Genomic DNA, 57,671 nt, shown 5'->3' on the forward strand with positions numbered 1-57,671 from the left:
GATCCATGGCAATATATTGCTGATAAAATGCTTTTACTTGCTCATTGTCTATTTTCTGCAATTGTTCTTTGGCAAGTTCCGGTTCAAAATGATAACGTAAGTCTCCAGGTTGATAACGCTCCATGAGTCGCTCAATCGTCAAAGCTGAAACCAAATTAGGTTCTGTAAAAGGTTGCTCAAGCGAACGTAAAGATTGTGATTTAGCTAAATCAAATTCCTGCTGATCGAATCGGGGATGTTTAAGAATATCCATAATAAAATCAAAATAAGCCTGAAAGTTTTCTTTACGGGCATTTAATGTGACAGTTAATCCATTGCCTGAGCTAGTTACACTGGCACTGCCATCTAGCGCAATACTTTTATCAACAATCTCCTGATAAGAATATTTATCCGAACCACGCAATATTAGGTATGCAAGAAAATCCACAACACTTTCTTGATTTAATAAAGCCTTTTCATCCAGAAATTTTAAGCTAATTTTTGCATAAACACGATTATCTTTGGTGTCTACAGGATACAGTGCATATTTAACACCGTTAGATAATTTTCCACGTTGAATATTTTTTTCCGCAGTATTAATTAATTGTTTTGAAAGACTTACATCTGTTTTAATTTCTTTTTGATAAGTTTTAACGTCCTTAAATTCTTCTTTTTTGATTACATTTGATGTATGCAATGTTGCCGTAGAACTGGTTGCTGTCAATGCTTGTTTTTGTGAATCAGGTGTAGGTTGAATAGTAGTTGCCAAGCGTTGTGATGAGGTAAAAACCTGTTTAATCACCTGATTAATCTGACTAGCATTCAACGCCAATGAAGCATTTTGATCAATAAAATATTGATCCCAGTTTCGTTGATTAGCAATGTATTCACCTAAAATTGATCCCAATAATACCGAGTTGGCGAGAACATCCTGTCTAGTATTTTTGATAATATTCTGTAGTCGCTTTACATCACTTTCTGTGTAAGGCTGCCCTTGCTCTACATTCTGAATCAAATCTTGTTCGACCTTTGTTGCATCTTGCGATGGTGTGTACCATGCCCCAACAAAAAGTAAATTAAAATCAGGCGTTAACCATATTGTTGACAAAACATTTGAACTGACCCCTGTTTTCACCATGTTTTGATACAAACGACCACTAGGTTCAATCGTCAGTAAATATGGAAGCATAGGTAGTGCTGTTTCAATATCAGGCCGATTTTTTGCCATATATATATTAAATTTTCCATATTTACTGCCTTTCTCTACACTGAAGTGGCGCTGTGTTACTATCGATAAATCAACTACAGGTTGTTTCACACTCACAGGCAATGTTTTCGCCGAAATAGGTGTAAAGTTTTTGTCAATCTGTTGCAGCATGTCCTGTAAATCGAACTTCCCTGTGATGACTATGGCTGCATTATTTGGTGCATAATATTGCTGATAAAATGTTTTTAACTCGGGTAATTTAATCGATTTTAATTCATCGAGATCACCGATCGGCAAGCGCCCAAATGACTGATTACCATAAGCTGCCTTAAATACTTGATCAATCATGATTGATAACGGCTGGTCTAATCTCATTTCACGTTCACGACGGACGATTTCAATTTCGGTTGGAATAAACTTGTCTTGTAAAACCAGTTGGTCCATACGTTGTGCTTCCAAATATAAAATCTTGTGATAAGCATTTTTATCAGGGCGAATCGTATTAATGTATCGAGTAGAATAGTAATCTGTACTGGCATTATTGGATAAAGTAAATTGATCAAGTTGGCGCTGGAAGGTTTCTCCCTGCACATTTTGAGTGCCCTTGAATGCCAAATGCTCCAGTAAATGTGCCAACCCGCCTTTTCCCTGTGGATCATTTAGGGATCCGGTAAAATAAATGGTGTTCATATAAATTTTACTTTCTTGAGGATTGGGCGCCAATATAACTTTTAAGCCATTGTCCAATTTATATTCATAAATATTTTGCTCAGTCTTAACCAAAACCGGAGCAGCCCAGACATTTGCAGTTATACCCAAAACACATAGTGTTAACGCTATTTTTCTTACACTTAATAACATTTAATCTTCCAGTTTATTTGATGTCTTGCTGATTTGCTCAATAGGCAAACTGGTTGATACTTTACGTTATAATTTTATTTTATAAAATGTTTGTTCTCATTTTTTTGCATCATTAAATTTAAAGGAATCTTTCTATGCTTTTCTGCATTTGAAGTTGATTATTTCCTAATATTCACCCACTTTATTCTATTAAATTATACTTTAATTTAGAATATTTAATTAAGACAAAATCCCCTAAATATGAATCACAATCATCAAAAAGATATGGCCAGTCATTTTACTGGCCATACCTATGATTATATGGTCATATTTAATACAGATTTTGGAATATCAGCTTGCCAGCTTTGTTTCAGTGTTGGCAAGTAAAATGGCGTACCTAACTCTACCAACTCTGCATCTAATAAACTATGCGTAGCCAATAAAAATACATAATCAGCTTCAAGTAAATTCAAACGTATCTGTTTATGCTGAAAATTTTTACGTATTTGTTGAGCCTGTTTAACCAGCTTATTGGCATCATCTTGCTGTTTAAATTTGGTTAATGCAGATAGTCGAATTTCAACAATTGCCCATTCTTTAATCAGTCGTTTAAAGAGTTCCAAAGCATGACGATCGCTTTCCCAAGTCACCTGATCCAATTGACTTTCATCTTCGGGTAATACCGGAAGCAATAAATCAAAAGTGGAGGGGAAAATTTTCTTAAAATTCATCATAAATTTAATCGGATCTTCACCTGGATAGTCATGAAATTCGATATTTTTTTGACTGTCTTTTAAGAAAATATGCAGCATAATGATACTCTAAGAAAAATTTATAATATTGTAACCATTGAATGGCAGGCTTCCTACCTTTATTAATAAAATCTCAAGAAAAAATCAGCCACTTAAGGCTGATTTTTATTTTATGCTTAAAATCTGGAATCACGCAATAAGACGCGTTCCAAACCTATTTTATGCAGGCTTTCCTGAGCAGCCTGTACCACTACAGGTAAAACCGATTGTGTAATTTGGGCAGCCTGTAAGCCCAGTTTTTCGCCTAAGGTCGGTTTTTTACGAGTATTGATGATGTAAACATCATGTTTTCCCAATAAATTCTGTAGATATGCATCAGAAGTTTTTAATTCATCAACCAGTTTTAGACGTTTGGCATCTTCACCATACCAATGCTCACCTGTTGCAACTTCCGTTACATTAAGTTGTGGACGGTAGTTTTCAACGAAATGTTTGAATAAATGATGGGTTTGCTGCAATTCCTGTTCAAATTTAGCTTTACCTTCTGTGGAGTTTTCGCCAAACAGGGTAACCGTACGTTTATATTCACCAGCAGTAAACACTTCGTAATCAATATGATGTTGTTTCAGTAATTTATTAAAGTTTGGTAATTGTGCCACCACACCAATAGAGCCCAGGATAGCAAAAGGTGCAGCAACAATTTCATTAGCAATACAGGCCATCATATAACCACCGCTGGCTGCAACCTTGTCAACACAAATGGTTAGGTGAAACCCTGCATCTCGCAAACGCACCAGCTGTGCTGCTGCCAGACCATACCCATGTACCACTCCACCCGGGCTTTCTAAGCGAAGTACCACACGGTCCTTTTGTGCTTTGGCTGTCGCCAGAATCATGGTAATTTCTTCACGTAATTGTTCAACAGCACTGGCTTGCATATCTCCTTTAAAATCCAGTACAAATATTTTTTGATTATTTTTTTTGCGTAATACCGCTTCTTTTTTCAATTGTGCTGCTAACTGTAAAAGTTCAATTTTTCCCATAGTACTTTGGGCAATACGTTTACGCTGCTGATCTACTCGACTATTTAAATGCACAACACGTAATTCTGAAGGAAGCTTGGGTAAATGAAATAGCATAATCGTTTTTATCCAGTCACGTTAATTTTTTTGATATGAGGGTGCGCTGAAATTTTTCAAGTTGGATGATTGGTTAAACATATCACCAGATCATTCCAATAATACAATGAACATTTTTATTTCTTATTATTTTCTATCAATACTTCCTTCCATAACGATTAATCCATGATGCAGGGTCAACATCGTTTTTCCATCTATTTTCTGTTATGCTAGCTCGGCCTAAAATCATTAGTATAGTTAGAATTTAGATATCAACTTTCCGATCAGGAATCTTTAGTTTATGTTGCGTTGGTTTGAAAAAAGAGTGGATGCCTATCCCAGTGATCATCTAAACGAACCGTTACCTAAAACTTTTTTTGCGTTTATCTGGCAAGCTACTCAGGCTTTTCGTCCCTATTTAATTTTATTAGTGTTGTGTACTGCTGGGGCTGCCAGTTTTGAAGTGCTACTCTTTTCTTATATTGGGAAATTGGTGGACTGGATCAGTAATAGTGACCCACAGCATTTTTTGCAAGATCATGCCAATAATATATTGCTATTACTGGCTTTACTTGCTGCAAATTTTTTCTGTGTATTGATTCAGTCAATTTTAAAACATCAGATTTTTTTTAGTAATTTCCCCATGCGTTTACGCTGGCGTTTTCATAATCTGTTATTACAGCAATCTCTTGATTTTTTTCATAATGATTTTGCAGGACGCTTATCAGCGAAAGTCATGCAAACCGCGTTGGCTGTTCGTGAATTCTGGATGATTCTGGCAGATATGCTGGTCTATGTCAGTATTTATTTTATTACCATCAATATTGTATTGGGTTCAACTTCGCCGTTTTTAATTATCCCGCTTATGTTATGGCTGGTTTTATTTATTGGCATTGCTATATTTTTTATTCCACGCTTAGGTAAAATTTCTCAACAACAGGCGGATGCACGTTCCGTAATGACCGGACGCATTACCGATGCCTATACCAATATTCAAACGGTAAAGTTATTTGCACATGCCGGTCGTGAAAGTCAGTATGCAAAAGAATCCATGCAAGAGTTTATGGTGACAGTATATAAGCAAATGCGACTGGCAACATGGTATGAAATTTCAATCAAATTTCTGAGTGCTTTTTTATTTATCAGTGTAATTGGTAGTGCCGTATGGTTGTGGATCATTGGCGAAGCAGAATTAGGCATTATTGCGGCAACCACTGCCATGGTACTCAAACTGGATAGTTTATCTGGGTTTATGATGTGGCATATCACCATGCTGTTTGAAAATATCGGTACTATTCAAGATGGCATGAAAACACTAGGCAAGCCGATTTTGATTCAGGATCAGCCCGATGCAAAACCATTATCCGTCAACAAAGGCAGTATTGAATTTCGTCAAATTAGCTTTGCCTATAATGATAAAATCATTATCGATCAATTTAATTTAAAAATTGCCGCAGGTGAAAAAATTGGAATTGTGGGACGTTCAGGTTCTGGAAAATCCACACTGATCCAGTTGTTATTGCATTTTTATCAGCTAAATCAAGGAAAAATTCTGATTGATGATCAGGATATTTCAGGAGTAACACAAGATAGTTTACGTAAAAATATTGCGCTGGTTAGTCAGGATACCTCTTTACTGCATCGTACTGTGCTAGAAAATATTCAATACAGTAAACCACATGCTACAGATACAGAAATAGAGCAAGCGATTGCTCAAGCACAAGCCACAGGATTTATTCCTCAATTGGTAGATATGTATGGTAATCAAGGTTTATCGGCTTATGTTGGTGAGCGTGGGGTCAAACTCTCTGGTGGACAACGACAACGAATTGCCATTGCACGAGTTTTCCTGAAAAATGCGCCTATTTTGGTTCTGGATGAAGCCACCAGTGCTTTGGACTCAGAAGTTGAATCAGCAATTCAAGAAAGTCTGGAATGTCTAATGGAAGATAAAACTGTAATTGCCATTGCACATCGCTTATCCACAATTGCAAAGATGGATCGTTTGATTGTATTGGATCAGGGACGAATTATTGAACAAGGTTCACATCATGAATTGATCCAGAACAATGGATTATATGCTCAACTTTGGGCTAGACAAAGTGGTGGATTTATCGAAAACTGATTTATGGAGTTATTGCAAAAGCCTTTAAATTATTTGAAAGAAAATAAGGAAATTATAGATAACTTTGCAAGAATTCTATTTCATCTTTAAATGATACTTTCCTTTATTTCTGCCTAAGTCGCTTTCTGTTAAGAGATTGAGCATAAAAGGATAATTATTAGCATTATTAATGATGCGAAAAATGAAAAAAATCGATTTATTTTATTCTCCTGTTATCGATCTAGTCATGCATCATTATTTACCTTTTTCATCATACATTCATAAAAACACAATAAATTGTCGGACTTATCAATTTAGGGGGAATAGATATGAAATATTCAGCTTTGATTCAATGCTCTACATTATCTGCATCAATTTTAGCGTTTAGTGGTTGTTCTACAACTCCGATAAGTTTATCAAAAACCGTATCACAAGATAGTAATCAGGTTGTAGATATCATTGCTTTTAATGACTTTCATGGAAATATTGAACCACCTAAACGTTGGATAATAGCACCTAAACCGTTATATCCTAATGAACATAACCAAAGCATAAAAACCATTGAAAATCAAAATCTTGCTAAAAAATATAAAAACTCAACTGAAGAAATTATTACACAAAACTCAACAAAGAAAAATGAATCTGAAAATATTAACGTACCCGCAGGAGGTGTAACTTACTTGGCCGATGCTATTCAAAAATTACGAGTACAAAATCCTAATAATATTGTGGTTTCAGCAGGAGATTTAATTGGTGCATCCCCACTTATATCCTCTTATTTTTTAGATGAACCAACAATCGATGTCATGAATGACATTCATATTGATTTAAATGCGGTTGGTAATCATGAATTTGATCGAGATATTCATGAATTGCAACGTAAGCAAAATGGTGGTTGTCAGCAATTTACCACGACAAAACCTTGTCAGATTAATAAAAATTTTATGGGAGCACAATTTAATTTTTTGGCAGCAAATGTCACAATGAAAAAAGAAAATCATCGCACCATTTTTCCAGCCTATAAAATAAAAAAATTTGGTGGTATTCCTGTAGCCTTTATCGGTTTAACATTAAAAGGTACACCTGATATTGTATCCATGCCTTTAAATGAGAATTTAGATTTTCATGATGAAGCAAAAACAATAAATGCTTTAATTCCTGAGCTAAAAAAACAAGGGATTGAAGCCATTGTCGTTGTTATCCATGAAGGTGTATCTCCAAGTACAAAATTAAATGAAAAAACGTGTAAAGGTTTAAGCGGGCCACTTTTAAATATTTTAGAACAATTAAATCCTGCTATTGACATTGTCATTTCCGGACACACGCATCAATCATATATTTGTGATTATTCAACAGTTAACCCAGCAAAACCATTTTTACTTACATCGGCTGGACAATATGGTATGTTAGTAACTGATATTCGTATTGAATTAGATGCAAAAACTAAAGATATTATTAAAAAAGATGCAAAACAGATTATCGTACAAGGCGAAGGATTCTCAACCAACACCACTACACTCAATACCACACCATTATATGAAAAATTTAATAAAACACCTAGTGTGGAAGCTATTTTAAAGCCTTATCGTCAAGCCATTGCAGATATTTCTAACCAAATTATTGGTCGTGCAATATCAAATATTGAAAGAATAGAAGTTAAAAGTGGAGAAAGTCCTTTAGGTAATTTGATTGCAGATGCACAACAAGCAAGCGCCAAAAAAGCTAATAAATTAGGTTCTGATTTTGCCTTAATGAACTCAGGTGGCGTACGTGCACAATTACAAATGAACAAACAAAATGAAATTAACTATGGTAATTTATTTTCGATCCAACCATTTGAAAATCCTGTTGTCACTTTAAGTTTAACAGGAAAACAAATAAAAGCTTTGCTGGAACAGCAATGGTCTGATCACAATCCTTCAGAAGCAAATATCCTGTACCCATCTCAAGAATTAAGCTATCAATACAGTATACATAAACCACTCTTGTCCAAAGTCAGTAATATTAAAATATCTGGCATTCCACTAGATGAAAACAAGATTTATCGTGTCACTGCAAATAAATTTCTTGCAGAAGGTGGAAATAATTTCTCTATTTTTAAACAAGGTCAGGATCGTGTTGAATCTGGCTTGGATATCGATGCCTTAGTCAATTATATCAAGGCCAATTCACCAATTTCAGCACCCAAAACAACTCGTATTAAAGTTATAGATTGAAGCGATTTAATATAAAAAAAGACAGCCTTAAACTTTCTAAAGTTATGGCTGTCATTCATCAGAATTTTGATTTTTTAAATATTTTAATCACTAATACCGAGCTTTTTTACAGGGTAATCTTAGCTGATATATCTGCAATAACCAATTCTAAAAAAAACAGTAAATTACCTAGGTGATTTATCTATTTTTGATCGCTGATATATATTTCTATGTCAAAGCATATTTTTAAAACCAAAAATATGCTTAAGACAATCGATTTCTAAATAACCAAGCGGCAAGCGGTAACGTAATAATCGCAAGAACGATCATGGGTAAAAAATCTGATTTCACTTGTGCAAAGGTCGCACCTTCCAGATAAATACGCTGTACTAGATCAATTCCGAAACGTAACGGATTGGCATACGTTCCTATTTCCAGTACATAAGGCATGTTTTGTACTGGTGTTAATAATCCGGATAACAACATGAGTGGCATAATGAGAAAGAAAGTAAAAAGCATAGCCTGCTGCATATTCATGGAGATGGCAGAAATGGATAGACCAACACCAACCACAGCAATATTGAAACATAACAAGCCAAAATAAAGTAATAATAATGAACCATTCATTGGGATCTGAAACCAGAATATAATGATCAACAAAATAATGCTGGACTGCATCAATCCGACAAAAATAGGCGGTAATGCTTTGCCGATCATGATATGAATTGGACTATAGGGTGTTACCAGTAATTGATCAAATGTACCCTGTTCTCTTTCACGAGCAACGGATAATGCAGATAATAATAAAGTTTGCATCATGCTGAGAGCTGCAATCAGTGACGGCATCATGCCCCATCTGGATTCGACATTGGGGTTATACCACGTACGGGATTCGATGCTGATTGCAGAAGAACTCCCCGAACGCTGTTGATTAAATTTAGCTACAATAGTCGCAATATAAGACCCGGCCATACCTGCGGTAGAGGAATTCCGCCCATCCAGAATGACCTGAATTGGTGAAGTCTGCCCCTGATTCAGTTTATTCTCAAAATCCTCGGGAATAATAATCACCGCTAATGCTGTGCGCTGATCAATCATTTGTTTTATTTGAGTATTATTATCTAGTGTGGCGGTTCGTTTAAAAATACCAGAGCCTTCCAGATCATTAATTAATTGCACTGAAGCCTGACCTTTGCTTTGATCAAGTAGTGCATAATCAACATGGTTTACATCGTAACTGGCAGCGTAACCGAACAATAATGCCTGTATCAATGCCGGTGCAAATAAGATTACGCGATTGGCAGGATCACTAAAAATCACCAAAAATTCTTTTTTTACGATAACCAGTAAGTAATTTAACCAGATAATAGTTTTATTGATCATAGTGTTATCTCAGACGTTTTTTTAGTGACAAACAGGAAGCTATGGTAAAAATCACGATATACAACATTAAGATTGCGCACTCCTTAAACCATAATTTCCAATCATCGCCTCCAAGGAACAGCGTTTTGATCAATGTCATAAAATGTGTTGCCGGTAAAATCTGACTGATGATTTGTACAATCGCTGGCAAATTACGGGTATCAAAGACGAAACCGGATAACATCATCGCCGGCATAAAACTGACTAATAATGCCATCTGACTGGCCTGAAACTGACTTTGTGCAAAACCTGAGATCGTCAGTCCCAGCAATAATGACACCATTAAATAAAAAAACGATGCACTTAAAATGGCGAATAGCGACGCACGCATTGGTACATGAAACAAAAAATGTGCTGCGATCAGGCACATTACAATATCAATCATGCCAATCACAATATATGGAATGAGTTTGGCAAGGACAATTTCTAGCGGACGCACAGGTGTAACAAATAAGGCTTCGAGTGTGCCACGCTCGCGTTCACGAGCAATCAGCAAACCTGTCAAAAATGCACCAATTAAAGTTAAAATTAATACGATTAAACCCGGAACAATAAACCACGTACTATTTGAAGATTCGTTGAACCACATGCGTTGTTCAATTATGACCATGCCTATAGATGAACTTGTCTGCTGACGATCTGCCTGAATGGACTGTGCTGTGTTTAATGCCCCTGAAATATAGCCCTGCAAAGCCGATGCAATTGTGGTTGAACGACCATTTAAAATGACTTGTACCGTTGTCGTCCCTTGCGAATTTTGTTGGGCAAAATCACTGGGCAAATTGACTATGGCATCAATTTCTGCCCGTCCCATCGCCTGTTCTGCCTGATAAAAACTCGGATATTGGCTGACTTCAAGATATGTTGTACCTTTTAAACCTGTGATCAGTTGCTGACTTTGCGGCGTTTGATGTTGTACCACAACCCCGACTCGCCCATGACTGAGATCAAAAGACAAGCCATACCCAAATAATAAAATCAGAATAATCGGTAAAATTAGTCCGATCATCAGACTGCTTTTATCCCTGAGTAATTGATGCCCTTCTTTTGCAGTCAGTGCACCTAGTCTTCGCCAGAATAATGTAAGATCTCTCATGCACCGGCTCCTTTGCTTTGCCGTTTTTGTGCACGAGCCTGCTCTACAATGGCAATAAACGCGCTGTTCATATCGGTTGCACCTGCACTATTGGCTTGTTGCCGTACATCTTTGGGTGAACCTAATGCCAGCATTTTTCCAGCATCCTGAATGGCTATGCGATCGCAATATTCCGCTTCTTCCATAAAATGTGTAGTGATAATAATGGTAATGCCCTGATTGGCTAACTCACCAATGGTGTACCAAAATGCCCGTCTGGCCAGAGGATCAATACCACTGGTCGGTTCATCGAGAAATAAAATTTCTGGTTGATGCAACAAAGCCGCAGCCATTGACAAGCGTTGCTTAAAGCCATTAGGTAATTCACCGCTGATCGCCTGTGGTTTTAAATTAAATTGTTGCATGGCATTTTCTATTTGTTGGTGAAGTCTTTTCCCTGATAAACCGTATGCACCGCCAAAAAATTTTAAGTTATCCAGTACAGTTAAATTGCCATATAAAGCAAACTTTTGTGATACATAACCAATTTTTGCCCGTGCCTGTGCCCGAGCATGGCGTAGATTTACGCCGGCCACATCTAATGTGCCGCTTGTAGCCGGCAATAAACCGCATAACATTCGAAAAGTAGTGGTTTTACCTGCCCCATTTGGCCCCAGCAAACCGAAAATTTCACCTTGCTGTACCTCAAAAGAGGTACTGGCAACTGCGGTAAAATCACCAAATTTTCGGACTAGGTCTTTAACCACAATGATAGGACCTTGTGATACGGCATGTTCAACTTGAATATGCTGTACCAATTCCTGAGAGTGATCATTTTGATCAATAGACTGTGCCTGATGTTGTGCCTGATGCAGAAAGAACATAAAGGCATCTTCAAGTTCGGGCTGCCGAGATTGTACAATCGTGCCTTGTGGTAATTGTCCAGAGGGTAATTCAGGGCAATTCTTTTTGGTCATGAAGCGCACCACATCACCTTTGGGTACGGCATCGGTAATATATTGATGATTCTCCAATAAATGTGCCTGCAATGTTCTGGCTTTCATGGTTTCAGGCGGTTTTGCCTGCCATGTCAATCCTCTTATTTGCTCACTTAACTGCTTTGGTGTACCTTGCTCTAATATCTTCCCTTCATACATGACATAAACTTCAGCACAACGTTCGGCTTCATCCATATAGGCTGTGCTGATAATGACACTTAAATTTTCCTCTTTGACCAATTGTTCGATAATGCGCCATAGATCACGTCGGGATAATGGATCAACTCCGACGCTTGGTTCATCGAGTAACAATAATTCGGGTGAGCGTACCAAGGTACATGCCAAACCTAATTTTTGCTTCATACCACCTGACAGTTTTCCGGCAGGTCGTTCGGTAAATTCGGCCAAATCTGTAATGTCCAATAATCGGGCAAAACGCTGTTGTCTGATTTCCTGTGCAACATTATGCAAATCGGCATATAGATTTAAATTTTCCTGAATACTTAAATCTTCGTACAAACCAAACCGTTGTGGCATATAGCTAATACGGTTTTGTATTTGCTGTGGATTTTTTGCCGCATTGATGCCCAATACTTCAAGAGAGCCGGAACTTGGTTGATATAAGCCTGCGATCAAACGTAAAAAAGTGGTTTTTCCGGCACCATCCGGTCCAACCAATGCTGTAAGCTGCCCTGCCTGAATTTGCATGTTTAAACCCTGCAAAGCAAATACATCAGGCAATTTTTTGTTTTCAGCTTTAAAACTTTTTTGTAAATCTTTGGCAATGACCACACTGGAATGATTCATCAAAATTTACTCTTTTGTCGAACCTGATTGAATTTTAACCGTAACAGGCTGCCCCATTTTTAATTGATCATTCGGATCTTTCACATAGATCCGCACCTCATACACCAGATTTGTACGAATATCTTCGGTTTGTACAGTTTTAGGCGTGAATTCTGCTACAGATGAGATATAGCCAATTTTCCCGCTAATCGGCTGATCAGGTTGTGCATCACGAATAACCTGTGCTGTGCCGCCCATTTTAATGTGACTTAACTCTTTTTCATTGGCATATACTCTGACCCATTTCGGATCAGTCAGTGCCAAGGTGTACACTGTTTTTTGTGCCGTGGTCATATCGCCCACTTCCTGCAATCTGGCACGTACAACCGCATTGACAGGTGAGCGTAATTCACTCTGCGAAATCTGGTAATCAATTAAATCCAGATTGGATTGACTTGCATCATATTGCGCTTTTGTCGCAGCACGGTCTTCGCTTCGGGCACCTCTTTGTAATAATGTTAAATTGGCTTGACGTTCTTTTACTGTCGCTGCTGCTGTCGCCTGAGTACTTTTGGCATAGTCCAGTTCCTGCTTGCTAATGGCCTGACCCGATGTGGTATGATTTAACACTTGCAAGCGTTGTAAATCCTTATTGGCTTTTTCCAATTGCGCCTGTGCCGAAACGATTTGTGCTTTAGCCTGCATAATTTCTTCAGGACGGGTTCCGGCATCCTGTTTTAAAATTGCCTGACGTTGTATATCGAGCTGCGCTTTGGCTTGTTGTGCCTGAATGCTAAGTGCATCGGTATTTAATTCTGCCAACAATTGCCCTTGCCGAACTTTATCGCCTTCTTGAGCAGTTAAATTTTTAATCCGCCCCGATTGCTCAAATGCCAATGAAACTTGTCGAATGTCGACATTGCCATAAAGTACCAATGCCTGTTCAGTATCTTTATCCTTATAGAAAAACCAATACACACTTATTGCCAAAGCAATAAGTGCTATCCCCGAAACTGCAATCAAAGCCTTTTTCATATCAAGTAACCATTCACTGACTACACACTGTAGTTTAAATTCAATTTAAATTTAAACTATACCAAATTATCAAAAAAAGATATACTTAAAACGTAAAATTCAATTTAAGGTCAAATATGTCTAGAGCTAGACGCAGCGATGGTGATTTAACCAAAGCGAAAATTCTTGAAGCCGCAGGAAGTCTGATCGCCCAGCATGGTTTTGCTCAAACCAGCAATAAAATGATTGCCCAAGCAGCACAAGTTGATCTGGCTGCCATTAATTATCATTTTGATGGTCGTGACGGTTTATATAGAGCGGTTTTAGTTGAAGCACATGCACACTATCTTGAAGAAAATTTTTTATTGGAATTACTGGCAAGTTCACATCACCCCACACAAAAACTTGAGCTTTTTTTTGAAATGTTAGTTGCCAAATTAGCCGAAAAAAATGTTTGGTATAACAAGGTATTTATTCGTGAATTTTTTTCGCCTACCTCCTATTTAAAGGACTTTATGGCAAATGATGGTGCAAGAAAATTTCAGGCAATGCGATCTATTATTAGTCAGGCATCTGGCATAGATGAAAACCATCCTGCGCTATTGCCGTGTATTTTGAGTGTCCTCGCCCCTTGTTTAATGCTCATCATTTCAAGTAATAATGTTCCAACACCAATACACAGTATTTCTCAAATGAATGAAAAACAACTGGTTAAGCATTTCATGACATTTTCTTTGGCTGGATTAGAGGCAGTCAAAAAGTCAGTCTAAAGCCAGAATTCACAGTTAGTGATCAATAGCTTTATGTATTTTGTTTTTTTAAAATAAGTGTCTATGCCCATTAAATATAATTAGCTTTGAAATATCTGAAAAAAGCCTAATGATTGTTTAAAACAAGCATAGAACTTTTTTAAATCCATTTAATAAAATAATACCTATAATCTTGCAAAGATATAAAACATAAATTTAATCTTGATACACTTATTACTTCTAACATTATCAGCAATAATTTAGTATTAATTGATAATGTTAGAAATAGATACAATTAAAACTTGGTTATTTTCAACATAATTTAAAAAAATTAAAAATATCAGTTAATATGTTTAATAACCAATAGCCTTTCCAAAATAGATTTAAATGATGATATATCCTTTGTTAAAGAAAAATCGACATTAACCGCTTTACGACAAATTAATCCATCAATAAGTGCAAATATAATAAGTGTAATTTCATTAACATCAATTAAAGGATTAAATTCACCGGCCTCAATTCCTTTTCCTATAATTGTTGCTATGCCTTTTCGCATTATATTGTCACTGGAAATAAATGTAGATCTTAATTCTTCATTTCTTGAAGACTGAGCCATGATTTCAACCCAAAGATTGTGTGTAACCGGGTAGCCAACTTCACTAATACATTGATTAATCAAATGATATAATCTCTCAAAATGAGAACTATCATAATTTTTTGCATGTTCATTAAGCGCAGATTTTTGTTCTTCAAGAACAATTGCTTTAATTAATTCATCTTTACTCTTAAAATAAACATACATTGTTCCTTGTGCAATTCCAGCTTTTATCGCTATTTCACGCACACTTGTTGCATTAAATCCCTTTTCTGCAAAACAATTCGCTGCTGCCAGTATTAATTTGTGATAAGTATCTGTATCCTTTGCCATAATAATCTGGTAACTCTATGCTGTTAACATCTTTTTAATACTTCGTTAATGATAATTAATTATGTGGGTCATAATTAAATATTTTCCATTAAGACATTTGATCATCAAAATTTCAAACTATTATTCTCTATCAACAAATATTTAAAACTAATGAATTTGACTCACATTATATTGAGTATCAAACCCAAATATTAATGCAAGTCAAACCAACAATTTATTATTAATACTAAAAATAATAGATTTTTACATCTATTTCAGATCAGTTAAAAAATATTATTGATTACCTAATAGCGGAAGTTTTAAGAGAAAATTCTGTAAATTTACAGCATCCCATGGTAAATGCTCTGCAATTGTAATACCTACTGCTTCAGCATGTAAAGTGGCTTCATGAATTAACTTAGCGACATCTTCCATAGTAAGTTCCCCTTCTGCCACATTACCAAATTCATCTTTTGTTCTTCCCGGTTTGGCAAACAGGACCGAACGAAACATTGATGGATCAAGTACATCTAAATCAATATGAATTGCCAAGTATTCAATTTCATTATCTTTTATCCATTTTTCAATTACATGATTATCAGATTTAACTTGTTGAGGAGAACAAGTAGCAATATCGTAATGTTTGATAAAATCGCGTTCATACTCTAATGGATCATGAATACCCGCAATCATCACTTTAGCTGGAGAAATTGGATGATTTACAGCGTCTGTTAATGCTTTATCTCCATGACCCAGTAAAGCTCCAAGTACGTGTGCATGTGCATTTGGATATTGTGCCGGTGTCTGTACGTCAGGATGAGAATCAATCCAAAGTACACCTAACTTATTACCATAATGTTCACTTAACCAAGCAAATGGAGCCAGTGAAACAAGACAATCACCTCCCAGCACGGTTAATGTATCAGGTTTATGCTTAGCAATTATACGCGCGGCATCTGCCAATTGTGCAGTAACTGCAACACGTCCAGTCATTCCATCTTCTAATACTAAAGATTGATTTGCAGGTGGAATGACATTAACTTCTTCAGTGATATCATTGGCTGGCGGTGCAAGCCAAGCTAAAAGCTTAGAGCCGAGATAATAAGGTGGATTATCACCACCCTGCCATTGTGGAAATATAAGTCTTAAATTAGATTTACTAGACATCGTATTAATTCCTTCTTAGTTATTCAATTTTAGAATAATGGTTCCAACTGCTTGACGAGAGCATAAACGCTCGTAGGCAGCATCGAAATCATTTAAATCATACGTACTATCAATTACTGGCATCAATTTACCGCTAGATATCAGTGGTGTTATCTGCTTGAATACCGATTTCACCTGTTCATCTGTTTCCATCCATGCATCATATCCATAGATACGTTTTTCATTAACAACAACGTCTACCAAATCAATTTCAGCACGATGACCACCAACAAAACCAATTGTGACTAATCTTCCTCTTGGTTTGATAACAGTAATTAAATTCGAAAATAATGTACCGCCAACAACATCAAAAGCGGCATCTGCACCCTGATTTTCAGTAATCTCGTTAATAGTCGAAATCATATCCTGAGATGAAAGGTCAATGACCTTCCATGCGCCTGATGAATAGGCAGGCTTTACTTTTGAAAATGAAGAAACTACAGCAATTGGCTTAGCACCTAAAACTTTTGCAGTCTGAATAAGCGCATGCCCAACTGCACCGGTTGCACCAGATATAACCACGACATCGTTTCTTTGGATTTGACCAATACGATTCATGGCCTGCCACGCAGTGACATAATTAACTGGTAATGCAGCAGCAAACTCGAAATTGTAACCATCAGGCAATGCTATTAATCGCTTGTTTTCAACTAAAGTCCATTGTTGCTGTAAACCATCTTCTGTGATACCGAGCTGCCCTCCACCATAAATTGCAACACGTGTTCCTTTCAGGAACTCTTCACTTTCTTCAATAATACCCGCACCATCATTACTCAAAACAAGTGGTGCCTTCGCCATTGAAAACAAACCTGATCTAATCTGATTCGATAACGGATTTACTGTCACGGTATATATTTTTACCAATGAGAAACCTACTTTAAGTTTTGGTATAGGCCTATCTTCAATCGTCATAACAGGACTATCACCAAATTCTGTAGTGACCAATGCTTTCATGATTCCTCCTAAGGAAATATCAATAATGAATGAATGATCATTCATTTTAGTTTGATTTTGATTTTATGTCTACATACATAAATTACGTTATGAAATAGAAAATAATTAATTTGAAATACGACATCTAAACCAAAGCATAATTGCGTACTTACGGTCTGTCACCTATATATTTCTGATAATAATCGGTGTATTACTCAGACTTTAACAAACCTGGGAAAGTCTTGAATAGGCTGCTATATCACAGAAAAATTGGCTTTATTTTCATTTACATCAATATCAACCATGACATTCAGATCATGGTTTTTCAATATCATCAATTTTTTTCAAAACTCTACAAGGATTGCCAACAGCAACAACATTGGCAGGTATTGACCGTGTTACGACACTACCCGCTCCAATAATTGAATTATCACCTATAGTTACTCCAGGCATAATAGATACACCAGCCCCAATCCAAACGTTATTCCCTATATTAATTGGTTTTGCATACTCTAAACCGCTATTACGTAAATCTCTTTCAAGTGGATGGCCTGCCGTATAAATCCCTACATTTGGAGCAATAAAGACATTATCACCTATTTTAACTTTAGCTCCATCTAATATAACCAAGTTTACATTGGCATAAAAATTATTCCCTATTTCAATATTGAATCCATAATCGCAATGCAGCGGACCTTCTATTACAAAATCTTTTCCAATATTCCCAAATAATTCTTTTAGAATTTTATTACGCTCTTCTTGCTTAGTTGGATGCAGATGATTCAACTCATGTAATACAATCTTTGCTCGCAGTCTCATTTCTAATATTTCTACGTCATAATTTGCATCATATAAAAGTCCAGAGGCAGCTTTTTGTATTTCATTCATTGCACTTCAACCTAGAGATATTTGGAATAAAATTAATAAAATCTGATCAACTAATATAATTGGACGTGGCGATTATTAACCAGATTTTTCATTTAAAGTTAATCTAAGTAATTTTTTATAGCTTTCAATACAGACAAAAGTTTTTTATTTCTTTTAAAAGAGATATAAAGCTTTGTTACATTAATTTCTAAATCTGGGACTAAATTTAAAATTGAATCTCTAAACTGTTCATAAATTTCTTGAATATCATCTGATTTGTCCGCAAGATGATAATCTTCATCATACTGCACTATTTCTTTTGCAATTTTCTGAATTTCTTCCGATTCTACACTTTTAACTTGCTGAATAGATGGTGCAGATTTAGTTTTTTGCATTGGATTAATGGTAAGAATCTCACCCTGATAGCGTTTGATTTCCCATAACTCTATACTTAAGTCTTTAAAGTTCGTTGATTGCTTTTGGAAATCTGTAAAGCTCGGCGAAACAAAGATAATTCGACTTTGTGACCAATCTACATCTTGCCGCTTTAGGTTTTTAGCCTGACTTTCATTGTATTCAACAATAAAATCTGCTTTGTATTCAAGCATTAGATTTAAGTAAGAAATTCCTTGGTCAATTACGCTATAGTCACGTTCACGTTTGTATTCAATGATCACAAATGCTTTGCTCTCAGAATCAAATGCAAGTGTATCAATGCGGTTATTTTTGATGGAAAACTCAGATTTAATAAATTCTAAACCCGTGAATTCAGATAGGTTACGTTCAAAAATAATTTGAATGTCTTTTTCTAACTGAAAAGGTCGTTCAACTAACCCTTTTAGCATATTTGATTGTAATTGAAAAATTTGCATTGAATCCCCTGACCTCACTAGCAATCAATATAACCTTTTCATTAATTATTCATTTCGACATATTTACCTTTATCCAATGCATATTGCAAAACAATTTTTTTAGATGTTTTAGGTGTATTGGTATCAGTATAAATTACTTCTATCGGATAATAGTCTGCTTGATTCGCTTGTACCCTCAATGTTGATGTTATTACTGAAGCCATCTCTGGACGATCAGCATAATAGTTCTCGGTACTACCGCCACCAGAGGCTATACTCATGATTTTTAATTGTCCAATATCTGGCAACAAAACTACATACCAAACAGATTCTTCTTGGCCGCCTGCACCAGTATAGGTTGTCCGCATATAACTACCAGTGATATTACGCCCAAAACGCTGAAAATTTTGCATAAACTGATCATTAAAATCACTCTGTAAATGGCCATCACCCGATGGAATATCATTTTGATCTCTTGCAGAATTGATCAATTGAAACTGGCCATTTTGTTTTTTATATATGAATAAATCTAATTGACTTCGACATGCTCGGCAGCTTTGAATATAACCATCATAAATTTTGACTTTTTCTACGATTACCAAGTAACGTAATTCACCCTGAATATTTTTATATTCAATTGTTGGATGAATAAAGCCAAGTACATTTGCCTCAATCTGCCGAGACGGATAATTTCTAAAATATTCATCAAGTGCTTTTGGTTCCACATAAGCCATTGGTTCACTCACCGTTTTTGGGTATGCAGATTTCATAATTGTATCAATATCTAATTTATCTATTTTTTTAGTTAATATATTTTGTGAGAGGGTTGATTTTGCATTATCCAGAACAGGATTAATTGTTTGACATGCCGAAAACAAAAAGCTACTCGCCAGAAGACTAAACAGAAATAGATTTTTTGTTTTCATCAGAGATCCTATAGTCATTAATTTAGATAAACATCTGCTGCAACAAACTTTTTCCATTATTTAATGTGTTCGAAATGCTCAGGCTAAACAAAATATCAAAAAATCATACACTCTGTAAGACAAAAACCTGCTTTATTTGCTTTTTTCTTATGATGCTGTTCATTTCTTCAATATTGATAAAGCAATGATTACTGGTTTAAACTTAAAAGACCTAATTTTTTGTTCTTGATTAGTTCAGATTTAGCCTTACTCTCTTGGATCGATGTTTATGCTTGTTTTTATAAAAGATATTAAATTTAAAGGATTTAACACCAGTGAATAATAATAAAATTAATACAGATATTTCATCTCATACCCCTATGATGCGTCAATATCTTGAAGTCAAGGCACAACATCAACATGCCTTACTCTTTTATCGTATGGGTGATTTTTACGAACTATTTTTTGATGATGCACATCGAGCCGTTAGAATTCTGGGTATTACTCTGACTCATCGAGGCAAATCCAACGGTGAACCGATTCCAATGGCGGGCGTTCCTTATCATTCTGCTGAAGGTTATTTAGCTAGACTGGTAAAAGCTGGTGAAACTGTTGCAATCTGTGAACAGGTTGGTGAGGTGACTGGTAAGGGCCCTGTAGAAAGAAAAGTCGTACGTATTCTTACGCCTGGAACCCTTACAGATGATGCTTTATTAAGTAGCACACAAAATATTAATCTAGTCGCATTAACCATTAAACAAAACCAAATGGGAATTGCTATTCTTGATCTCAGTGCAGGTTTATTTCGCGTGCAACAACAAGAATATAAGCCCGATCAGATTGGACTAGAAATGGCGCGTATTAGCCCAAATGAACTTATTATTGATGAAGATCTGGTCGATAAAAATATTATTGACTTCATTAAACAATCAATTGATTGCCCAGTCACGACCCGTCCAAACGTAGATTTCAATCTGAAAAATGCTTACAAAACCTTGTGTGATCAATTTTGTATAAAATCACTGGCCGGATTTGGTCTGGATGAGTTAGAACTTGCACAGGCTTCTGCCGCAGCATTAATTCACTATGCGAGAGAAACTCAAAAATCTGCTTTGCCTCATCTTACCAGCATTAAAGTTGAGCAACCCGAATACTTTATCGCACTGGATCCAACCACTCGCCGTAATCTGGAAATTATTGAACCGCTATTCGAACACGGTACATCATTATTTCATTTGCTGAATGATTGTAAAACAGCAATGGGCGCACGTTTACTGGGCAGACATTTAACCCAACCCATCCGCGATACTGCGCAACTAGAACATCGCTTAAATGCAGTGCAAACATTATTGCAAGGATTTCATGAAGAACCCGTTCGTTTAGTTCTGAAAGAAATTGGCGATATTGAACGGGTTTTATCACGTATTGCTTTGGGAACTGCACGTCCACGTGATTTAGTACAGTTACGTCAAGCTTGTGGTCAATTACCTTTTTTACATCATGCACTAAAAACAGCTCTAGGTAATCAAGATGTTGCCCTACAAAAAATTGCCACTGAACTTGGGCAATTTCAATATATTTATAATCGTCTAAATACAGCTGTCGTAGACATGCCGCCAGTACTTTTACGTGAAGGTGGTGTCATTGCGGAAGGATTTGATCCTGAACTGGATGAATTAAGGCAAATTCGTGATCATGCCGGACAATTTCTGGTAGATCTGGAAATTCGTGAACGTGAAACATCCGGTATCCCTACCCTGAAAATCGGTTACAACCGTGTCAGTGGTTATTATATCGAACTCACTCGTGCTCAGGCTGAACAAGCTCCGGCACATTTCATACGTAGACAGACCCTAAAAAATGCTGAACGCTACATTACACCAGAGTTAAAATCCTTTGAAGATAAAGTTTTATCCAGTGAATCCCGAGCATTACAACGAGAAAAGCTACTCTACGAGATGTTATTGGAGGAATTAAGACAGGATATTTTGGCTTTACAAACCATGAGCCGAGCAATTGCAGAACTTGACGTATATTGTAACTGGGCCAATCAGGCACGTATTCGACAGTGGTGTCGTCCGGAGTTTCAGCTTGAAGCAGGAATTCATATTCAAGCCGGTCGCCATCCTGTTGTGGAAGCACTTATCAAAACACCCTATGCAGCCAATGATACCCATCTTGACCACCAGCACCGTCTGGCTATTATCACCGGCCCAAATATGGGCGGTAAATCGACCTACATGCGGCAAACTGCATTAATTACTTTACTTGCACATTGTGGTAGTTTCGTTCCGGCAAAATCGGCAAAAATCAGTAGTATTGATCGTATCTTTACCCGAATTGGGTCTGCAGATGATCTATCTTCAGGAAAATCAACCTTTATGGTGGAAATGACTGAAACAGCACAAATTCTACATCATGCCACCAGCCAGTCACTGGTATTAATGGATGAAGTAGGACGAGGAACCAGTACTTATGATGGCCTATCTCTGGCTTGGGCTTGCGTACTTGATCTTGCCAAACGTATCAAATGTCTATGCATGTTTGCCACACATTATTTTGAGCTTACCGAATTAGGTAATGAAAATTTTATTGATAACTATCATGTTGTTGCCAAAGAGCTAAATGGACAACTGGTTTTATTACATAAGGTCCAAAATGGACCTGCCAGCAAAAGTCATGGTTTACAAGTGGCTAAATTGGCAGGTATTCCATTAAATGTCATTAAGACAGCACAAAAAAAACTGGCCTTACTAGAACAGCAACAACATATTACTCAAAATCCACAAGCTGATTTATTTGATCATTTATCAACAAAATCTGATGAGGAAACAACTTTACCTCAATCTGTAAACACCATTGAAAAAGTTATTGAAATTGAAAAACCGTCAATTGTTGAACAACAACTCGCCGATATGAATCTGGATGACCTCACACCAAGACAAGCATTGGAAAAATTATATGAATTAAAGCGGTATTTATCCTGAACAAATCTTAAAAAAGCAGCATTAAACCTATCTATTGACACCTAAAATTGATAGTCATTCTTCTTTAGAAGAATTTCTAATGCTTTTACATAGTTTTTATAAACTATATCAATAAAAGAGATTGGTACTTTGCTGTTTTTTTTCTTAGAATAAGCGAAATTTTTCTAAACTCATTTTAGGTAGCTGTCGCCATGACCTTTGTTGTTACTGAGAACTGTATTAAATGTAAATATCAAGACTGTGTTGAAGTCTGTCCTGTAGATTGTTTCTACGAAGGTCCAAACTTCTTGGTCATTAATCCAGATGAATGTATCGACTGTGCATTATGTGAACCGGAATGTCCGGCAAACGCCATTTTTTCGGAAGATGAATTACCGGAAGGTCAGGAAGTTTTTATCGAAATCAATGCGGAATTATCGGAAAAATGGGCTGGAAACAACATCACGCAAATTGGCGATCAACCAGAAGATCGTGAAGAATGGAACGGTAAACCTGATAAACTACAATATCTAGAACGCTAATTATCAGTATTAATCGGCATTCGGACATCCAAAAGGTGCAATTTTGATTGCACTTTTTATCTTTATCAAAAATCTCTATAAACAAAAAAATCGATTCAGACAAATTTTTTTACGTCACCACCACCAAGCCCATACAATTCCTTGCAAAGCAATTTTGTTTACTGCATAAAAAACCCTTACAATATAACATTACAGCTTAATCCCGTATGTTTGCTACGATGACTATTTCACGATGATTATTAAAAGTTTACCGCAAATTCTCTCTATAAGTTTTTTTACACTTGGCCTTGCCGGTTGTACCACGACAACACTGGATGACCGTCATTTACCTGCATCACAGCCTAAACGCATCATTATTCAACAGCAAGCTACAACAGCACCCAGTGCTAAATACTGGCTGAAGCAGCCACCAGCAGATTACATTGTGTGGTTAAATCAAGATAATAATCAACAACGTGTTGCACGATATGAGCAATTTCTAAAAGACAATAAAGTCGATGGCGTTGTGCCCATGTATCAATTATTGCGTAGTGCACGCGACTGGCAAAAATGTAATAGTACACCTTATGCCGTACCCTCCGCAGAGTTATGGTCAAATTCTCTGGCGACCATCAAAATTCTGAAATTTATGGTCGACAGTAATGTTCTCAGAGATTTTGAAGTTACCTCGGTTTATCGGGATTATTCTTTAAATATTTGTGCAGGTGGCGCACCTCGGTCCAAGCATGTCTATAATGCTGCGATTGATTTTCGTCTAGGGCCTGAAGGCACACCAAGCACTGAAGATCTGTTAATCATCGAAGATACCAAAATCAAACTGTGTAATTTCTGGCGTGATTATGGGCAAAGTCTGAATATGGGGCTGGGAGTTTATGCATCAGGACAAATCCATATTGATACTCAGGGTTACCGTACTTGGGGGCCTGATTTAACCCGTAACACATCCATTTGCCATTTCTAGATTTAACACTTGTTCTTATTTACAGATTAAAAATCCTGCCAAAGATTTACCTTGCAGGATTTTTAACTGGATGTTTTAGAAGTTTAAATCATACTCATCAAAGGAAAAACACCAAAGATTAATGCACTACTGGCTAATACGCCACAGGTAATACATGCCCATTTCAGGGTGAATTTCTGATGATCTGCAAATTCAACTGCGGCCAAACCACACAGCAAATAAGTTGATGGCACTAAAGGCGACAAAAGATGCACAGGTTGCCCTACAATTGATGCCCGTGCAATCTCTACAGGCTGGATTCCATAATGCGTTGCAGCTTCTGCCAAAATAGGCAATACACCAAAATAAAATGCGTCATTCGACATAAAAAAGGTTAATGGCAAACTTAACACAGCAGTAATTGGCGCCATATATGGCCCCATGCTTTCAGGAATAATCGATACAAAACCCTTCGACATGGCTTCAACCATACCTGTACCCGATAAAATACCCGTAAAAACGCCGGCAGCAAAGATAACACCAACAACTGCCAAGACACTGTCTGCGTGTGTTGCAATACGTTTTTTCTGCATATCCAGGTTGGGATAATTTACCAACATCGCAATACAAAAGCCCAGCATAAATAAAATAGGCATAGGCAAAATACCTTTCACTAAAGATGCCATCAAAACAATGGTTAAAATGCCATTAAACCAACGTAAATGTGGACGTTGCGCTTCAGGATCCTTGGAAATCGTAATATTATCGCCATGACTAACATCCAGATCAATAACACCTAAGCGTTTACGTTCATAGCGACCATATAAAAAGGCCAGAAAAAATAACCAGCCAATAGCCACCAACATAGATGGAACCATTGGTAAAAAAACATCACTGGCATCTACTTGTAAAGCACTTGCAGCACGTGCAGTCGGTCCCCCCCAAGGCGTCAGATTCATCACACCACTACTGAGCAACATTAAACAAGTCATTACCAACGGATTCATACCGATACGTTTATACAACGGCATCATTGCCGCCACACAAATCATATACGTTGTTGATCCATCACCATCAAGTGAGACCACCAACGTTAAAAAAACTGTACCAATAGTAATCTTTAATGGATCCCCTTTTACTTTACGTAAAATCCATTTCACGGAAGGATCGAATAACCCGGAATCAATCATGATGGCAAAGTACATGATGGCAAATAAAAGCATCACACCAGTAGGTGCCAGCTTCTTAATACCATCAAGCATGGTTTGACCCAGTGCATTTAGTTCAATATGACTTAAACTGTCAAAATGAAAACCTAATGCCCAAGCAATGATTGAAAATAAGAATGGAATAGTAATTAAGGCAATCAGGGCACTCATCCTTTTGGACATAATCAAATACATAAATGTCATGATCATGCCAATACCGAGTATCATAAGCATGTTTTCTTCCTTGTGCTGAGGATTAATATATTTAAATCCTATTTGTCCTAATACTGAGTTCTCAGTAATTAATACTGACCTCAATATATTTGATATTTTCTAATGTAAAATAAACTTTTAACCACACAATTTAGACTAATGTCTAAAAAATGTAGATATTTTCATCAAAATAACTTTTTAAATATATAATATTTAATTCCCACCTCGTATTTTTAATAAAAATATTATTTCCACATAATTTAATATAAGAAAGGATTTAATTATAAAATTAAATCCCATATCTTAATTAAATATAATTTATTAAAGTTAGAAAAACGACGAGATGAATATCTTTTCCTTTTTTTATTTACAAAAAATATAAAACGCAATTTAATTTGATTCAATCAAATAATAGCGCTCAATCACCATACGTAATGGCTTTAGATAACCTGTAAAAAAATGATTGGCACCCGGCATGATCGTAATCGGATGACGTTGTGGTTTGGCCCAGTTAATAGTATCGCTTAATGGTGTAATATCATCCTGTTCGCCATGAATCAGAAAAATATCATCATCAATTTCAGGAGTTTGATAATTGACAGCGCCACGGACAAAACCACAGGGTAAACCTGCCAATACCAGTTGTTTCGGACGCTGTGTTGCTTCGAGTAAATGATACGCTTTGGCCCAGACATGCGAGCCAAAGGAAAAACCACCACCATAAAAAGGAAGGTCTGGATAGCACTTTTGCAACACCTGACTTATATGAGCAATATCAATACTTTCTCCATGACCTTGATCATGTTCCCCTGCTGATTGCCCCATTCCACGGAAACTTGGACGCCAGACTAAACATCCTTTTTGCACCAAAATATCTGCAATCAATTGCGGAATTTTATGTTGTGGATTACCACCCATTAACGGATGCGGATGAGTAACTACAGCAATTGCTTTGATGTGTTCAGGACGATCTTCAAAAATTTCTATCGCTCCTGCTGCTCCCTGAATAAAAATTTGTTCTGTCATATTTCACCTTTCACTGTTAGAGCCATTCTAACAATTTTTCGAGACTACAAATCACTGCTTGGCATAAAAAAACAGTTTTGTTACAGTGTAGATATTTTAAATATCAATCATTCTGTCTTATGTTTATTGTGATTTCTCCAGCGAAAACGCTCGATTACCAATCCGAACTGATCACCGATCAACATACTCAGCCTCGGTTGTTGAAGCATTCAACTGAACTCATTAAGCATTGCCAACAGCTTTCTGTAAGCCAACTGGCTAACCTAATGAAAATCAGTGATAAACTAGCACAACTCAATGTTGAACGCTTTCGGGACTGGCAAGCAGATTTTGATTTACCACAGGCACGGCAAGCCATTTTCGCATTTAAAGGTGATGTGTATACCGGGCTTGATGTTGAAAGCCTAAGCCATGAAGATATTGAATTTGCTCAAAAACATCTACGAATCCTGTCTGGTTTATATGGTTTATTACGACCACTGGATTTAATGTTGCCTTATCGATTGGAAATGGGCACGAAACTAAATAATCAATATGGACATGATCTTTACCAATTTTGGCAAGATACCATTACAACTTTACTCAAACAGGATATGCAGCAACAAAATGATGATGTGTTAATTAATCTGGCTTCAGATGAATATTATAAAGCGATTACTGAAAGTAAATTATCTGCCAACATCATTAAACCTGTTTTTCTCGATCAAAAAAATGGCAAATATAAAGTCATTAGCTTTTACGCCAAAAAAGCTCGGGGGTTAATGTCACGTTTTATTATCCAAAATCAACTTAACCAGATTGAGCAACTCAAGGCATTTAATCTAGATGGTTATTATTTTGATAAGGAAAACTCCAACACTCAAGAGCTGGTATTTAAACGAGATGAGCAATAACGTCTATTGCATGTTTTTTCTAACAATCTAAAAAATGAAGGACGTTTCAAAACGTCCTTCATTTCAATCTAAAATAATTTTTAAAAAATATTATTGATTTGGAAACACCATTTTTGCAGGCTGTACCACCTGATCAAACTGCTCAGCGGTAACCAATCCCAACTCTACAGCAACCTGTTTTAAGGATTTATTTTCCTTATAGGCAGTTTTAGCGACTTTTGCTGCATTTTCATAGCCAATTACAGGATTTAATGCCGTAACCAACATTAGAGAATTATGTAGGAAGTAGTCAATTTTTTCCTGATTTGGCTCAATTCCAACTGCACAATTTTCATTAAAGCTATTGGTTGCATCACCCAATAATTGAATAGACTGCAATAGGTTAAATGCTATAACGGGCATAAAGACATTGAGTTCAAAATTACCAGAAGCCCCAGCGATATTAATTGTCGTATCATTTCCCAATACTTGTGCAACTACCATGGTCATGGCTTCAGATTGAGTTGGATTAACTTTACCCGGCATAATACTCGAACCTGGTTCATTTTCTGGAATACGTAACTCGCCCAATCCACAACGCGGACCACTGGCCAACCAACGGATATCATTGGCAATCTTATTCAGGCTGGCTGCAACAGTTTTTAAAGCACCCGATGCAAATACTGCTGCATCACGTCCGGCAAGTGCTTCAAATTTGTTTGGCGCAGTCACAAAAGGTAAACCTGTTAATTCTGACAATTTTTCAGCAGCTTGTTCTGCATATTCAGGATGGGCGTTTAAACCTGTACCTACAGCAGTTCCACCCAGAGGTAATTCATATAAACCCTGTAAGGCCTGATCCAAGCGTTTTAGACCGTGATCCAACTGGCTGACATAGCCACTAAATTCCTGACCAAGTGTTAAAGGCGTTGCATCCTGTAAGTGGGTACGACCAATTTTGACAATGTCTTTAAAGGCTTCAGATTTATCGGACAAAGTATTACGGAGTTTTTTGACCGCCGGAATAAGTAATTCATTAATTTGAATAGCAGCAGCAACATGGATCGCTGTTGGGAAAGAATCATTGGTAGATTGCGCACGATTGACATGGTCATTTGGATGAACCGGTTTTTGTCCACCTAATGGTTGCCCAAGTTTTTGATTGGCAATATTTGCAATGACTTCATTACAGTTCATGTTACTTTGCGTACCAGAACCTGTCTGCCAAACCACAAGAGGAAACTGGCTATCCCAGCGCCCAACGATCACTTCATCTGCTGCACCAACAATTGACTCAGCAATCTCCTGAGGGATTTGTTGTAAAGACGCATTGGTGATTGCTGCAGCCTTTTTTACCAATCCCATTGCACGGATCATGGCTCTTGGCAAACGCTCCTGACCAATTTTAAAGTTTTGCAAACTTCGTTGTGTCTGAGCGCCCCAAAGTGCTTCAGTGGGCACTTCAATTTCACCCATCGTGTCATGTTCAATACGTGTTGGCATTTCATTCTCTCCATCGGATGTTGTTGCTTGAATTCTGGCTAGCAACATACTGAACCGGTATGGCTGGCTAGACGGTATCTTCGCAGAATTTATGCAATAATGCGAGTGATTACCATTTAAAATATCGCATTTAATTTAAGGTTTATTGACATTTTCATTAAGAATTTATTGATCAATGATCAACAAGTCCCAAACTTTTTTGATAAAAATTCCATTGATCAGTAATTGCCTGAGCTAAATCCTGTTCAGGTTTCCAATCTATTGTTTGCTGAATTTTTTCAATATTAATACCAACCTGTGCAAATTCTTCTGTAATTTCTGGATAAGGTTGTTGTGTGATATTTGCTTTTGTAACGGTTTCGACTTGCTGAATAAGCTGTAGGATACTGGTTAGTTGACTCGAGCCAAGATTAAAGTTTTCTAAAAAATTTTGCTGATTGTTCGACCAGATCATCAATTTGTAAACTGCATTTACCACATCCATCACATGAATAAAATCACGTTCCGAACTGCCATCCTGCGTATCGAGATCCTGATGATATAGCTCAAAAATATCTCGCTGCTGTGCAGCAACCTGTAAAATATTTAGAAGTACGGATTTAGGTAATGGCGCGACCCATTCACCGATTTTGCTGTCTGTATATGCTCCAACAACATTACTTAATCGAAGATTGCTAATTTGCCAATAATCATCCGCACGAAAAACGTCATGCAGAATCTGTTCATTTTGCTGTTGCGCACGAACATAAGGATTTTGATGCTTGACATGAAATTCATCATCTTCTTTAAATTTCTCACCACTTTGCCCATAGACCATTGCCGAAGATAAATTAACCAGTCGCTTTACACCACTACGCTGCATGGCTCTAAGTACACTCATCAAACATCCCTGATTGTTATTATAATAATCCAGTGGACGTAATACCGACTCATTCACACTTTTAAATCCGGCAGTATGAATAACGTAATCAATAGGATATTGTTCAAATACTTTTTGCAAAACAGGTGTATTACGAACATCCATACGAATAAAAGGAATATATAAATTCGTGTTATACTCTAATCGCTCAAGCATGGGCATCGAGGATTGTGACAAATTATCCACCAATACGACCTCGTGTCCTCTGGACATTAAATCCAGTGCGATATGACTACCGAGATAACCTAAACCACCTGTCACTAAAATCATTCGTTATTCCTCATGCTGCGAGTTAAATTCTTACGTTTATTTATCTGATCATTGTATGTATATGTAGTAGAGTAACTCAATGCAATCAACTTTGCTCCTTGTTACGGCATCTCCTCACTCACGTCTAGCCTATCACGCCCTCAGGCTGGCTCAGGCCATGCAAAAAAAGCAACAATCTTTTTGCGTATTTTTCTATCAGGATGCTGTGAGTATCGCCAACCAATACTTGTGGCGTGCTGAAGATGAAATTAGTCTAACTCAGGAATGGCAAAACTTACACATTCCCCTACCTGTTTGTGTCAGTGCCGCATTATCCAGAGGAATTACCGATCAGGAGAATGCCACACGCCACCAATTACATCATGATAATCTTGCAGAAGGATTTACACTTACCGGTCTAGGAACACTGGCAGATGCTATAAGTTCTGCACGACATATCATCCAATTTTAATATGCACCCAAATCAAAGTGCTTTGCAATGGAATATTGTGTGAAAACTGTACTTATTATTTTGACCCAGAATGACCAGAGTCAGCTTAATGTGAATGAAAGCATTGCTGCACTAATGCTTTTCGCCAGTTTTAATATCAACATTCATATACTATTTAAGGATGCTGCCCTAAGTCTACTCAATCCTGCAAATGTTATTGATGAAAAACTGAAACAATTTATAAAACCAACTGCAAAAATGGTGGAAAGTTTTGAGTTTTATGATATTGAAAATTTCTATGTATTAAATATAGATAAAACTCATCCACTGGTTAAAAATACCCATATTCAGCTTCAGTTCATTGATCTTTCTGCTGATTTTATACAGCAATTTGATCATATCATTACTTGGTAAATACCATGCAAAATTTTGATCAACTTTTCATCCTACAGTGCAATTACCATAGAATTACAAAAATGCTAGATGAGTTAACTGCAATTGCTGAGCATACAGCTCAAATTGTTCTCATAGAGGATGCCGTATTTGCTCTGAATCATCCAAAAATTGCTGCATTTAAAAACATTGCCATACTCAGTTCAGATGCACATTTGCTTTCTACACCAATCGAATCCACAGTTCGATATATCGATTATGATGAGCTGGCGGATTTTATTGCACATGCAAAAAAAGTCATTACATGGAAATAGGATATATTGATGTTAACGCTTGAACTCGATCAGGATGGGCATTTGGTAGATTATCAACAATGGTCACCAGAAGCAGCACAACAACTGGCAAATAATCTGGAGTTACAACTTACCGACTGGCATTTTAGCGTATTAAATGCACTACGAAACTTCTATACAGAATATGGTTATGCACCAGCAACACGTCCATTAATCAAGTATTTAAGCAAAATGGTCAATCCAGAAATTAGCAATCAATTACTAATGCAAAAATTTAACACTGGCTTGGTTGCACGACATTTGAACCGGCTTGCAGGACTTCCCAAACCTCCTAATTGCCTATAAATCAGCTTGTTATATCAAAATCATTGTATTTTGGAACTAACTTTATCCAAGAAAAAATGATACTTGGATATGGCAAAACTGCTAAATTTCACTGTAATGCTAAAAAATAGATGCTAACAAGATTCTCAGAATTTCTCATAAAATTTGATAGTTTTAAACATTGTGAAGATGTTATTTTTTGCTTATCTTGCGTAGATTATTTGGCATTTTGCGATAAATTTGTCGTGATCTTGATATATTCAGCAATAAGTTAATTGTGGAATGATGTTTTTATGCAAACTCGCATTTTAGTGATTCACGGTCCCAACCTGAATCTTTTAGGACAACGTGAACCAGAAGTTTACGGGTCTACGACTTTAGCAGATATCAACACGACACTCATCCAGAAAGCAAATGCTGCACAGGTCGAACTGACAACTTTTCAAAGCAATTGGGAAGGTGCCATCATCGATCAAATCCATCAGGCATACCAGCAAGGCATCGAATTTATTATCATCAATCCAGCTGCATTAACACATACTTCAGTAGGTGTACGTGATGCGCTACTTGGTGTACAAATTCCATTCATTGAAGTCCATCTCTCCAATGTTCATGCACGGGAAACATTCCGTCATCGCTCCTATTTATCCGATAAGGCTGTAGGCGTAATTTGTGGTTTGGGCGCACTTGGCTATGAATATGCACTGGATTTTGCCCTACAACGTATTTTATCTTCAACCTAATATTGCCGTAAGGAAATCAACAACTATGGATATCCGTAAAATCAAAAAACTCATTGATCTTATGATTGAGTCTGACCTGCAAGCAATAGAGGTGAAGGAAGGCGATCAAGCCATTTCGATCACACGCCCTACACCAGTTGTTGCGGCGGCTGCTCCTGTGTCTGTTGCCGCTCCTGTCGCTAAAGCACCTGAAGTAAAAACCTCACGTGGTGCTGTCGAAACTGCACCAATGGTTGGCGTATTTTATGCCGCGCCAAACCCTGGTGAAGCGCCATTTGTTAAAATTGGACAAACTGTGACTGCTGGTGAAACGCTTGGTATTATTGAAGCCATGAAAATCATGAATCCAATCGAAGCAACGCAAAGCGGCGTAATTGAAGAAATTTTAGTTAAAAATGGCGATGTCATTGAATTTGGGCAACCTTTATTCCGCTATCGTGCTTAAGCTGAAGGATTGCTCATTATGTTAAAAAAAATTCTAATTGCAAACCGAGGTGAAATTGCCCTGCGCATTACTCGTGCTTGCAAATCACTGGGCATAAAAACAGTAGGGGTATACTCCACTGCTGATAAAGACCTGATGCATTTACGTTTTGTTGACGAAGCAGTATGTATTGGTCCAGGTGCAACCAGTGAAAGTTATTTAAATATTCCTGCGTTGATTACTGCGGCAGAAATTACAGGCGCAGATGCGATCCATCCCGGATATGGTTTTCTTTCTGAAAATGCTGAATTTGCAGAAACAGTAGAAAATTCAGGTTTTACTTTTATTGGCCCACGTCCAGAACACATTCGTTTAATGGGTAATAAAGTATCCGCCATTGTTGCAATGAAAAAAGCGGGCGTACCGACTGTTCCCGGATGTGATCATGCTGTAACACCACAAAATGCACTGGAAGAAGCCAAAAAAATTGGATTTCCATTGATTGTTAAGGCTGCATCCGGTGGTGGTGGTCGTGGTATGCGTATTGTAGAACGTGTGGATACCCTACTTGAATCTGTTCAGGCTGCACAACGTGACGCAGAAATGTGGTTTGGTGATGATACGGTCTATATGGAACGTTTCCTACAAAAACCACGTCATGTTGAGGTACAGATTTTAGCTGATGGCGATGGACATGCGATTCATTTATATGATCGTGATTGCTCATTACAACGCCGCCATCAAAAAGTATTGGAAGAAGCTCCAGCACCTGATCTACCTGAACAAGCTCGTGCAGATATTTTGGAAGCCTGTGTCAATGCCTGTAAAATGATTCAATATCGTGGTGCAGGAACATTTGAATTTCTATACGAAGATGGCGAATTCTTCTTTATTGAAATGAATACCCGTGTTCAGGTTGAGCATCCAGTGACTGAAATGGTCACAGGAATTGATATTATTGAACAGCAAATCCGTATCGCATCAGGTTTAGGATTAGAATTGCAGCAGGAAGATATTGAAATTCGTGGTCATGCCATTGAGTGTCGTATCAATGCTGAAGATCCTCAAAGTTTTATCCCTTCTGCGGGTAAAATTAAAGAATATTTTGTACCGGGCGGTGCAGGTATACGGATTGATTCACATATCTACGCGGGCTACAGTATTCCACCATATTACGATTCAATGATTGCAAAACTTATTGCACATGGGAAAGATCGTAAAACAGCGATTGCTCGTTTGCATCAGGCATTGGATGAAATGGTTCTGACTGGGATTAAAACCAATATCCCATTGCACAAAAATGTAATTCTTCAAGATCCGCAATTTTGTGAAACAGCCATGGATATTCATTATCTTGAAAAACATTTGCTTAAGCCGTTTAGCAAAGAAGATAAAAAATAAGCTGTTCGATATTTTCTAAATCATATTTAGCTTTATGAAGGCGATATTTCTCTGATTAACCCAGAAAAATACCGCCTTCTTAACATATTAATTGGTTATTGCTATCGAATAATTGATTTCCAAATTGATTCTATACAAACTAACACTCTATTTACTGTGGATGGTTGTATGATTTTAAAGTCCTTTCGGCAAATATCCTTCTTCTTATCTGCAACTGAGTAAAATTAACAATGTACAAAATAATAATGCCGAAACAGATTGCCAAAATAAGACAGGATTTCTTTGTATCAAAGGTCTTTTTATTTTGGACATCAATTGTGTATTGGGATGTTTTAAATCATAAATGAACTCTGATAAAGCATCATATCGTTGATCCATGTTCAATGCCAATGCCTTACTTAATGCCAGATCCATCCAGTCAGGTAAATCCGGGCGATATTTTAAAATACTTTGATAATTTAATTGTTTAAGTTGTTTTTTTGAATTGCATTTGGCTACATCTGTTGCATAGGGAAGTTGCCGACTTAGTAAATAATAAGTCATTGCTGCAAGAGAATATAAATCGGATTGTATCGTTGCCGCTTCATTCAAAAAATATTCCGGCGCCATATAGGCCAAAGTTCCTAGTGGCAATTGCTGATGATCATGCGGCTTAAACACTAATAATCCCTGCACAACTGTCGATCCAAAATCAATGATACAAATCTGCTGTGCATTATTAATCAGGATATTCTCTGGACGAATATCCTGATGCAACATTTCCATACGGTGCATGACATTTAAACCTTTGGCAACCTGCTCAATTAAATAAATAATAAAATCAGGATCTATATGATTTTTTTGTGATATTAACCATTGCTGTAAAGTCTGTCCTGGAAAATATTGTAGCGTCTGATAAAGATAATTTTTAGGTCGATGATGTGGGTACGCATGCATCAAACATGGATGATTTAAGCGTCTGGCAATCCAGCTTTCCAACATAAATTGTTCAAGTAAAATTGGATTTTTCTGAATATCCATCGCAGGCGTTTTGATCACCAATTGCTGTTTTGTAGCTGGATCACTTGCCAGATAAACACAACTGCGGTGATTATGGTGTAACACATCATGAATAACATAACCTTCAAATTCTTGCCCAATGCTTAGAATTGGTGCAAAGGTATACTGCATATCATCTGCAATAAATGTTGTAGAAGTCTCGGTAATATGATTAATTCTAATAAGCTGTATAGTCAAATTATCCTGACTACCCTGCTGATTGGCATGTTCGACAATCATTTTGGCTGCAACATTCAAATCATGCTGTTGTAATAAAATTTTTTTTAGATCATTGTCATTAATAAACTCATAAACACCATCTGTCATCAAAATAAACAGATCATCTTGATAAATTTTTATCTGTTCATAATCAATCTCAACCTTTTGACCAACACCCAGAGCACGACTTAAGTAGCTCTCCTGTGAGGACAACCAAATTCTATGATCACGACTAAGCTGCTGTAATTGCTCAGCCTGCAAACGATAAATTCTTGCATCACCAATATGAAAAATATGTGCTTGATCTGCCTGAACCACTAAAGCACTAAAAGTACAAACATACCCTCGATCTTTATCGTATCGCCCTTGACTTTGCTGGGTTTGTGCATATAGCCATGCATTACAGGCTGTAATGACACGTTCGGCCGAGGTTTTAACTCGCCATGAATCCGGTGTTGAATAATAATCTAATAAAAAATTGCTAATCGCAGTTTCACTGGCAATATGACTTACATTACTACTACTGATCCCATCTGCAATGGCAAAACATGCCCCTTTATTTAGCATAGTATTACCATCAGGAATCAACGCACCATAAAAATCCTGGTTGCTGTTTTTTTTACCTTGATCAGAATATTGACCTAATTCAATGTTTAATGGCAAAGGATTATACTCATGCTCAATTCATACAAGTTCAGCAAATCAAATGAATAGGATTTTACTGAACCACTGTATCAAAATAGATTGATCTTAAAATTTACTTTTTGGCGCTGTACGTACATGCGTGGTATAAAGTGCCAAACCAGTTAACGCCAAACCGCCAATTAAATTTCCAAGAGCAACAGGTAATTCATTCCAGATAAAATAATCCATAATAGAAAAATCACCGCCCATCATCATGGCAAATGGAAACAGGAACATATTAACAACCGAATGCTCAAACCCCATAGCAAAGAACAACATTACAGGCATCCACATGGCAATAAATTTACCACTTACAGAGGTAGACATCATCGCACCGATTACACCTAAAGAAACCATCCAGTTGCAAAGCATGCCTCGAATAAATATGGTAATCCAGCCATTAATGCCATATTCTTTATAACCAATGGTTCTATTTTCACCAATGTGAGCGATTTTCTGTCCAACTTCATTTGGTTCTGCTGCAAAACCATAGGTATAAACAGCCGCCATCAACACAGCTACAGTTAATGCGCCAGCAAAATTACCAATAAATACCTTACCCCAATGAATTAGAATACGTGACCATGTCACTCCAGGACGTTTATCAATCCACGCCAATGGCGTGAGTACAAATACTCCGGTTAATAAGTCGTATCCTAGTAAATACAACATACAAAAACCTACTGGAAATAATAATGCACCAATTAATGGCACACCGGTTTGTATACCTATTGTGACGGCCATTACTGCTGCAATGGCTAAAATTGCGCCCGCCATATACGCTCGAATCAACACATCACGAGTCGCCATGTGTAGCTTTGACTCCCCGGCATCAACTACTTTTACTGCAAATTCTGAGGGTGCAAGATATGACATAAATATTCCTCTTTCATCAGGAGTTTAAAAATAAAAAAGGCGCCTAAAGCATATTTCAGCTTTAGGCGCCTTTGCCTGATCATCATTAACAAAAATATAAGTTATTTCTTTTTTGGCTTCATTGCCAAACGTTACTATAAGAAAAGCAAAGAATATGCCAACACAAACCTTAACTACCTAAAATCCAAGTTGTATTCACTTGAGTTAATTATACCGTCAACCAGAAGCCTTATTATTAAAAGCTTCAGGCAAAACCCTACTCAATATAAATTATCTTTAAACCTTGTATTTATTAGACAGATAAATCATCAATCTGAAAAAATAACTAAATATTCAGCCTGCATGTTTCAACGCAAAATCCCGACCATAAAGTAATTTATTACGAATATTCTGAATGGGGGTCTGGTCACTGATTAATTCAGCATACCAATCACCATCATCGGTATCACCAAATAAAACTGCACCAGTCACCTGATGATTCTGAATAATTAGTCGTTTATAAATTTGTCGTTTTTCATCCAGTAAAATAATATTTTCGTGTTCTGTTTGAGGATGAATATTTCCTGCTGAAAATACATCAATGCCACTAACCTTTAGTTTGGTCGGTGTCGGCACAGTTTTAAAAGTTAAACTGCCGTGTTGAGCGAGATGTGACGCACAAATAAAAGCCTGCCCCCATAAAGGTTCAACCAACCCAAATGTTGTGCCTTTATATTCAATACATTCACCAACTGCATAAATACTCGGATCATAAGTTTGCATGGTATCATTGACTTCAATACCTCGATTACAACGTAATCCGGCATTTTGTGCCAGTGTCATATTGGCGCGAATACCAACAGCAAAAACAATCAATTCTGCATCAAGCTGTTGACCATCTGCCAGACGAACGCCTGTAACACAACCGTTTTTCTCTAGAATCTGTTGTGTTGATGCCCGTGTAAGCACCTTAATACCTTTTTGTTCAATGCTTCGTTTTAACATCTGACTGGCTTGAATATCTAATTGCCGATCCATAATATGATCAACCAAATGTAACACGGTTACATTCATACCACGTTGTTTTAATCCATAAGCAGCTTCCAGACCCAATAACCCACCACCAATGACTATCGCATTTTGTACAGACTGGCTATATTCAATCATTGTATTGACATCATTAATATCACGAAAACTAATAACACCTTGCAAATCCACACCGGGAATGGATGGTATAAAAGGTCGGGAACCCGTTGCTAGAATCAGCCGATCATACGGCACATTTGCACCTGACCGTGTTGTAATGCTCTTGTTAAGCCGATCAATATGTACAGCCAAGTCACCGCCAATGAAGCGAATATTTTTTTGTTTATACCATTCAGGTGAATGTAACATAATTTGCTCAATGGTTTTTTCACCAGATAAAACTGGCGATAGCATAATCCGGTTATAATTTCCCCATGGCTCCTCCCCAACAACGGTAATCTCATATAAATCCGGCGCCATATCCAGCAAATCCTCCAAACAGCGCATACCTGCCAACCCATTCCCAACCAGAACCAGCTTATACTTGGCTTGTGGCGCGGCAATATTGGTCAAAATGGTTTTTTGTGGCTGGGCACTTACCCAGACATCATTATCAATAATTTTGCATGGATAAACATTTAAATGTTGGCTGGCATCTTCCAGACAACGACCCGTTGCCAGACTAAAATGCTGTTTATAAATTGGTGATGCTATCACTCGTTCGCCTTGAATATCGCCCAAAATACCTCTGGACATTACATTGGCACCGCTAAATGGGTCATGATTGGAAAGTGCATAAAGACGCCGCTCTTTACCCACCCTAAACACAGCAATTTGCTGTCCGTCAACTAACACACAAACACCTGTATTTGGCTGTATTTGTTCAAATTTACAAACTTTTTCGAAGTTTAAATCTTGTATCAATGTCATGTTCATTACTCCTCAAATTCTTTTGCTTTAAACACTGGTCATCGGTATACGTTTTTCATCACGTTCCGCCGCTGTTAATGGGCGAATTTGCCCACGTTCCTGTGCAAATTGAATATGTGGATCAGTTTGTTGTGAATTAATGAAAGTCTGAAAGCGGGCACGGACTTGTGGATCTGTAACGGCAGTTTTCCATTCATCCTGATACGTTTCAACAATATGTGCCATGTTTTGCTCTAGTTCTATTGCAATTTCCAGACGATCATTGATGATGACATCTTTGAGATAATCCATACCACCTTCCAGATTATCGCGCCAAACACTGGTACGTTGCAGGCGATCAGCAGTCTGGATATAAAACATAAAGAAACGATCGATATAACGGATTAGCGTGGTAGTATCCAGATCAGAAGCAAGCAATTCAGCATGCCGTGGTTTCATACCACCATTACCGCATACGTATAAATTCCAGCCTTTCTCTGTAGCAATAATGCCAACATCTTTACCCTGTGCTTCGGCACATTCACGAGTACAGCCTGAAACTGCCATTTTAAGCTTGTGCGGAGAGCGTAATCCCTTATAACGATTTTCCAGAAAAATGGCCAAACCAACAGAATCGTCAACACCGTATCGACACCATGTCGAGCCAACACACGACTTTACAGTTCTTAATGATTTGCCGTAGGCATGACCTGTTTCAAAACCTGCTGCAATTAGTTCTTCCCAAATGAAGGGTAACTGATCTACTTGCGCTCCAAACATATCTACACGCTGACCACCAGTAATTTTGGTATACAAACTATATTTTTTAGCAATTTGTCCCACAGCTATCAATCCATCTGGTGTAACTTCACCACCTGCCATTCGTGGTACCACAGAATATGAGCCGTCTTTTTGAATATTTCCCAAAAAATAATCATTACTATCCTGTAAACCCGCATGATCTTTTTTCAGGATAAAATCGTTCCAGCAAGATGCCAGAATATTGGCCACCGTAGGTTTGCAGATTTCACATCCAATACCATGACCATATTTCGCTATCAACGCATCAAATGAATGAATATTGTTAACACGAATTAAGTGATATAACTCCTGACGTGAATAAGCAAAATGTTCACACAGATGATTATTTACCGTAACACCTTGACGCTGTAATTCAGCTTTTAATACTTGTGTCACTAATGGTGCACATCCACCACACGCAGTGGCAGCTTTGGTGCATTTTTTTAGTGCACCCAATGAAGTGGAACCTGCTGCAATCGCTTCACACAGATCTGCTTTGGATACATTATTACAAGAACAGATTATCGCTGTATCAGGTAATAAATCCACGCCTGTACCGCCGCCGGCTTTCACAGTACTGCCACCATATTGTGGCACAATCAAGCTGTCTGGGTTTTCCGGCAAATCCATACCATTAAGCATCATTTGTAAAAGTTGGCTATATTCACTAGCATCACCAATCAATACTGCACCTAATAGTTTGTTATGCACTTTATCAATCACAATCTTTTTATAAATTTGACGATTTTCATCATTGTAAAAGTAACTAACCGCGTTGTCATGTAAGGCATGAGCATCACCAATTGAGGCAACATCTACACCCATTAATTTCAGCTTGGTACTCATGTCTGCCCCAGCAAAACATGATGTTTCTTCCTGCATCAAATGTTTGGCAGCAATACGTGCCATATCGTAGCCTGGTGCAACTAGACCATAAATTTTTCCTTGCCATAATGCACATTCACCAATGGCATAAATATCTTGATCCGAAGTCTGACAATAATCATTAATCACAATACCGCCACGCTCGCCAAGATTCAGACCACATTGTCTTGCCAACTCATCCCTTGGGCGAATTCCTGCAGAAAAAACAATAAGATCTGTTTCCAACTCACTACCATCTGCAAACTTCATAATATTGGTATGATTCACACTTGGTTCGATGCTTGTTGTGGCAGTCTGGGTATGCACTTCTACACCGAGATCTTCAATTTTTTTACGTAGTACTTTTCCACCCAAATCATCAATCTGCACAGCCATTAACCGCGGCGCAAATTCAACAACATGCGTTTTAAGATTCAGATCTGTCAGTGCTTTGGCCGCTTCCAGACCCAATAATCCCCCACCAATTACAGTCCCAATTTTTGCCTGTAAACTTGCAGCACGAATCATATCCAAATCTTCAAGGGTACGATAAACAAAACAATGATGTCGATTATTTCCAGGTATAGGAGGCACAAATGCATAAGATCCCGTCGCCAGAATCAGCTTATCATAGGCAATATTTTGACCGGTTTTAGTAGTGACAATTTTTGCTTCACGATCAATCGCAATGGCTTGTGTATTTAAATGTAGCGCTATCCCATACGCCTCAGCGAAATCCGCACGGGCAAGGGACAAATCCTTGGCAGACTTCCCTGAAAAATATTCAGTCAAATGTACCCGATCATAAGCGAGACATGGTTCTTCGGCAATCAGAGTAATTTCAATATCATCGTTGGCTAATTCCAGTACACTTTCCAAAAATTTGTGGCCTACCATGCCATGACCAATAACAACAATTTTCATTTTTTTCTCCAAAAATATTAAGCCAAAAGATGAGGTTCAGTGACAGCGTGTTTCATTCGCATCAATACCTTTACGACCGAACCTATTTTTTTTAATTCGAAACAAAAATGGTCAATTCTGAATATCTTCAAAACAGCATAAAAACACCATACAGACATTGGTGTTGATAGATTTTTTGATTGGAATAAATCGACATAAATTCGCTGAAATCTATATTTAAAAAAGATACAGACAGCAAAGATCAGCCATCGCAGTTGAAAATTGTGCATGGCAAAAAAAGAGAATTTGAATAAGTCAATTGAAGTGGCTTGTTTTGCAGATAGATCTACAGACATTGGCATTCTCCGGAACTGAATTTACAATCAACAAGTTGTACTTGTTGCCATTTTCAGAACGGGCGCCTTTGACCGTTACAGTTATATATTTAAAGTCATCATTGACTCAATATTATTAAGCAAATTTCATACCAAAAATAATTTTAGTCATAAAACAATTCAACAATCTATTTTCCCAACCGGTGTTATTTTTGTTTAATTCAATACATCATCATAAAATTAGCAAGTAAATTTATATATTTTATGGTATAAATTTTGCTTATAGATGTTCCGGACAAAATCAGATCATCATATTTCCGTTTCAGATCACAAGTTTAGCCACTTTATGCCAAAGCTTAAAATTGTACTCATTGATGATGATGAAAACCGTATTCACATCATTCAGGAATCGCTAACAGATAATGGCTTTGATGTCGTTGCCTGCTTGACACTTGATTATTTAAATGTCTTTCGACTAGAAAAACTTAATGCAGATGTGATTTTACTTGATATGGATAATCCACATCGGGATATTATTGAAAACTGCGTCAACCAGTTTGATTTACCCACGGTTTTATTTACCAAAAATAGCCAGAAGACTACCATCAAAAATGCAATTGATGCTGGTGTCACTGCATACATTGTTGATGGAATTGAGCCCGAAAAATTAGAAACTATTTTAGAAATTTCAATTGAACAGTTTAAAAAACACAAAAAACTAGAAAAAGACCTTAAAGAAACTAAAACTAAACTTGCTGATCGTAAAGATATTGAAAAGGCCAAAGTTTTACTGATGCAGCTTCATCAGCTATCTGAAGATGCAGCATTTCAATTGCTGCGTAAAAGTTCAATGAGCCATCGTATGACTCTCGGTGAAATGGCCAGAAGATTACTTGATGCTCAGGAATTATTAAACCATCAGATTAAGGACGAATAAATGATGAAATTAGAAAAAACCACACTGGAGTTAGGCTATATTCCTCTACTTGATTGCATAGCCATCCTCTGGGCTAAGCACCAAGGCTATTTTGAACAACAAGGGCTTGACGTTAAACTTGCAAAAGAAGCATCTTGGGCAAGTTTAAGAGATCGACTGGCTTTTGGTTTATTAGATGCAGCACATTGCCTATCAGCCATGCTACCCGCAGCAGCCAGTGGCAGTGATCAAATTGGTATTCCCTTACAGACACCACTTATCCTTAGTCAGAATCGTGCCTATATCAGTTTGAGTCAAACATTATGCTTTAAATTTGACATCACCACAGCAGATGCCAAATCAAATGCACATAAAATTGTTCAGGCCATTCATGCTGGACACCATATTTTGTTTTCTCATGTCTTTAAGCACTCCATTCATCACTACTGTTTAAGGGAATGGCTCGCAAAAGCAGATCATGATCTAGCACATCAAATCAAATTTACCGCCTTACCACCACCATATATGGTACAAGCCCTATCACAACATGCCATTGATGGATTTTGTGTTGGAGAGCCTTGGAATATTCAGGGAAATATTTGTGGTCATAGCCAAATCATCGCATCTAGTCAGGAAATTATCCCAAATGTTGCAGACAAAGTGTTGGCTGTGACAGCAGAATGGGCTGATGAACATCCAAATACCTTACGGGCACTGACTCAAGCCATTCAAATGGCTCAACATGAATTGAAATCATTACAAAATTATGCACAAGTTTGGAAAATGTTACAGGAGTATGAAATCATTCAATTTGAATGTTCTGAACATCAGCATGTTTTTGAATACTACCGTATCCAACATATTATTCAGAACTTTGTAGAAAATCATGCTCAACCTAAAGCGGAAGATTTTATTTGGTTAACGAAACAGATGATTAAATGGGATAATCTGGATGCGAATAGCATTCATCTTGACCATGTTATTCAACAGTGTATTTACAATTTATAGTAATCATTTCTACTCGTAACTTTAGAACAATTTTAGAATGAGATTTAGTAAACATTTTTGTACTTTTATGATATTTTGAGTCGTTTATTTTAATATCTATCATATCCACTAAACAGTATAAATTTTATATCAATATGTTGCTTGTTAATTTCGCAACATATTATCGAAAATTTAGATAACAATACTATAAGCAACATTAAAATCTTTTTTACTTTAAAAATAAATTTAATCACCCAAATAAAATATTGATTATTTTATCATTTATTCTTATTATTAAAAATATATTAACCATTTATCCTACAATAACTTCTAAAAAAATAATACACAAAACACAACAAAATAATGATAAATAACCACTATGAGCATTTATCAATCAGATAAAATCACAAACATCATGATCATTTGATATTATTTAATTCCTATATTTATGATTTTTATTTATGAAGTACCGATACTTTCACTCTCTACACTAATCAAAGGAAAATACTGTATCTTTTCACAGTAATCTTAATGGATTCTACAAGGACATTTACAATGAGTAAAAGTGAACTAAATCAGATTGTTGAAAAACTACGTCAAGCCCATATTCAACAAGGTATTCCTGATATAAAAATTCGACATGACCGATTAGAGCGTAGTAAGAATCTACTACTTGAAAATAAAGATGCTTTACTTGATGCAATCAATCAGGATTTTGGTCATCGTAGTGCTTATCAAAGCCTGGCCTCGGATATTCTAGCATCAGTAAGTGCGATAAATGACGCACAAAATCATCTGGAAAAATGGATAAAATCTGAAACTGTAGATAACCCATTTGATGGCATGAAAACTGAAATCCAATATCAGCCCTTAGGTGTTGTAGGGATTATCAGTCCATGGAATTTCCCTTTAAATCTAGCATTTTGTCCCCTTGCCAGTGTATTTTCTGCCGGCAATCGTGCTTTACTTAAACCTTCTGAACTTACGCCAAAAACCAGTGAAATATTAGCAAAACTTGTTCCACAATATTTTGATGATACAGAATTACAAGTCATCACAGGAGATGCAGAAGTTGGTGCTGCATTTAGCGCTTTGCCATTTGATCATCTAATTTTTACTGGTAGTACCAATGTTGGACGCCATGTGATGCGTGCAGCAGCAGAAAACTTAGTGCCTGTCACACTTGAATTAGGTGGAAAATCACCAGTGGTTATTACTGATGATTTTGATTTAAATACGGCTGTTGAGCGAATTTTTACCATCAAAACTTTTAATGCTGGTCAAATCTGTATTTCGCCTGACTATTTGCTGCTACCGCAAACGCAAGAAACTACTTTTGTTGAATATGCGCAATCATTTACCCAAAGTATTTTTCCAAGTTATTTTGATAATGAGGATTATACTTCTATCATTAATGAGCGGCATTTTCAGCGATTATTAAATCTTATCAATGATGCCCAAGCCAAAGGTGCAAATATCATCACGCTAAATCCAGAAGGTATCATTGCTGATCCTGTTCGCCATAAAATTGCTCCAACATTAATCCTTAATGTTCATGATGACATGCTAATTATGCAAGAAGAAATTTTTGGGCCATTATTACCCATCAAAACCTATGACTCAATTGATGAGGCCATCAACTATATCAACGCGCGCCCTCGCCCGTTGGCTGCTTATTACTTTTCAGAAAATACAACGGCTCAACAACACTTTGCCACCAACACGACTTCAGGTGCATTGGTCATCAATGATGTCATGAGTCATGTATTTATTGAAAATTTACCTTTTGGCGGCGTAGGAGCATCCGGAATTGGTGCTTATCATGGTATTCATGGTTTCCGACGTTTTAGTCATGCCAAAGCAGTGGTAATACAAAATGACTCGGGCGAATCAAATTTAAATATGCGAGCACCCTATCAGGAAAAACTTTCTGCTGCGCAAGCAATATTTAATTAGTTTTCATCAATATTTAATTTTTGCGAGATTAGAATATATCTCGCAATTTTTTAATGCATATTAGATATCATTTTAAATACGATCAATCTAAAGATTTTAGTATATTAAAATGACTACCTGACATTATTTTTAGAATAAATCTGCAATAAATTTACTTGATTTTGTTTTTTACAAAACGAAGTTTGAATATTTTAAATGCTTTATATTATTAGTTATGATTTACATGCCACTAGCAAAAGACATTTGATCGTGTCGATTGCTTGCTGCATGTCCTGCCGATCAAAATCACCCAGCCCAATAATCAAACCTGAACGCTGGCGATCTGCTGAAAATGTCGTAGAAACGGCTTTCAGTGCTATATTTTGCGCCAGTGCCGCTTTGGCAATTTCAATGTCATTTATTCCATTTGCCAGCCATAACACCATGTGCATGCCCTGATCTCCGGGTTGTAACCAAGCAAATTCAACTGGAATTGTAGAATGTATGATCTCAATCAATTGTCGGCGTTTTTCGGCATACACATTACGAATGCGTCGAATATGACGTTCCAGATATCCTTGCCGAATAAATTCTGCCAAAACATATTGATCTGCGGTAGGTAGATATCGCTCCATCAATGTCCTTAAACCGCAAAAGGGGGCAACCAATTGCTTTGGAACAATGGCATAACCCAATCGAAGCGAAGGAAAAAGCACTTTACTAAACGTACCTAAATAAATTACCCGTTCAGGATCAAGACCTTGTAAGGCGGGAAAAGGCTGACCACTGTAACGGAACTCACTGTCATAATCATCTTCAATAATCCATGCATTTTGCTGTTTTGCCCATGCCAGTAGTGCATGACGCCTTGCCAGACTCATTGGCATGCCAAGCGGATATTGATGTGATGGTGTAACAAACGCTGCCCGTGCCCGACTGGCCAGTTGAATACCTTGGTCTACCTGAATGCCTTCTTCATCGACAGGAACATGAATCATCTGGATTTTGTGCGGACTATACTGCAAACTGGCTGTTGTACCACGATATGCAGGGTCTTCAACCCAGACTTGATCCTGATGTTCAAACAGAATTTGACTACAAATATAAAGGGCTTGCTGGATACCATTAGTGATAATAATTTGTTCTGCATCACACTGCACTGAACGGGATTTTCGGACATAATCCGCAATCACTTCCCTTAATTGGTTTACACCCTGAGGGTCTTGATAACCTGAAGGCATACCTGCACCTTTGGCACGATAACGATTACCAAATTTTCGCCAGATATCCTGAGGTTGAGTACGATTGACAGGCACAGATACTGCAAACGGTGCAGCAGGCAAAGGTTTAAATTCTTTTAAGATATTTGCATATGCAACTGCCGATGAACTCAAAGGAATCGTGTTATTTTGACTAGTGGAATGTTGCTCCATTCCTGTCGTTGTTAAACTCTGCGAAATATAAGTACCTTTACCCGCATACGATACCAAAATACCTTCTGCCAGCAATTGTTCATAGGCTTCAATCACTGTCGCTCTGGCAATACCAAGCATTTTCGCCAATACTCTGGACGAAGGCAAAACATCGCCACCATGCAATTGTCCCTCATAGACTGCTTCACGTATCAAACGTATCAGCTGTATGCGAATATGTCCGGCAGATTGATCCACCTTGTTAATAAAGGGTAAATCAACAATCTGTGTAGTTCTTGCCATAATTCTGGTCTATCTAAAAAAATTAAAACTGGTACTTCTTAATAATCCAGTATAGCGGGAAAATTCATCACCATAGAACATACAATCAAGAGAATTTATTAACAGGATTTTAGTCATGTACATACCAGCACATTTCGCAGAAACAGATCTAAACACACTGCATCAACTGATCATGTCACATCCATTTGGTGTTTTAATTACACATGGCAGTCAAGGTTTAGATGCCAATCACTTACCTTTTGAATTGCATTGTGATGAAGGTGATTTCGGTACATTACATGGTCATGTTGCCAGAAATAACCCAGTTTGGCAGGCACTTAACCATGGAGATGAGGTCTTGATCATCTTTACAGCTGGTGATGCTTATATTTCTCCACAATGGTATCCAAGCAAACAGAAATCTCATCAACAGGTTCCAAGCTGGAATTATATGGTTGCACATGCGTATGGAAAAATTACCATTCATGATGACGAACGCTATGTACGAGGTGTGGTTGCCCGGCTCACCCGCACACATGAAGCATCACAACCCGTCGCATGGAAAATGACAGATGCACCCAAAGACTACATTGACAGCATGTTGAAATTAATTGTTGGCATAGAAATTGAAATCACCCGAATCGAAGGAAAATCAAAACTTAGCCAGAATAAGGAACATCGGGATATCGCAGGTGCAGCACATGCCTTAAATGCCAGTGGACATCGTGTCATAGCACAAGCAATGCAGGTTATTCCCGATAAAAATACCTAATCTAACAGAGAGATGAACATGAACAAATGGATTAAACCGGTCGTATTAAACGGTGAACATGTTATTTTAAAACCACTCGAATTGTCACAATGCAAAGCACTCCAAAATGCAGTATGTGATGGCGAATTATGGAAGCTCTGGTATACCAGAATCCCTGAACCGGATCAAATGACAGCAGAAATTTGCAGGCGACTTGAATTACAACAACAAGGCGCAATGTTGCCATTTTACGTAGAAGATCGACACAGTGGCCAGGCAATTGGTATGACCAGCTTTATGAATATTGAAGCGGTACATCGGCGTGTTGAAATTGGTTCAACGTGGTACAGAAAAACCGCCCAACGTACCCCAGTCAATACAGAATGTAAAAAATTACTGCTATCACATGCTTTTGATACCCTTGATTGTATTGCAGTTGAGTTCAGAACTTCATCGTTTAATTTTAAAAGTCAGGCTGCTATTCAACGCTTAGGTGCAAAGCTAGATGGTGTTTTGAGAAGTCATCAAATTGTAGAAAACGATATTTTAAGGGATACGCATGTATATAGTATTTTAAGAAACGAATGGCCTGCCGTTCATCAACATTTGCAATGGTTATTAACCCAGCCCAGATCAATATCAAGCTAATTTTAGATGCATCAAAACCCAATGGACGGAAACATAGTACTTTCATCACAAATATGTTACATTAGGCAAAAAGTTACTTTATAACATTTCATTTATGCAAAACCCTTTGTCTACACGTCTTCTAGCCATTGATGCACTTCGTGGTCTGGTTATTATTATCATGTTACTCGATCATGTTCGGGAAACATTTTATTTGCATTATCAAGTTCCTGATCCAATGCAAATCGAATCTACCGACCCTGCACTGTTTTTTAGCAGAAGTCTGGCACATTTATGTGCACCTGTTTTTGTTTTACTGACAGGTATATCTGCATATCTGTATCAATCCAAAGTACAAAGCTTAAAAATGACACGGGAATTTTTAATCAAACGGGGTTTATTTTTAATTTTTTTGGAATTGGTTATTATTAATTTTGCATGGACCGGGCAATTCCCACCCGAAATTGTATATTTGCAGGTAATCTGGGCGATTGGGATCAGTATGCTGGCATTAGCAGCTCTAATCCATTTACCGATTTTGTGGATCTGGATCATTTCAGTCCTTATCATTGCTTTTCATAATGTTTTTGACCAGTTATATCCAAATTCAGCATTCCTTCAGGCACTCTGGAATATTTTGCATCAACGTGGCTGGATTGAATTTTCAGAACATTTTAAAGTGCGGACCAGTTACCCGGTATTACCTTGGATTGGTGTAATCGGTTTTGGTTATGCATTAGGCAAAACTGTTTTCTCTCGCCCCGATAACTTTGCAGTCAAGATGCAATTTTTATATCGTGTTGGCTTGGGATGTATAGGATTATTTTTGATCTTGCGTATGCTTAATCTATACGGTGATCAGCCTAGAGAAGTATTTAGCAATTTTTCTCTCACACTTATGAGCTTTTTTAACTTAACCAAATACCCACCTTCCCTTGATTTTATTTTATGGAATTGTGGTTTGGGCCTGATTTTATTGTATGCATTACAGCGAGTAGAAAATCGATCATGGATTAAGCCATTGGTTATCTTTGGTTCTGTACCCATGTTTTTTTATATTGTGCATTTATTTGTACTAAAACTATTATATGTGTTTGCTGTATTTATATTCGGCATTAATCATGGCAGTTATTTTGGTGTCGATCACGTGAGTACACTATGGTGGATTAGTCTGATTCTATGCCTTGCGCTATATCCATTAATGCTAAGTTTTTCCAGATTTAAGCATCAAAACAAACATATTGCGATTTTAAAGTATTTATAGGAACAAGGTTCAGGTGGTTTTGCCCACTTGAACCTTATTGCAAACGATCATAACACCAGATGGTTACCAGCATTGGAATAACGAAATACAACACAGTCGGCTGCAATAATCCCATCAAGGTTAACCCTGGCGCAGGACATATCCCTGATAATCCCCACCCAACACCAAATATGATTGCACCAATCACCAACTTACTATCAACTTTTGTTTTATTTGGTAAAATTATTTTTTCAGCAAAAATTGTATAGCTCTGCTGCTTAAGCGCCCACTGAAAAGGAAAAAATGCCACCAACACAGCACCGCCCATCACAAACATTAATTGTGGATTCCAGTGACCAAAAATATCAAAAAAAGATAAAACAATCGCCGGATTTGACATACCCGATAACAATAAACCTAATGCAAAACAGCCACCGAAAAGAAAAGCCAATAAATTTTTTTTCATGATCAATAACCTGTTATATATTGGAAATATGTTTTAATTGCACTGTGAGTAATGCACTCAACATAAAACAAATAACTGCGACCATAGAGCGTTTTGACAAACGGCTTAAACCACAAATACCATGTCCACTGGTACAGCCTGATCCCAATCGGGTTCCGATCCCCACCAAAATACCGCTCACAACCAATAAACTCGGCGGCGTATTAATTTGCACGGGGATATCGATAAATATCTGTAAACATAATGGCATTAGAATTAATCCGGCAATAAACCAGAAAGCTGTGGATTTAAACCACGAATTTATCTTTAAAGTCTGAGACAGTAATCCACTAACTCCCGCCACACGACCTGCTGTATATAAATATCCAATGGTACTAATACCTAGTAATAAACCACCAAGAAAACCAAGTAAATACGATTGCATCAGTTCTTCTCCTATGCTTAGGACTAAATTATTTTTCCAATTTATAAAATAAAAATATTTAGGTCACTCGGTATATTCTACAAATTAAATTTTTTTCATCTTTGCCATCCGACTGCACAAATAAGCTTAATTTACTGAAAAACAATCAGATACTTTACTTCAGCTTGCTATTTTTCAGCTTTTATTTTGCTTAAACCATTTTATTCGGGTTATGATTTTGTGTCATTTCAATTTGAGTCAATCATGAAGTTTTTTACCGCCCATTGCGTTCGCTGTTATATTGAAGATGATGTCTATACCATTGGTTTGTCTGATGACGAATTTGACCCAATCGATTTTGTGATTCTCTCTCGTATGCAAGATGAAAATGAAATTGGTTTACTTATCAATGATAATGATTTTGAGTTTTCTAATGCGATTGACCGTGTGAGCTTCAAATTTGATGAGTTACATATTTTAATTAGGCCACAAAACATTGATCAAGTGGATTACAGCAGAATCCAGATTCGGCTTGATGATGTCCCTGCAAAATTTAAACAGCACTTGATTCAACTTTTCAAACCTTCCGATGTAGAATTGATGGTTTAAGTTTTATTTAAAATCAAAATATTATACAAATGAACATGTATAAATTTTAGGGTGTATTGATATATCAACACCCTTTACTTTATTAAAATTAATTGATTTGTGTGGCATGAATTTGTACATTTACATCATCAATCACAATAACTTGCTGACAAATGCCATCTGCCTTGCGTTGCTGTACAAATAACTCTACCGACATTGGTTCAAAACTATCAAAGAAATACACTTGCTGATCATCAATTGCATAAATCAAGGACTGATTTCCTTCTCCATCCAACGTATCATAATAGGCAATCACCAATTTTCCCTGAGCAATTTCATTTTGAATTTGCTGATAGCTTAATGCAGCCGCAACTGGAATATTTAATTGCTTAGCCTGATGATAGATTTTGCGTTCCATCACGCCAATATCAGGATCATCATCCGTATAAAAGCTCACACCAAATCCAAGATTTTTTAATGCAACTGCCAAAGCGATGGTAAATGTACCATCTTGGCTATCATGTTGGCATTGCTTGGCAATTTCAGTAATGGCCATATTCATACCATGATGATGTAACACCATCCAGACGGCAAACACACCACAATTTGCCGGTAAATTGACTAATGCTTCAGGAATATCCAAGGCCATAACTTTGCTCTTCACCACAATTGCTAAGAATCATACACAAAATTTAAAAACATATTAACTTTCTTTGATTTGATCTAAGAAATAGCCAAGCAACAATTATATATAGCTCAAGGATCCATTCACTCCACACAATAATATAAAAATTACAATTGGAACTCGACATATTTCCAAGTACAATACGGCGTTAGTCGAGGGATGCTGCAACAATTTATTTCACATATAAATTCGCCAGGCTCGACCATTCGGTCAACGATTCAAATGACCAACAACGGCATCTGCGAACAGAATGATCATTCAATATTTTAGGAGATCCCCATGAACGCAGTTACTGCTTCATTTACAGATTATAAAGTTGCCGATATTTCCCTTGCCGATTTTGGCCGTAAAGAAATCAAGCTTGCTGAAGCAGAAATGCCTGCACTTATTGGTTTACGCCGCCGTTATGCTGCATCCAAACCACTTGCAGGTGCCAAAATTCTTGGTTGTATTCACATGACCATTCAAACAGCCGTATTAATTGAAACACTGGTTGAACTCGGTGCAGAAGTACGCTGGACATCATGTAATATTTTCTCTACTCAAGATCATGCAGCAGCAGCCATTGCCGCAAGTGGTATTCCGGTTTTTGCATGGAAAGGTGAAACAGAAGAAGAATACAATTGGTGTCTTGAGCAACAAATTCATAAAGATGGCAAACCGTGGGATGCCAACATGATTCTGGATGATGGTGGTGATTTAACAGCACTTGTCCATGAAAAATACAGCCATTTACTCGACCATATTCATGGTGTAACTGAAGAAACCACAACAGGGGTCGCACGTCTGTTTGATATGTGGAAAGACGGCACACTGAAAGTACCAGCAATCAATGTTAATGATGCCGTTACAAAATCCAAAAATGATAATAAATATGGCTGCCGTCATTCCCTTAATGACGCAATTAAGCGTGCCACAGATATGCTATTGTCAGGCCGCCGTGCGCTGGTTATTGGCTATGGTGATGTTGGGAAAGGTTCTGCACAATCTTTGCGTCAGGAAGGCATGATTGTTCGTGTCACTGAGGTAGATCCAATCTGTGCAATGCAAGCTTGTATGGATGGTTATGAAGTTGTTTCTCCATACAAAAATGGTGTCCAGACTGGTCAAAAACAGGACATCAATCTTGAGCTTCTACAAAACACCGACTTGATTGTAACCACAACGGGTAATTATCATGTGTGTGACTCAGCCATGCTGGATAATCTAAAAGCTGGTGCTGTCGTATGTAATATTGGCCACTTTGATACAGAAATCGATACAGCATACCTTCGTCACTATAAATGGGTAGAAGTTAAGCCACAAGTCCATCAGGTTTATCGCTCCGAAAATGAAAATGATTATTTAATTTTGCTTTCAGAAGGTCGTCTGGTCAATCTAGGTAATGCAACAGGCCACCCTTCCCGTGTCATGGATGGTTCATTTGCCAATCAAGTGTTAGGTCAAATGTATCTATTCTCTGAGAAATTTGCTGACCTTCCTGCGGATCAAAAAGCAGCCAAAATTCGTGTAGAATTATTACCCAAAAAACTGGATGAAGAAGTTGCTGCGGCAATGGTTGCCGGTTTTGGCGGTGTATTAACACAGTTAACACAGGAACAAGCAGATTATTTAGGTGTTCCAGTCGAAGGCCCATTTAAATCGGATGCTTATAAATACTAAGTTTATCTTTTAAACTGTTTCAACAAGCGATTTTTATCTTTCCTATTCCTATTAGTAAAGAAAGAAGTTTCCAATTAATTTTATTGGATGTTTCGGCCTTTACTAAGCAGGATAAAGAATATATTTCCGCAACGGATTTAATCATTTTGAAACGGCTTCTTCAAAAGAAAGAAACAACTTACAAAGATAAACGAAAAGGATGTGTTATGTCGAAATCTATTCCATTTTCATTTGAATTTTTTCCACCGAAAACTGACATTGGTGCAGAAAAATTACGTGTGGTTCATCAGGAATTACAACTGTTAAATCCTGATTTTTTTTCAATTACCTATGGTGCTGGCGGTTCTACACGTGAACGGACTTTAGCTGCGATTACAGACTTTAATGGCAAAGGTTCACCAATTGCTCCGCACTTGTCCTGTATCGGCGATGATAAATCGCGCATTGCCGAATTACTGGATTTTTATCAATCCATAGGCCTGAATCGTCTTGTAGCATTACGTGGTGATCTCCCTTCTGGTCAAGTCGGTTTAGGAGAATTACCTTATGCTCAGGATCTGGTTCGTTTTATTCGTGAACATAGCGGCGATCATTTCAACATTGAAGTGGCAGCCTATCCTGAGATGCATCCACAAGCCGAAAATTTTGATCAGGATGTTCAACGTTTTGTAGAAAAAGTTCAGGCTGGTGCCAATGCCGCAATTACCCAGTTTTTCTTCAATCCAGATGCCTATTTTTATTTTATAGAGCGTATCCACAAAGCAGGTGTAGATATTCCTGTTGCGCCAGGGATTATGCCGATTACCAATGCCAGCAACCTTATCCGCTTTGCAGATGGTACAGGTGCAGAAATTCCACGCTGGATTCGTAAACAATTACAAGCCTATGGTGATGACAGCAAAAGTATTCAGGCTTTTGGTCATGAAATTGTGATTAAACTTTGTGAACGCCTGATTGCAGGGGGCGCACCATCTTTGCATTTTTATACCATGAATAATACCTATCCAACCCGCCAACTGATCAAAGATCTTGATCTGGCATAAGGAAAATAAATATGAACCGTTTTTATATGGATGCTGCACTTACTATTCATGATCACGTCATCTTGTCAGAAACGGTTTTCCATCATTGGTGTCGGGTTTTACGTGGAAAAATTGATGATCAAGCCATCTTATTCAATGGACAAGGGGGTGAGTATTTGGTTCGTCTGATCGACATTAACAAAAAAAATGCCAGTGTTTATATTGAACAATTTTTTGCTGATGACCGTACACTTGCCGTTAATGTCACCATTGGACAGGTCATGAGCAAGGGCGATCGTATGGATTATGCCATTCAAAAAGCCACTGAACTGGGCGTACATAGTATTCAGCTTCTCACCAGCGAACGCTGTGAAATGCGATTGAAGTATGATCGTGATCAAAAAAAATTTGATCATTGGCAAGGTATAGCCATTGCTGCATGCGAACAATGTGGCATGAACCGTATACCGAAAATCCTTGCGCCACTTGCAGTGGAAACATGGGTACAACAACATCAAGCCGATTTAAAACTTGTGATGGCGCTTAGTCAGGAAAAATTCAGCCTTCCTACACCCTTACCACAAAATATTGCCGTATTAATTGGACCTGAAGGTGGTTTGAGTGATACAGAAATCCACACTGCCAACCAATACGATTTTCAATCATGGACTATTGGCAGTCGTGTATTAAGAACTGAAACAGCGCCCATTGTTGCTTTAAGTATTTTTAATCTTCTATGTCAGTGAAGCATACTGAAAATTTATTCTTTCTTAAAATTAGATTCTGAAATAAAAAATTTGAATAGTATTGTCTGATCATTTTGCCTGTATTTAGTGCAAAATGATCCCAGTATTTTATAATAATCTACCCCACCATAAAAATAATAAATCATCATGATTTTAATATAGCAGGATTAAATATCATTTCCTCTACGATATACTATTGCTTGTCATGACTTAGTGATATAGTTGGGAACATCGATAAATTATCGAACTTTTTTATTTTGAAGTGCTAAACGTAATAGAGAGTAAAATGGACGATCAATCTTTAAAGCAACAAGCTTTGCATTACCATGAATTTCCCCGCCCAGGTAAAATTAGTGTCACTCCTAGCAAACAACTCGTCAACCAACGTGACCTAGCACTTGCCTATTCTCCTGGTGTGGCCGTCCCTTGTTTAGAAATAGAAAAAGATCCTTCACTTGCTGCAAAATATACTGCACGTGGCAATTTGGTTGCTGTTGTCAGTAACGGTACTGCTGTTCTTGGTTTAGGAAATATTGGCCCACTTGCTTCTAAGCCTGTTATGGAAGGTAAAGGGGTTCTTTTCAAAAAATTTGCTGGTGTAGATGTATTTGACATCGAAATTGCCGAAAATGATCCAGACAAAATTGTCGATATTGTTGCTGCATTAGAACCAACTTTTGGTGGCATTAATCTGGAAGATATCAAGGCACCAGAATGTTTTTATATTGAACAAAAATTACGTGAACGCATGAATATTCCTGTGTTTCATGACGATCAGCATGGTACCAGTATCATTGTAGGTTCTGCATTGCTCAATGCTTTACAACTGGTCAATAAGAAAATTGATCAAATTAAAATCATTGCATCAGGTGCTGGTGCAGCAGCATTATCCTGTCTTGATTTATTATGTGCTTTAGGTGCAAAAAAAGAAAACATCATCGTTGCAGACTCTCGTGGCTTAATTACCACATCACGTCAGGGTCTAGATGAGTCAAAAAAACGCTATATGCAGGATATTCCTGAAACTAAACTCCATGAAGTGATTGCTGGTGCAGATATGTTTCTTGGTTTGTCTGCGGCTGGCATTCTAACCAAAGAAATGGTTAAGGAAATGGCCAAAGATCCAATCATCTTTGCCCTTGCCAATCCAGATCCGGAAATTTTGCCTGAACATGCACATGAAGTTCGTCCGGACGTTATTATGGCAACAGGTCGTTCTGACTATCCAAATCAGGTTAATAATGCATTGTGCTTTCCATATATCTTCCGTGGCGCACTAGATGTTGGTGCAACCACAATTAATGAAGAAATGAAAATTGCCTGCGTTCATGCAATTGCTCGTATGGCACACGTTGAAGCAGATGCCTCAACTTATGGAGAGAAATCCGCAGCATTTGGTCGTGACTATCTGATTCCACGCCCTCTTGATCAACGTCTGATTCTGGAAATTGCACCGGCAATTGCACAGGCCGCAATGGACTCCGGTGTTGCAACCCGTCCAATCGAAGACTTTAATACATACCGCCAGCGCTTATCCGAGTTTGTATATAACTCAGCTTTTGTTATGAAACCAATTTTTGCCCAAGCAAAAAGCAATCCTAAACGCATTGCCTATGCTGAAGGTGAAGATGTACGTGTATTACGTGCTGCTCAAGTTGTTGTTGATGAAGGTCTGGCAAAACCTATTCTGGTTGGTCGTACCGCAGTCATTGAAGAAAATATCAGACAACTGGGATTACGCCTACATAATGGTATTAACATTGAAATCGTTGATCAGGAAAAAAATCCGAATTACGAAAAATTCTGGCAGGAATATTACACTTTAATGCAGCGTAAAGGCGTCACTGTTGAGTATGCACAACGTGAATCCCGCCGCCGCTCTACATTAATTGCAGCAATGCTAGTCAAATTTGGTCATGCAGACGGTATGTTATGCG

49 protein-coding genes and 1 pseudogene (2 of these 50 running past the window's edge) are annotated in these 57,671 nt (G+C 37.4%); 25 read left to right on the forward strand and 25 right to left on the reverse strand.

Features of this window, described 5'->3' with window-relative positions; translation table 11 throughout:
- From F4V57_RS03315 to sohB, 3 genes are all read right to left on the reverse strand, one after another.
- Positions 1-2,047 carry the 5' portion of a M16 family metallopeptidase gene (locus tag F4V57_RS03315; RefSeq protein WP_070069711.1) on the reverse strand. It extends 710 nt beyond the left edge of the window, so only the first 2,047 of its 2,757 coding nucleotides appear in the window; it begins with the start codon at positions 2,045-2,047; its stop codon lies off the left edge, out of view.
- Between the two features lie 296 nt (positions 2,048-2,343).
- A complete protein-coding gene (locus F4V57_RS03320; protein WP_070069712.1) occupies positions 2,344-2,838 on the reverse strand; it encodes a hypothetical protein in 495 nt (164 codons plus the stop codon).
- 116 nt (positions 2,839-2,954) lie between these two features.
- Complete coding sequence (gene sohB, locus F4V57_RS03325; RefSeq protein ID WP_070069713.1) at positions 2,955-3,917, reverse strand: protease SohB; 963 nt, start codon at positions 3,915-3,917, stop codon at positions 2,955-2,957.
- A 280-nt stretch (positions 3,918-4,197) separates the two neighbouring features.
- On the opposite strand from sohB, the gene F4V57_RS03330 reads away from it, so the two are divergent.
- Together F4V57_RS03330 and F4V57_RS03335 are read left to right on the forward strand one after the other, a co-directional pair.
- Positions 4,198-6,021, forward strand: a complete 1,824-nt coding sequence (locus F4V57_RS03330) for an ABC transporter ATP-binding protein (protein ID WP_070069714.1) — start codon at positions 4,198-4,200, stop codon at positions 6,019-6,021.
- Positions 6,022-6,329: 308 nt separating this feature from the next.
- Positions 6,330-8,216, forward strand: a complete 1,887-nt coding sequence (locus F4V57_RS03335) for a bifunctional metallophosphatase/5'-nucleotidase (RefSeq protein WP_070069715.1) — start codon at positions 6,330-6,332, stop codon at positions 8,214-8,216.
- 243 nt (positions 8,217-8,459) lie between these two features.
- Here the strand turns inward: F4V57_RS03335 and F4V57_RS03340 are convergent, their stop codons facing one another.
- Genes F4V57_RS03340 through F4V57_RS03355 form a run of 4 tightly spaced genes read right to left on the reverse strand, consistent with a single transcriptional unit; the run spans position 8,460 to position 13,511 of the window.
- Positions 8,460-9,578, reverse strand: coding sequence for an ABC transporter permease (locus F4V57_RS03340; RefSeq protein ID WP_070069716.1), 1,119 nt, complete (start codon positions 9,576-9,578; stop codon positions 8,460-8,462).
- Positions 9,579-9,582: 4 nt separating this feature from the next.
- Positions 9,583-10,713 (reverse strand): ABC transporter permease, encoded by a 1,131-nt coding sequence (locus F4V57_RS03345; RefSeq protein ID WP_070069717.1) that lies wholly within the window; start codon positions 10,711-10,713, stop codon positions 9,583-9,585.
- Positions 10,710-12,497, reverse strand: a complete 1,788-nt coding sequence (locus F4V57_RS03350) for an ATP-binding cassette domain-containing protein (RefSeq protein WP_070069718.1) — start codon at positions 12,495-12,497, stop codon at positions 10,710-10,712. Before F4V57_RS03350 ends, F4V57_RS03345 begins: the two co-directional genes overlap by 4 nt.
- Before the next feature lie 6 nt (positions 12,498-12,503).
- Positions 12,504-13,511, reverse strand: coding sequence for an HlyD family efflux transporter periplasmic adaptor subunit (locus F4V57_RS03355; RefSeq protein WP_070069719.1), 1,008 nt, complete (start codon positions 13,509-13,511; stop codon positions 12,504-12,506).
- A gap of 116 nt (positions 13,512-13,627) precedes the next feature.
- Here F4V57_RS03355 and F4V57_RS03360 point away from each other — a divergent pair, with 116 nt between their 5' ends.
- On the forward strand, positions 13,628-14,260 hold the full coding sequence (locus F4V57_RS03360) for a TetR/AcrR family transcriptional regulator (RefSeq protein ID WP_070069720.1): 633 nt from the start codon (positions 13,628-13,630) through the stop codon (positions 14,258-14,260).
- A 319-nt stretch (positions 14,261-14,579) separates the two neighbouring features.
- Here F4V57_RS03360 and F4V57_RS03365 read toward each other — a convergent pair whose 3' ends face one another.
- The 6 genes and pseudogenes from F4V57_RS03365 to F4V57_RS03390 form a co-directional block, all read right to left on the reverse strand.
- Positions 14,580-15,167: a TetR/AcrR family transcriptional regulator gene (locus F4V57_RS03365; protein WP_070070381.1), complete on the reverse strand. Its 588-nt coding sequence runs from the start codon at positions 15,165-15,167 to the stop codon at positions 14,580-14,582.
- 273 nt (positions 15,168-15,440) lie between these two features.
- Positions 15,441-16,313, reverse strand: a complete 873-nt coding sequence (locus F4V57_RS03370) for an arginase family protein (RefSeq protein WP_070070382.1) — start codon at positions 16,311-16,313, stop codon at positions 15,441-15,443.
- A 15-nt stretch (positions 16,314-16,328) separates the two neighbouring features.
- Complete coding sequence (locus F4V57_RS03375) at positions 16,329-17,306, reverse strand: quinone oxidoreductase family protein (protein WP_070070383.1); 978 nt, start codon at positions 17,304-17,306, stop codon at positions 16,329-16,331.
- 294 nt (positions 17,307-17,600) lie between these two features.
- Entirely contained in the window at positions 17,601-18,173 is a 573-nt protein-coding gene (locus F4V57_RS15050) for a sugar O-acetyltransferase (RefSeq protein WP_070070384.1), read from the reverse strand.
- 140 nt (positions 18,174-18,313) lie between these two features.
- A pseudogene (locus F4V57_RS03385) lies at positions 18,314-19,024 on the reverse strand (DUF5655 domain-containing protein); the annotation flags it as partial.
- A gap of 41 nt (positions 19,025-19,065) precedes the next feature.
- Positions 19,066-19,929, reverse strand: coding sequence for a hypothetical protein (locus F4V57_RS03390; RefSeq protein ID WP_070070385.1), 864 nt, complete (start codon positions 19,927-19,929; stop codon positions 19,066-19,068).
- Between the two features lie 359 nt (positions 19,930-20,288).
- Between F4V57_RS03390 and mutS the strand changes: the two genes are divergently transcribed.
- From mutS to F4V57_RS03405, 3 genes are all read left to right on the forward strand, one after another.
- The gene (gene mutS, locus F4V57_RS03395; RefSeq protein ID WP_406564528.1) at positions 20,289-22,895 is read left to right on the forward strand and encodes a DNA mismatch repair protein MutS; all 2,607 of its coding nucleotides are present in this window, start codon (positions 20,289-20,291) and stop codon (positions 22,893-22,895) included.
- A 191-nt stretch (positions 22,896-23,086) separates the two neighbouring features.
- Entirely contained in the window at positions 23,087-23,416 is a 330-nt protein-coding gene (gene fdxA / locus F4V57_RS03400; protein ID WP_070070387.1) for a ferredoxin FdxA, read from the forward strand.
- A gap of 232 nt (positions 23,417-23,648) precedes the next feature.
- Positions 23,649-24,377: a D-Ala-D-Ala carboxypeptidase family metallohydrolase gene (locus tag F4V57_RS03405; RefSeq protein ID WP_070070388.1), complete on the forward strand. Its 729-nt coding sequence runs from the start codon at positions 23,649-23,651 to the stop codon at positions 24,375-24,377.
- 83 nt (positions 24,378-24,460) lie between these two features.
- Here the strand turns inward: F4V57_RS03405 and F4V57_RS03410 are convergent, their stop codons facing one another.
- Both F4V57_RS03410 and F4V57_RS03415 read right to left on the reverse strand, forming a co-directional pair.
- Positions 24,461-25,798 (reverse strand): CitMHS family transporter, encoded by a 1,338-nt coding sequence (locus F4V57_RS03410; RefSeq protein ID WP_070070389.1) that lies wholly within the window; start codon positions 25,796-25,798, stop codon positions 24,461-24,463.
- Positions 25,799-26,167: 369 nt separating this feature from the next.
- Positions 26,168-26,803: an alpha/beta hydrolase gene (locus F4V57_RS03415; RefSeq protein WP_070069656.1), complete on the reverse strand. Its 636-nt coding sequence runs from the start codon at positions 26,801-26,803 to the stop codon at positions 26,168-26,170.
- A 119-nt stretch (positions 26,804-26,922) separates the two neighbouring features.
- Between F4V57_RS03415 and yaaA the strand changes: the two genes are divergently transcribed.
- Complete coding sequence (gene yaaA, locus F4V57_RS03420; RefSeq protein WP_070069657.1) at positions 26,923-27,696, forward strand: peroxide stress protein YaaA; 774 nt, start codon at positions 26,923-26,925, stop codon at positions 27,694-27,696.
- A gap of 90 nt (positions 27,697-27,786) precedes the next feature.
- Here the strand turns inward: yaaA and fumC are convergent, their stop codons facing one another.
- Both fumC and F4V57_RS03430 read right to left on the reverse strand, forming a co-directional pair.
- The gene (fumC, locus tag F4V57_RS03425; RefSeq protein WP_070069658.1) at positions 27,787-29,178 is read right to left on the reverse strand and encodes a class II fumarate hydratase; all 1,392 of its coding nucleotides are present in this window, start codon (positions 29,176-29,178) and stop codon (positions 27,787-27,789) included.
- A 172-nt stretch (positions 29,179-29,350) separates the two neighbouring features.
- Positions 29,351-30,367: an SDR family NAD(P)-dependent oxidoreductase gene (locus tag F4V57_RS03430; RefSeq protein ID WP_070069659.1), complete on the reverse strand. Its 1,017-nt coding sequence runs from the start codon at positions 30,365-30,367 to the stop codon at positions 29,351-29,353.
- Positions 30,368-30,446: 79 nt separating this feature from the next.
- Here F4V57_RS03430 and tusD point away from each other — a divergent pair, with 79 nt between their 5' ends.
- The 7 genes from tusD to accC all read left to right on the forward strand — a co-directional run bounded on the left by tusD (position 30,447) and on the right by accC (position 34,375).
- The gene (gene tusD / locus F4V57_RS03435) at positions 30,447-30,818 is read left to right on the forward strand and encodes a sulfurtransferase complex subunit TusD (protein ID WP_070069660.1); all 372 of its coding nucleotides are present in this window, start codon (positions 30,447-30,449) and stop codon (positions 30,816-30,818) included.
- Between the two features lie 39 nt (positions 30,819-30,857).
- Positions 30,858-31,211 carry a hypothetical protein gene (locus F4V57_RS03440; RefSeq protein ID WP_070069661.1) on the forward strand — a complete coding sequence of 118 codons (354 nt, stop codon included), beginning with the start codon at positions 30,858-30,860 and terminating at the stop codon, positions 31,209-31,211.
- 62 nt (positions 31,212-31,273) lie between these two features.
- Positions 31,274-31,504 carry a hypothetical protein gene (locus tag F4V57_RS03445; protein WP_141729224.1) on the forward strand — a complete coding sequence of 77 codons (231 nt, stop codon included), beginning with the start codon at positions 31,274-31,276 and terminating at the stop codon, positions 31,502-31,504.
- Between the two features lie 9 nt (positions 31,505-31,513).
- Positions 31,514-31,828, forward strand: coding sequence for a TusE/DsrC/DsvC family sulfur relay protein (locus F4V57_RS03450; RefSeq protein ID WP_070069663.1), 315 nt, complete (start codon positions 31,514-31,516; stop codon positions 31,826-31,828).
- 272 nt (positions 31,829-32,100) lie between these two features.
- On the forward strand, positions 32,101-32,550 hold the full coding sequence (gene aroQ / locus F4V57_RS03455; RefSeq protein WP_070069664.1) for a type II 3-dehydroquinate dehydratase: 450 nt from the start codon (positions 32,101-32,103) through the stop codon (positions 32,548-32,550).
- A gap of 25 nt (positions 32,551-32,575) precedes the next feature.
- Entirely contained in the window at positions 32,576-32,995 is a 420-nt protein-coding gene (gene accB, locus F4V57_RS03460; protein WP_070069665.1) for an acetyl-CoA carboxylase biotin carboxyl carrier protein, read from the forward strand.
- A gap of 18 nt (positions 32,996-33,013) precedes the next feature.
- The gene (accC, locus tag F4V57_RS03465) at positions 33,014-34,375 is read left to right on the forward strand and encodes an acetyl-CoA carboxylase biotin carboxylase subunit (RefSeq protein WP_070069666.1); all 1,362 of its coding nucleotides are present in this window, start codon (positions 33,014-33,016) and stop codon (positions 34,373-34,375) included.
- Positions 34,376-34,579: 204 nt separating this feature from the next.
- Here the strand turns inward: accC and F4V57_RS03470 are convergent, their stop codons facing one another.
- From F4V57_RS03470 to nirB, 4 genes are all read right to left on the reverse strand, one after another.
- On the reverse strand, positions 34,580-36,295 hold the full coding sequence (locus F4V57_RS03470; protein ID WP_070069667.1) for a bifunctional protein-serine/threonine kinase/phosphatase: 1,716 nt from the start codon (positions 36,293-36,295) through the stop codon (positions 34,580-34,582).
- A gap of 87 nt (positions 36,296-36,382) precedes the next feature.
- Positions 36,383-37,192, reverse strand: a complete 810-nt coding sequence (locus tag F4V57_RS03475; RefSeq protein ID WP_070069668.1) for a formate/nitrite transporter family protein — start codon at positions 37,190-37,192, stop codon at positions 36,383-36,385.
- 333 nt (positions 37,193-37,525) lie between these two features.
- Positions 37,526-39,127 carry a nitrite reductase small subunit NirD gene (gene nirD / locus F4V57_RS03480; RefSeq protein WP_070069669.1) on the reverse strand — a complete coding sequence of 534 codons (1,602 nt, stop codon included), beginning with the start codon at positions 39,125-39,127 and terminating at the stop codon, positions 37,526-37,528.
- Between the two features lie 27 nt (positions 39,128-39,154).
- Positions 39,155-41,695, reverse strand: coding sequence for a nitrite reductase large subunit NirB (gene nirB / locus F4V57_RS03485; protein ID WP_070069670.1), 2,541 nt, complete (start codon positions 41,693-41,695; stop codon positions 39,155-39,157).
- A gap of 660 nt (positions 41,696-42,355) precedes the next feature.
- Here nirB and F4V57_RS03490 point away from each other — a divergent pair.
- The 3 genes from F4V57_RS03490 (at position 42,356) to F4V57_RS03500 (ending at position 45,868) form a co-directional block, all read left to right on the forward strand.
- Positions 42,356-42,946, forward strand: coding sequence for an ANTAR domain-containing response regulator (locus F4V57_RS03490; protein WP_070069672.1), 591 nt, complete (start codon positions 42,356-42,358; stop codon positions 42,944-42,946).
- Positions 42,947-43,933 carry an ABC transporter substrate-binding protein gene (locus tag F4V57_RS03495; RefSeq protein WP_070069673.1) on the forward strand — a complete coding sequence of 329 codons (987 nt, stop codon included), beginning with the start codon at positions 42,947-42,949 and terminating at the stop codon, positions 43,931-43,933.
- A 534-nt stretch (positions 43,934-44,467) separates the two neighbouring features.
- Entirely contained in the window at positions 44,468-45,868 is a 1,401-nt protein-coding gene (locus tag F4V57_RS03500) for a coniferyl aldehyde dehydrogenase (protein ID WP_070069674.1), read from the forward strand.
- A 212-nt stretch (positions 45,869-46,080) separates the two neighbouring features.
- On the opposite strand, the gene pdxR is transcribed toward F4V57_RS03500, so the two are convergent.
- Positions 46,081-47,562: a MocR-like pyridoxine biosynthesis transcription factor PdxR gene (pdxR, locus tag F4V57_RS03505; protein WP_070069675.1), complete on the reverse strand. Its 1,482-nt coding sequence runs from the start codon at positions 47,560-47,562 to the stop codon at positions 46,081-46,083.
- Between the two features lie 115 nt (positions 47,563-47,677).
- Between pdxR and F4V57_RS03510 the strand changes: the two genes are divergently transcribed.
- The 3 genes from F4V57_RS03510 to F4V57_RS03520 all read left to right on the forward strand — a co-directional run bounded on the left by F4V57_RS03510 (position 47,678) and on the right by F4V57_RS03520 (position 50,183).
- The gene (locus F4V57_RS03510; protein ID WP_070069676.1) at positions 47,678-48,313 is read left to right on the forward strand and encodes an FMN-binding negative transcriptional regulator; all 636 of its coding nucleotides are present in this window, start codon (positions 47,678-47,680) and stop codon (positions 48,311-48,313) included.
- A gap of 18 nt (positions 48,314-48,331) precedes the next feature.
- Positions 48,332-48,940 carry a GNAT family N-acetyltransferase gene (locus tag F4V57_RS03515; protein ID WP_070069677.1) on the forward strand — a complete coding sequence of 203 codons (609 nt, stop codon included), beginning with the start codon at positions 48,332-48,334 and terminating at the stop codon, positions 48,938-48,940.
- A gap of 94 nt (positions 48,941-49,034) precedes the next feature.
- On the forward strand, positions 49,035-50,183 hold the full coding sequence (locus tag F4V57_RS03520) for a DUF1624 domain-containing protein (protein ID WP_070069678.1): 1,149 nt from the start codon (positions 49,035-49,037) through the stop codon (positions 50,181-50,183).
- 34 nt (positions 50,184-50,217) lie between these two features.
- Here the strand turns inward: F4V57_RS03520 and F4V57_RS03525 are convergent, their stop codons facing one another.
- Both F4V57_RS03525 and F4V57_RS03530 read right to left on the reverse strand, forming a co-directional pair.
- Entirely contained in the window at positions 50,218-50,628 is a 411-nt protein-coding gene (locus tag F4V57_RS03525; protein WP_070069679.1) for a DUF6691 family protein, read from the reverse strand.
- Positions 50,629-50,641: 13 nt separating this feature from the next.
- Entirely contained in the window at positions 50,642-51,052 is a 411-nt protein-coding gene (locus F4V57_RS03530) for a YeeE/YedE family protein (RefSeq protein WP_070069680.1), read from the reverse strand.
- A gap of 243 nt (positions 51,053-51,295) precedes the next feature.
- Between F4V57_RS03530 and F4V57_RS03535 the strand changes: the two genes are divergently transcribed.
- The gene (locus tag F4V57_RS03535) at positions 51,296-51,640 is read left to right on the forward strand and encodes a hypothetical protein (RefSeq protein ID WP_070069681.1); all 345 of its coding nucleotides are present in this window, start codon (positions 51,296-51,298) and stop codon (positions 51,638-51,640) included.
- Between the two features lie 88 nt (positions 51,641-51,728).
- On the opposite strand, the gene F4V57_RS03540 is transcribed toward F4V57_RS03535, so the two are convergent.
- On the reverse strand, positions 51,729-52,268 hold the full coding sequence (locus tag F4V57_RS03540) for a cysteine peptidase family C39 domain-containing protein (RefSeq protein ID WP_070069682.1): 540 nt from the start codon (positions 52,266-52,268) through the stop codon (positions 51,729-51,731).
- A 315-nt stretch (positions 52,269-52,583) separates the two neighbouring features.
- Here F4V57_RS03540 and ahcY point away from each other — a divergent pair, with 315 nt between their 5' ends.
- The 4 genes from ahcY to F4V57_RS03560 form a co-directional block, all read left to right on the forward strand.
- The gene (gene ahcY, locus F4V57_RS03545) at positions 52,584-53,966 is read left to right on the forward strand and encodes an adenosylhomocysteinase (RefSeq protein WP_070069683.1); all 1,383 of its coding nucleotides are present in this window, start codon (positions 52,584-52,586) and stop codon (positions 53,964-53,966) included.
- Positions 53,967-54,172: 206 nt separating this feature from the next.
- A complete protein-coding gene (gene metF, locus F4V57_RS03550) occupies positions 54,173-55,009 on the forward strand; it encodes a methylenetetrahydrofolate reductase [NAD(P)H] (protein ID WP_070069684.1) in 837 nt (278 codons plus the stop codon).
- An 11-nt stretch (positions 55,010-55,020) separates the two neighbouring features.
- Positions 55,021-55,734, forward strand: coding sequence for a 16S rRNA (uracil(1498)-N(3))-methyltransferase (locus tag F4V57_RS03555; RefSeq protein WP_070069685.1), 714 nt, complete (start codon positions 55,021-55,023; stop codon positions 55,732-55,734).
- 286 nt (positions 55,735-56,020) lie between these two features.
- A protein-coding gene (locus F4V57_RS03560) for an NADP-dependent malic enzyme (RefSeq protein WP_070069686.1) crosses the window boundary here: on the forward strand, positions 56,021-57,671 show its 5' portion. Its footprint extends 623 nt past the window's final position; 1,651 of the gene's 2,274 nt are visible here — the first part of the coding sequence; its start codon is at positions 56,021-56,023; the stop codon falls past the right edge of the window.

The sequence above is a fragment of the Acinetobacter qingfengensis genome, assembly GCF_008693185.1.
Taxonomy (GTDB): Bacteria; Pseudomonadota; Gammaproteobacteria; order Pseudomonadales; family Moraxellaceae; genus Acinetobacter; species Acinetobacter qingfengensis.

Coding starts and splice junctions, on each gene's coding strand:
- F4V57_RS03510 (WP_070069676.1), top strand. CDS start 47,678: ATGTACATACCAGCACATTTCGCAGAAACAGATCTAAACACACTGCAT.
- F4V57_RS03410 (WP_070070389.1), bottom strand. CDS start 25,798: ATGCTTATGATACTCGGTATTGGCATGATCATGACATTTATGTATTTG.
- F4V57_RS03330 (WP_070069714.1), top strand. CDS start 4,198: ATGTTGCGTTGGTTTGAAAAAAGAGTGGATGCCTATCCCAGTGATCAT.
- F4V57_RS03360 (WP_070069720.1), top strand. CDS start 13,628: ATGTCTAGAGCTAGACGCAGCGATGGTGATTTAACCAAAGCGAAAATT.
- F4V57_RS03520 (WP_070069678.1), top strand. CDS start 49,035: ATGCAAAACCCTTTGTCTACACGTCTTCTAGCCATTGATGCACTTCGT.
- F4V57_RS03320 (WP_070069712.1), bottom strand. CDS start 2,838: ATGCTGCATATTTTCTTAAAAGACAGTCAAAAAAATATCGAATTTCAT.
- F4V57_RS03535 (WP_070069681.1), top strand. CDS start 51,296: ATGAAGTTTTTTACCGCCCATTGCGTTCGCTGTTATATTGAAGATGAT.
- F4V57_RS03555 (WP_070069685.1), top strand. CDS start 55,021: ATGAACCGTTTTTATATGGATGCTGCACTTACTATTCATGATCACGTC.
- F4V57_RS03365 (WP_070070381.1), bottom strand. CDS start 15,167: ATGGCAAAGGATACAGATACTTATCACAAATTAATACTGGCAGCAGCG.
- F4V57_RS15050 (WP_070070384.1), bottom strand. CDS start 18,173: ATGAATGAAATACAAAAAGCTGCCTCTGGACTTTTATATGATGCAAAT.
- mutS (WP_406564528.1), top strand. CDS start 20,289: ATGATGCGTCAATATCTTGAAGTCAAGGCACAACATCAACATGCCTTA.
- F4V57_RS03370 (WP_070070382.1), bottom strand. CDS start 16,313: ATGTCTAGTAAATCTAATTTAAGACTTATATTTCCACAATGGCAGGGT.
- F4V57_RS03540 (WP_070069682.1), bottom strand. CDS start 52,268: ATGGCCTTGGATATTCCTGAAGCATTAGTCAATTTACCGGCAAATTGT.
- accC (WP_070069666.1), top strand. CDS start 33,014: ATGTTAAAAAAAATTCTAATTGCAAACCGAGGTGAAATTGCCCTGCGC.
- F4V57_RS03450 (WP_070069663.1), top strand. CDS start 31,514: ATGTTAACGCTTGAACTCGATCAGGATGGGCATTTGGTAGATTATCAA.
- pdxR (WP_070069675.1), bottom strand. CDS start 47,562: ATGGCAAGAACTACACAGATTGTTGATTTACCCTTTATTAACAAGGTG.
- F4V57_RS03345 (WP_070069717.1), bottom strand. CDS start 10,713: ATGAGAGATCTTACATTATTCTGGCGAAGACTAGGTGCACTGACTGCA.
- F4V57_RS03390 (WP_070070385.1), bottom strand. CDS start 19,929: ATGAAAACAAAAAATCTATTTCTGTTTAGTCTTCTGGCGAGTAGCTTT.
- F4V57_RS03375 (WP_070070383.1), bottom strand. CDS start 17,306: ATGAAAGCATTGGTCACTACAGAATTTGGTGATAGTCCTGTTATGACG.
- yaaA (WP_070069657.1), top strand. CDS start 26,923: ATGTTTATTGTGATTTCTCCAGCGAAAACGCTCGATTACCAATCCGAA.
- F4V57_RS03490 (WP_070069672.1), top strand. CDS start 42,356: ATGCCAAAGCTTAAAATTGTACTCATTGATGATGATGAAAACCGTATT.
- F4V57_RS03530 (WP_070069680.1), bottom strand. CDS start 51,052: ATGCAATCGTATTTACTTGGTTTTCTTGGTGGTTTATTACTAGGTATT.
- F4V57_RS03525 (WP_070069679.1), bottom strand. CDS start 50,628: ATGAAAAAAAATTTATTGGCTTTTCTTTTCGGTGGCTGTTTTGCATTA.
- fumC (WP_070069658.1), bottom strand. CDS start 29,178: ATGCCAACACGTATTGAACATGACACGATGGGTGAAATTGAAGTGCCC.
- F4V57_RS03350 (WP_070069718.1), bottom strand. CDS start 12,497: ATGAATCATTCCAGTGTGGTCATTGCCAAAGATTTACAAAAAAGTTTT.
- nirB (WP_070069670.1), bottom strand. CDS start 41,695: ATGAAAATTGTTGTTATTGGTCATGGCATGGTAGGCCACAAATTTTTG.
- sohB (WP_070069713.1), bottom strand. CDS start 3,917: ATGCTATTTCATTTACCCAAGCTTCCTTCAGAATTACGTGTTGTGCAT.
- F4V57_RS03340 (WP_070069716.1), bottom strand. CDS start 9,578: ATGATCAATAAAACTATTATCTGGTTAAATTACTTACTGGTTATCGTA.
- aroQ (WP_070069664.1), top strand. CDS start 32,101: ATGCAAACTCGCATTTTAGTGATTCACGGTCCCAACCTGAATCTTTTA.
- F4V57_RS03495 (WP_070069673.1), top strand. CDS start 42,947: ATGATGAAATTAGAAAAAACCACACTGGAGTTAGGCTATATTCCTCTA.
- F4V57_RS03355 (WP_070069719.1), bottom strand. CDS start 13,511: ATGAAAAAGGCTTTGATTGCAGTTTCGGGGATAGCACTTATTGCTTTG.
- F4V57_RS03515 (WP_070069677.1), top strand. CDS start 48,332: ATGAACAAATGGATTAAACCGGTCGTATTAAACGGTGAACATGTTATT.
- ahcY (WP_070069683.1), top strand. CDS start 52,584: ATGAACGCAGTTACTGCTTCATTTACAGATTATAAAGTTGCCGATATT.
- F4V57_RS03475 (WP_070069668.1), bottom strand. CDS start 37,192: ATGTCATATCTTGCACCCTCAGAATTTGCAGTAAAAGTAGTTGATGCC.
- F4V57_RS03500 (WP_070069674.1), top strand. CDS start 44,468: ATGAGTAAAAGTGAACTAAATCAGATTGTTGAAAAACTACGTCAAGCC.
- F4V57_RS03445 (WP_141729224.1), top strand. CDS start 31,274: ATGCTAGATGAGTTAACTGCAATTGCTGAGCATACAGCTCAAATTGTT.
- nirD (WP_070069669.1), bottom strand. CDS start 39,127: ATGACATTGATACAAGATTTAAACTTCGAAAAAGTTTGTAAATTTGAA.
- F4V57_RS03415 (WP_070069656.1), bottom strand. CDS start 26,803: ATGACAGAACAAATTTTTATTCAGGGAGCAGCAGGAGCGATAGAAATT.
- accB (WP_070069665.1), top strand. CDS start 32,576: ATGGATATCCGTAAAATCAAAAAACTCATTGATCTTATGATTGAGTCT.
- fdxA (WP_070070387.1), top strand. CDS start 23,087: ATGACCTTTGTTGTTACTGAGAACTGTATTAAATGTAAATATCAAGAC.
- F4V57_RS03405 (WP_070070388.1), top strand. CDS start 23,649: ATGATTATTAAAAGTTTACCGCAAATTCTCTCTATAAGTTTTTTTACA.
- F4V57_RS03335 (WP_070069715.1), top strand. CDS start 6,330: ATGAAATATTCAGCTTTGATTCAATGCTCTACATTATCTGCATCAATT.
- tusD (WP_070069660.1), top strand. CDS start 30,447: ATGCAATCAACTTTGCTCCTTGTTACGGCATCTCCTCACTCACGTCTA.
- metF (WP_070069684.1), top strand. CDS start 54,173: ATGTCGAAATCTATTCCATTTTCATTTGAATTTTTTCCACCGAAAACT.
- F4V57_RS03430 (WP_070069659.1), bottom strand. CDS start 30,367: ATGATTTTAGTGACAGGTGGTTTAGGTTATCTCGGTAGTCATATCGCA.